Genomic DNA, 57,671 nt, shown 5'->3' on the forward strand with positions numbered 1-57,671 from the left:
GTCGATAGACAGGATCTGACCGGTCTGTATCAAAGCGATCCTTTCACAGAGACTGGCTTCATCCATGTAGGGCGTAGACACAACGATGGTGATACCCTCCTGCTTCAGGCGTTGCAGCATCTCCCAGAATTCCTTGCGGGATACAGCGTCCACACCGGTAGTCGGCTCGTCCAGGAAGAGTACTTCCGGTCTGTGCACAAGTGCGCAGCAGAGTGCCAGCTTTTGTTTCATACCTCCCGATAGTTTGCCTGCACGCCTATCTTTAAAAGGAGCGATCTGCTCATAAATATCTTTGATCAATGCGTAGTTGGCTTCAACGGTCGTTCCAAACAGTGTAGCAAAAAAATGCAGGTTCTCTTCTATCGTCAGGTCCTGGTAAAGCGAGAACTTTCCAGGCATATAACCTACACAACTGCGGATCTCATGGTAATTCTTTACAACGTCATACCCGGCCACCGTAGCTGTGCCTTTATCTGACAGCAGTAATGTGGTAAGAATGCGGAAGATAGTTGATTTGCCAGCACCATCCGGGCCTATCAGCCCAAACAGCTCTCCCTTTTTCACTGAAAAAGACACGTCCTGTAAGGCAGGCGGAACATTCTTCCCGTACGATTTACTGACGTTCTGCAGTGTAACTGTATCCATGATCAATGGAATTGAGTGATAGCGAACATGCCTATTTTCAGATAACCATCGTTAGGTACGCGTATCTTGATAGCATATACCAGGTTAGCGCGTTCCTCTTTTGTCTGGATGGTCTTAGGCGTAAATTCTGACTTCCCGGAAATGTAGGAGATCACACCGGGATAAGTTTTGTAGTCCTTCTTTCCCTGGTCGATCAACACCTTCACAGACTGTCCTAGTTTGATCTCCGGTAGCTGTGTACCGGTGATGTATGCTTTTAATAACAGCGTATCTGTATCCGCGATCTTGTATAATGCTTTTCCTGTTACGGCCATTTCTCCCTGTAAAGCATACCTGGCAAGCACTGTACCTTTTACCGGATTCACCACTACGCCTTTGCTGATCTCATCATCATAGCGGGCGAGTGATTTCTCTAATGGTGATTGCTCACTCAGTATACTTCTGTTCTGATTTGCCACATTGGTTTCGCTGACCGTCAGCTGCTGGCGGGTAACAATGAGTGTTTTCTGTAACTGATCTACCTGCGCATTGATATCATCCAGCTGTTTAGGTGTAGCGGCATCCGCTTTTACGAGATTTTCCGTACGCTGCTGTTCATGCAATAACTGTTTCAGTTGTGATTCCTGTACTGCCAGTTGCTTACGTACAAGCGCCAGTTGTGGCTGCGGATCGGTGGTCTTTTCCCTTAAAGACCTGATAGTAGCCTGTGCCTGTTCTTTCTGCAGAGTGAGGCCATTAACGTCTATCTGTCCTACAACAGCGCCTTCACGCAGGGTATCTCCTTCCTGTACGGTGAACGACAGGAGTTGTCCGCTTTGTTGTGCAGATACGATCACCTCATCGGCTTCAAAGTTGCCTGAAGCATCAGCTGCTGTTTCTTTGCCGGAGCAGGCAACGATGAAGAAGAATACCACGGAAATGGATAAGTATTTCATATATCAAACGACGATTTTATTAGTTACCGGATGTGTTTTTGTTATTGTACTGGACCTGCAACAGCTGGATCTCGTGCAGAATAAGGTTCTGTCTGGCCTGGTTTTCAGCGTTCACCTGGGTGATGTAATCATGTGAAGTGATCACACCGTTCTCCAGTTGCGCTACCGCCGCTTTTTTTACGGAAGTGCGCAGTGCGATGATCTCCTGGTCCTGTTGGATCAGATCACTGTACTGTGATGCTTCTATCTGCTGACGGGTCATAGTGAGCCTTGTATTGAACACGAATGTTTCCTTCTGTACGTCCATGTCCTGTTTGTTGATGCGTAAGATCTGGCGGCTGTTCTTATTCGTATAGAGGCTGCCTAATCCCCAGCTGAAACGGATACCTCCCAGGGCATAGAAACCGAAATCGTTGCTCACGAAGTTCAGCGTAGGCCGCCCATAGTTGCCTTGTACAAAGGCGCTGACCTTCGGCAGATAATTCACCTTAAGCTGTTTTTCCTGTACCTCATAACTACGCTGTTTATAGTCGTACAACAGGAGCTCTGGCCGGCGGATCTCTGCAGGCATCGTAGCCGGCGCCGGTTTTGTGAGTTGCGTCTGGTTATCCAGCGGCTGATTAATGAACAAGGCGAGCATCTGCAGATAGGCTTGACGGCTGGCCTTCAACTGAACGCTTGCCTGTTCGGTATTCAGTAATTCCGCCTTCAGTTCATCCAGGCTGCTGCGCAGTGCAGAACCGTTATTGACAGCCCCTTCTGTTTTATGCACCCCGCTTCCGATATCTTCCTTCCGTAACTCGTTCTGCCGTAGCTGCTCGTCTATTAACAGGATTCCAAAAAAGAGCTGGCTCACCTGGTCTCTTATGCTGTACAGGTTCACTTCCAGCTGTTGCTGCTGAATAGCGGTATTGGCCTTGCTGAGCTCTTTCTGGTAGTGAATGTTGCCTCCGTCGTAGATGGTCTGCGATACTTCCGCCTGCACCTTATACTGGTCTTTGCTTAACTGCGGGGCGCCGGGGAAAGGGATCGTCACAACCTGTGACTGGTAGGTAGCCTGTCCTGAAAAATTCAGTTGCGGCAGGTAACCTTTAGCAGCGTTGGCCACGGTATAATTGCCAGACCGGCTGATCAGTTCCCGTTGTTTAATAAGCGGGTAGTTCTTTTGTGCCAGCTGATAACAATCCTCCAGCGTCAGGGATGTTTGAGCTATGGCAGGCGTGGTACACAACAGTACAGCCCATACGAGATACTTCATCATTGCTAACTATTTATTTTAACCACTTGGTTAATTACAGTTCAAAAAAAAGCCTGTTAAGGCTTTAACCAGGAGATGATGACATCTCCCACCAATTTTTTCCGTTCTTCTATCAGCATATTAAACTGTATATTATCCTGTTGGAAAATGCCCTGTATAAGAGGGCGTGCCACAAAAGGAAAGATACACATAGATACGATGTTCAGGAACAGCTGCAAGGGACTGATCTCTTTGATGATCCCTTTTTTGCCGGCCTCCACCACTTCTTTCATAAAAGCCATAATATCCGGAAAGGAAGGTTGCGAACTGACCCTTTTGATCATCATTTCCGGTTGCTGATTAATTTCGTTCAATACAAAGATGGGCACATACGGCGTTTCTGCAATGCTGGTAATATAGTGGTCGATCAGCGTCCTGATCTTCTCCTCTATTGGCATCGGCTTATTCAGAACAGCGCCCAGCCGCCCGACCATTTTAGAGAAAGCCTCATCGAAAACGATCTCAAACAGCTTTTCCTTGCTCCGGTAGTAGTAGTGCAACATGGCCTTATTAATACCTGCCTCGTCCGCTATGTCCTGCATACGAGCACCGGCAAGACCTCGTTTTATAAATATTCTTCTGGCTGCTTCTATGATCAATTCCTCGGTATTTCTTTCTTGTGCCATTTTAAACTACTTGATTTAACCATCTGGTTGAACAAAGGTAATAAGGACAGATCAATCTGCCAAAAAATTAAAAAAATGATCAGCTAAGCTGTCCGAAGAAGGACGAGAGATGTTTCATCATCTCCTTGTTAATGGTTAACTGTACATTCCGGCCCGTCTTATCATAAATGAGCAAGCCACTATCTACCAGGATCTTAATGTGGTGAGATACAGTGGGTTGGGACAAACCAGTGAGTTCAGTAATTTCACAACATTGAATGGCGGACTGCCGGGACGCCGCCAGAATGATGGATAACCGGTGCTTGTCAGCTATAGCATTTGCTGCTTTCTCTATCGTAACTGCATCCATTCTGTAAAAATAGATATTTTTCAATGTTTGCGAAAATACCAGCACCCGTTAGCGGGCTCATACCTACATTTATTTTTCGCATTAACAAAAATTAACAACCGCGAGCGGCAGCCCTGCGTATATGAGTGATACCTTATTGCCGACTATGAAGAGTTACAGACATGTGCAGATACAGCTGTCGTTTAACAGCAAAGAGCCAATTTATCAACAGATCAAAGCGTATATCATCAATGAAATAATGCGGGGAAGGCTGCTTCCGGGGGCTTTATTGCCAGGGTCACGCGTGCTGGCCCAGCAATTGAAAGTGAACCGGAATACGATCATTCTTGCGTATGACCAGCTCACTGCTGCCGGTTGGCTGACCTCTCAGTACAAGAGCGGCACCCGTGTGAGTGATACCATGCCGGCAGACCAAAAGGGACCGCCCGGACAGGAAGCGCCTTCTAAGCCCTCTTTGCATATCCCTTTCCGTCATGTGAACATCTCCCTTTCTCCGTCTAATCCCAGTGGTAATTACGATATCATATTTGACGATGGCCGTCCGGACCTGAAGCTGATCCCTGCTACTGAGATCAGCCGCGAATGCCGCCGGCTGTTACAGCCCGAAAACCAGCGGCAGATATTCAGCAATAACTCTGAGAGGGGTAATGAACTGTTGTTGCAGGAGGTGAACACGATGCTGAACAACGACCGTGGACTGGCAGTCACTACAGAGAATATCTGCATCACCCAGGGTATGCAGATGGCGTTGTACCTGACCGCACAAACGTTGTTATCTCCGGGGGATCATATAGCTGTTGAACATCCCGGTTATCAACCTGCATGGCAGGCCTTTACAATTGCCGGTGCCGAGCTGCATTATATCCCTTCCGGCCCGGATGGGATCGATCTTGAACAGCTGGAAGCACGCTGCCGTATCACTCCTTTGAAAGCGCTGTATGTGACGCCCCATCATCAGTACCCGACCACTGCAACATTATCGGTCGAGAAACGTATGGAGTTACTGGCCTTAAGCCGTCAATATAACTTCGTGATCATTGAGGACGACTACGACCACGAGTATCATTTCCATAAACATCATATTCCGCTGGCGGGTATGGAGCATGCAGACAACGTTATCTATATTGGATCGGTCATGCATACACTGCCCATCAGTTTCGTATGCGGGCCGGCTGCCTTCATACAGTCATTGTCGGCATATCGTTCTGTAGTGAACCATGAAGGTGATCCGATATTGCAACAGGCTATGGGCAACCTGATGGCTACGGGCGATATCCGAAGGCATATACATAATACACGTTATGTCTACATGAAAAGGCTGGAGTTAGCTAACAGTATTATACACTCCATCTTTGCCGGACAGGCGCATTATACGCCTCCCCAGGGAGGACTGGCGATCTGGCTGCAATTGCATAAACTGGTGGAACCCGCCGAGTTACTTCAGAAGGTACGGTCGGCAGGTATGAACCTGGTCAATCCGCTCAGTTATTACAATCCTCAGTACGACACCGTTCCGGGCTTGCGACTCGGTTATGCTTCGCTGGATGAACCATCGATCATTAAAGGTTTGGGAAAGCTGGCGAAAGTGATCCAACAATTATAGTCATCACCACCGGATATTGATATGGTCCAGGATGTACTTTACGCTAAAGTAGAGTGATAGATGCAATCTATCTGTAACTCGGCAGATGTCAGTTGCTTTTCCAGCAGGCGGCATGCGTGCTGCCTTTTTTTATTTCCCTCGTAATGGGAGCACCCGTAACAAGTACGCTGCATCCCTCCTTTTTTGTTATTTAGTCCGGCAAGGATGGTATAAATAGATTGATAGAGGTTCATCTTCTCCTGTAAAGGCTTTTTACCTACTACAGCCTGCAACTCCGCCGTATACATTTCTGCCTTTTCCAACATTTCCAATCCGGTATCGGTAAGGAGGAATGAATAACTCCGTCTGTCTTTCAGATCTTCTTCTATGCGCAGGAACCCTTTGCTGACCAATGCCGCAGCGGCGTCACTGATAGTAGGACGGCTCAGTTGCAGTTCCATTGCTATGTAAGCTACTTTGTTCACTGCCGCTGTATGATGTCCCGTAAATAGTAATATCTGTAGTTGTAGAGGTGTGATTCCCAGGATCCTCGCCTGTTCCCACTGGATAGCCTTAAGCATGTCACTGAGCCTTTGTATGGATAACAACAACCTCGCATCCAGCGAAGTTAATTGCTGCTCAGGACTGAACCCTGATGTTTTTTTCATTGTCAATGTAAAGGTAAAGGAGGCGCAAATTTAGTGTGTCCCGGCTACTTGTATAAGTACCAGATATTAGTTTTTTTTCAATATTCTGGCCCGGTACCGGTGATACGTTTTTTTACTTTAACTTTAGCGCCATTAAGGACACCCCATTACACCACGTTAATTTCAGTGACTGTCACAGGCATGAGCATTTACCAGGTATTTATACGTTTTATTTTCAGCATTTCTACCCGGCTCATTTCCGGTCTTATCCAGTAGTTTACATATTCAATCATCATAAAACCGCTATGTATGAAGCATCGTAACATCCTGTGTTTCTTTTCTGCTGCCGTCCTCCTTGCAGCACTTTCACAATGTACCCCAAGTCATCCAGGCCAGGGAGAGATCCCGGTAGACAAAGCCAGAGCCATCGAACATGTTATTCCGATTGAAGAGGCCCGTGCACTGCGCCAGGGTTTCCTGGCCGGAAGAAAAGAACTCCAGAGCAAATTGCCCGGCAACTATCTTGACAGCGCATTCAATATTCCGGAGGGAGAAACCTTCAACCGCCATGCGATTGCCGCTATACTTAACGCCAAAGGCGCTGAAGGTCTTCGTATCTATATGGGTAAAGATGAGAAAGGCCAGGTAAGAATGGTATTACTGCCGGTTGATTCTTCTGGTACGGATATTCTCACCACTCTGGTATCGCGCGAAAAGGCGGCGAATGTACCAGGCGTTCAGCCAGCCAGGGCAGCCGGCTCTATACAGGCTATGGAAAGCGGTCAGCGTTGTCCCCCGCTTTGCAAAGCCAAATTATAATTACCCGTCATCATCCTGTTCCCGATGAATAATATAGGCGCCTTTCTGGTAAGCCAGTTGGTCATTATTCCTTTAGTAACAGGGCTGATCCGCTTCAACAAGACTGTTGCAAGCTTTCAGCCCTTCCTCCTGCTCCTTTCACTGGCATTCCTTTCGGAAACGATCAGTTTTATCTGCATCAGCATCATGGAAACAAGTAACGCTGTTCCGCTGAACCTCTATGGTCTGGCGGAATCCATCGTGATCGTCTACCAGTTCTTTATATGGGGCACATTCAAACGAAAGCGGATCCTTTTTATCGGATTATTATCCGGTTTTGCTGCTGTATGGATCACAGAAAATATCATCTACAATAAAATAGAAACATTCAGTCCCTATTTCCGCGTTACCTATGCTTTTGTTACAGTGCTGCTAAGCATCAATGAGATCAACTACCTGATCGTAAAAGATAACAAGTCGCTCTTCCGCAATGCACGTTTCCTTGTCTGCCTGGGATTTATCATCATTTTCATCTACCAGATCATCTATGAAGCGTCTATGTTCATAGGGTCGGACACCGTGTTATCTTTACGGATCATTTTTATGTTCAATTATATCAACGCTTTTGTAAATTTGATCTATGCTATAGCAGTTCTATGCATACCTGTTAAACCTTCCTACTATTTTAACAAACATTTTGACGCATAGCATACAGGCAAGTAATGCCTCAAAATGATTATACCCCATGGACGATAAAATATTCTATATCACGATATTTATTTCGCTGCTGATAGCTGTCATTATCGTGTTCTTCGTAGTATCTATCATATCTTATCACCGCCGCTACATAAGGCTGCAGCGGGAACGTATCATGGCCGAGATCACCATTCTGGAGAATGAACGGAAGAGGATCGCGGCAGACCTGCACGACAGTATGGGGCCGCTCCTGTCTACCATTAAACTGAACATTCATAGTATTTCAGTAGCCGATGAGAGGGACAATATGATCATTGCAAAATCGTCCGGCTATATAGATGAAGTGATCCGCGGACTGCGGCAGATCTCACACAACCTGTTGCCTGCAACACTGGAGCGCAAAGGGCTGACAGAAGCATTACGTGAATTTATCAGACAGTTATCGGATAAGCAACCACTCGAAATAAAGTTCCACACTTCCGGCCAGATAAATATTCCACCGGAAAAAGAGATCCACGTTTTCCGTATCATCCAGGAGATCACCCACAACACATTGAAGCATGCGAAAGCCACACAGCTGCAGATCGTACTGACAAGGGAAAACGGTTTTTACCTGGTGCTGATCAAAGAGAACGGGATCGGATTTGACGTCAAGAAAGTCAGGGCCGAATCGTCCGGGCTGGGAATGAAAAGCCTGGCGATCCGTACGGACATCTTACGGGCTTCATTATCAATCGACTCTGTACCAGGCCAGGGCACTAACTATTTCGTAAAAATTCCCGCCGGATAATGTAACTTTATTTGAAATTTGAGAGAGACCTTCTTACCCCAATTCTTACATTGAAATGAATCACGACATCCGATTAGTGATTGCTGACGATCATGAAATTTTCCGTGACGGACTTGCATTAATGCTTTCGAGGCAACCTGACATTACACTGGTGGGACAGGCCAACAACGGCAGGGAATTACTGGAATTACTGGAAACTGTTGAAGCTGATGTGGTCATGACAGATCTGAAGATGCCGCTGATGGATGGTATCACCGCAACACGCACCCTTTTGCAGCGCACACCCCACATCAGGATCATTGCCCTGTCTATGTTCGATGAAGAAGAACTGATCGTAGAAATGCTGGAAGCAGGCGCTAAAGGTTACCTGTTAAAGAATGCCGACAAACAGGAGATCATTGAAGCTATCAATAGCGTGTATGAAGATAATATCTTCTATTGCAGGCAAACCTCCGCCAAGCTGGCGGCTATGATAGTGAGGAGCCGTTTTAACCCTTCCCGGGACAATGCCCCTGTTACCTTCACTGACCGTGAGAAAGAGATCATACGTCTTATCTGCCAGCAATTCACCGCCCAGGAAATAGGCGATAAGATCTTCCTGAGTAAACGTACCGTAGAGGGACACCGCACCCGGATCCTTGAAAAAATGAATGTAAAGAACACGGCCGGAGTGGTCGTATTTGCATTGAAAAACAATCTCATCAGTGAGGCAGAACTGCTTTAAACCTTTCATTACTGACGATCTGTGCGTATATTTGCGGCAACCAACAGATAAGAGTGCCTATGACACGTATAGCCCTGATCCGTCACGGAAGTACAGCATGGAATAAAGAAGGGAAAATGCAGGGCAGCACAGATATACCCCTGGACGCCGAAGGACTTGAACAGGCCCGGAAGCTGGGTATCCGCCTTTCCGACGAACATTGGGACATTGTTTACACCAGTCACCTGTCACGCGCCAGGCAGACGGGAGAGATCATTGCTGCCGGGCTGGGTATTACTGATATCCGCCACGATAAGCGTATTATGGAAGTGCACGGCGGGCTGACCGAAGGCACTACCGAAGCGGACAGGATCGTTAAATGGGGTGCTGACTGGCGACAGCTTGAACTGGGCCGGGAAACTGAACAATCCGTACTGGGCCGGGGACTTAACTTCCTGGACGACCTTCTGCACGAACATGCCGGAAAACATATCCTTATTGTGAGCCACGGCGGTTTTATCCGTCAGTTACTTCGCAAGCTGGCGCCAGACCTTGCTCAGGACGTCATGCTAAAAAACACCTCCGTTACCCGCTTTACAGTGAACGACGACCAATGGGAATGTGAACTGTACAATTGTACCGTTCATTTGGACGTGGTCTGAGTTACATACTGATCTGCCCGTTCTTTTCGTAGATCGTGAGTTGCCTGCCGGAAGAGCCCCGCACAAGTTGCAGTAAGATATTGTCTTAAACAATGGGCCATAAAAAGGTCGTTTTGAGGTTAGCATTACAAGTTTACTGTGTCGTTTCTATAAGGTATGTATAAGGGTACCAAAAGGATATCTAAAGGTCACTTCAATATCAAATCGATATTGAAGTGACCTTTAGATGTCCTTTTGGTACCCTTTTAGTAAGCTTATATCAAGCCTATAGAAAGCCTATTGGGGCACTTCAGAAGGATTAACTATACTTTATAGTTTCTTAGTTTCCTGGCCGGTTTTTCTTTTCCCTGGTAAGCCCCTCATTTTCAGGGTTATTTTTTTTCACAAACTGCTCCTGTTTTCACCGTTGCAACACTTTTTTTTGTAGACTTGTGTATAAATCAGCGACAAACTTTTCAGCACTACCCCAATAGATAATCTGTCAGGTTCTAAGATTCACACGACGTTCATTCTCTGTACTATGACCGAGGAACTTTTCATGTATTTCATACCCTCTACGCCGGCCTTTTTAGGGCCGATACATAGTTATTTCCTGCGCCTGATCTATCCGCTCAGTACTTATCTTGTGTCTTCAGGTATTTTACCCATTGCCTGCATAGGGAGCGTTTCGGTTTGGATAGTGGTGATGCTGCGCCGTTTGGAAGCTTATCAGAAAAGGCAAAAGGAGCTGTTACGGAAGTTGCAGGAGCAGCAGGCGATGATGACCAATCAGGAGCTGGACATCCAGGAGGCGGAGCGCAAGCGTATTGCTGCCGACATCCACGATGAGATAGGCGGCAACCTGGCCGCTATCCGGGTTAATTTGCAAAACCTGCATTACAGGACGAAACAGGATGAACAAAAAGCGACCAGCCTTTTGCAGCTGGTGGACCAGACCAGCCAGAATGTGCGCAGGGCTGCACATAACCTGATCCCTCCCCTTTTTGGCAATATTCCCCTGACCGATATCCTCCAGTCTTATTTTTCCCTGCTCAATACCCCGGATATCCTGTTCCATTTCTGCACCAATAAATACCAGCCGTATTTCGATGCACGGCAGGAGCTGATATTGTACCGCATTATCATGGAACTTACCAACAATATTATCAGGCACGCAAAGGCATCGGCCGCCACTATCCAGCTGTTGTATTATCCTGATCACCTGGAGATAGTGGTTGAGGACGATGGTATCGGATTATCCACCTCCCCCGGCCGGATGCAGGGCATCGGGCTGTCGGGGGTAAAAAGCCGGGTAAGATCGCTAGGCGGGAAGTTACACGTTGATTCTGGCATTTCCGGCACCACCTTTATCATTCACATTCCTGTAATTCCACAACATGCAGCTACCTGTTAACATCATTCTGGCTGATGATCATACCCTTTTTGCCGACGGTATCCATTCCATTCTGCAGACGGTCCCAAATGTTGCCGTCCTGGCCATTGCCACGAACGGTCAGGAATTAATAGACCTGTTATCAAGGCACCAGCCCGATATTGTCATCCTGGACATCAACATGCCGGTACTGAACGGTCTGGAAGCTACAAAGCTCATCCGGCAGGAATTTCCTCATATCAGGACCATCATCCTGTCGAGTTATAACGACCCTCACCTCATTAACCTGGCCCATAGTTATGGTGCTGACGGCTACCTGCTGAAAACCTGCAACAAGGACGAGCTGTTGCAAACCATCCGCCAGGTAAGTAAAGGGCAGTCCTGTTTTCCTTCCATGCCCCGCCTGTATCATCCGGAATCGGAAAACCTCCCTATCAGGGAATTTAACCTGACCCGGCGGGAAACTGAGATCCTGCAACTGATCAACCAGCAGTTCACCAATCAGCAGATAGCCACCCATCTGTACCTGAGCATTTATACAGTAGAAACGCACAGGAAGAACATTATGCAGAAACTCCAGCTCAAAAGTCCCGCTGCCCTTACCCGTTTTCTGCTGGAAAAAGGCCTGTAATCACCAGCTATACTACCTATCATGCCATTCTGTCATTTTCGGATTTTATTGTGTAGTTTTGCTTTCCTAAAATTACTTGCAAAGGATGCTGGAACAGGTTACAAAAGTGCATGACGAAAGTCGCCAGGGCGAGGCTTACGCGCCCGTGGCTGAAGAAACACAGACTTATACCAAAAAATTCTATATAGAGAGTTATGGTTGCCAGATGAACTTTAACGACAGTGAGATCGTGGCGTCCATTCTCAAGGAAGAAGGTTTCGGGCCTACCCGTAACCTGGAAGAGGCCAGCCTTGTGCTGCTCAATACCTGTTCGATCAGGGAAAAAGCGGAAACGACCGTACGTAAACGGCTGACGGAATTCCGGAAAATAAAACAACGTAATCCGGAGCTGCTGGTCGGCGTGCTAGGGTGTATGGCTGAACGTTTGAAGGCGAAACTGCTCGAAGAAGAAAAGCTGGTGGACATGGTTGTCGGCCCTGACGCCTACAGGACCCTGCCAGCCCTCATCGAAGAGGCTGAAACCGGCCAGAAAGCCGTGAACGTGCAACTGAGCCGCGAAGAGACCTATGGCGACATTGCGCCCGTAAGACTGGACAGCAACGGCGTAACTGCCTTTGTTTCCATTATGCGTGGCTGTAATAATATGTGCTCTTTCTGCGTGGTGCCATTTACCCGTGGACGTGAGCGTAGCAGGGACGTGGTGTCCATTTTGAATGAAGCTACGGATATGTTCAACAGGGGCTACCGAGAGGTGACACTGCTGGGCCAGAATGTGGATTCCTACTATTGGGTGAACCCGGAGGATGCATCAGTTATTACCACCTTTGCCAATCTGCTGGAACAGGTAGCGCTGATCAGTCCATTACTGAGGGTGCGTTTCAGCACGTCCCATCCTAAAGACATTACAGACGATGTATTGTTCACCATGGCGAAATACGAGAACATCTGCAAATACATCCACCTGCCAATGCAAAGCGGCAGCACCCGTATATTGCAGCTGATGAACCGTACCTACACCAGGGAATGGTACATGAAAAAAGTTGACCGCATCCGTGAAATACTGCCCGACTGTGCCCTGTCCACGGATGTTATTACCGGCTTCTGTACAGAAACAGAAGAAGACCACCAGGATACCATGAGCCTGATGGCCTACGGCCGGTACGACCTTGCATATATGTTCTTCTATTCCGAACGCCCCGGTACACTGGCTGCACGCCGTTACCAGGATGATGTGCCGGAAGAAGTTAAAAAACGCAGGCTGGCGGAAGTGGTGGAATTGCACCGCGGACAATCACTCAGCAGTATGCAGCAGGATGTTGGTAAAACGTTTAAAGTGCTGATCGAAGGCACTTCAAAACGCTCTGAAGATCATCTCTTCGGCAGAACAGATCATAACAAAGTGGTGATCTTCCCTAAAGAAGATTTCCGTAAAGGTGAATACGTATGGGTGAAGGTGGAAGACTGTACTGCCGGCACATTACTGGGAACTTCGACAGGGAGAGCTTAAAGACAAATTTATTGGATCACAGTACCTTTTACAGGCCTGCGAGGCCGGTAAAGGGGTAAATTGAGGATATGGATAACATACAGTCCATTAAAAACAGGTTTGGCATTATAGGAAACTCGCCTGCATTGAATTATGCCTTGCAGGTGGCAGCACAGGTGTCCAATACGGACCTCACCGTGCTGATAGTTGGAGAAAGCGGCGTTGGTAAAGAAGTGTTTTCCAATATTATCCATTCACTAAGTGCCCGTAAACACAATCCTTTCATAGCCGTGAACTGCGGCGCTATTCCGGAAGGGACAATAGACTCAGAACTTTTCGGTCATGAGAAAGGCTCTTTTACCGGAGCTGTAGACAGCCGTAAGGGATATTTTGAAACCGTGAACGGCGGTACCATTTTCCTTGACGAGATCGGGGAAATGCCGCTGGGAACACAGGCCCGTTTACTGCGCGTACTGGAAACAGGCGAGTTTATCAGGGTGGGTTCTTCTAAGGTGCAGAAAACAGATGTGCGCGTGATCACGGCTACTAACAGGGACCTGCTTGATCACACCCAGCAGGGCAAGTTCAGGGAAGACCTTTACTACCGTTTGAACACTGTGCCCATCAGGGTGCCTTCGCTCCGGGACAGGAAAGAAGACATTCCGTTGTTGTTCCGTAAGTTCTGCGTGGACTTTTCAGAACGTTATAAAACGCCGAGCATCCAGCTGGATGATGAAGCCCGTAATATACTGGTGAACTATCCCTGGAGAGGTAACGTACGTGAACTGAAGAATATGGCGGAGCAGATCTCCGTACTGGCGCAGGACAAACTGATCACGGCACAGGAACTGAGACGTTTCCTGCCGGAAGTGAACGAGCCGTCCAGGCTACCGATGATAGCAGCGCCACAGGCGAAGTCGAACGGTGATTTCTCCAATGAAAGGGATATATTGTATAAATTGTTCTTCGATATGAAGAAGGATGTGACGGAGCTCAAAAAGATGTTCTTCGACATCCTGCAGAACCCGAACATTGCCCATGCCAGCAATTTCCAGGACAGTCACCTGATGCACAACTTCCACCCGCAACCGGAAGTGAGCACGACCGCGGTGCCTACTGCTATTTCTTCTCCCCAGCAGCCGATCATTTTACAGGAAAGTAATAAGATCGACCATCATGAAGAAGTAGAGGAAACATTATCGATTGCCGACAAAGAGAAAGAACTGATCGTCAAGGCCCTGAAAAAGCATAAGGGTAAAAGAAAGGATGCAGCGCTTGACCTGGGCATTTCCGAAAGGACCTTATACAGAAAATTAAAAGAATACAACATTAACGAATAGCAGGTGGCCTGCCGGGACGGTTCCACTTCCGGCAGGCGCCTTAATACTTTACGAGATGATCAGATTACTCCAGGGGATAATGACCGTCAGCTTACTGCTGCTACTGGGCGGATGTTCCGTTCATTATTCCGCTACCGGCGCCAGTATCGAGCCAGGTGCAAAATCAGTGAATGTGCGTTTTATTGAGAACAGGGCGCCTATCAACAACCCTACCTTAAGTCAGAACCTTACTGAAAGACTGCGTAACAAGGTACAGTCACAGACAAAACTGGTACAGATCAATGAGGATGGGGCGGATTATGAGTTCAAAGGCAATGTAACGGGTTATTCCTTCAGTAATGCGGCGGTTACGAATGTGGACCAGGCTGCTACTTCCAGGCTGACGGTGACTGTTAATATTACCTTCGTGAAGAGGATCGGCGATAAAAAAGGGTATACACAGTCGTTCACCCGTTCGGCCGACTTCTCTGCTTCCCAGTTACCAAGTGCGGTAGAAAACGGTTTGCTGGAAAACAATATCCTGCCACAAATAGTGGACGATATTTTCAACAAGGCGTTTGCTAACTGGTAAGTATTACAAAAGCTTTCGTATTTAATTTTTTTTCATACTTTAGCAGCATGACCGCAAACAGGATCATTCAACATATATTCCAACAGCCTGATATTAAACAGGTTGACGAGGCAGCACTGGAAAGGCTGGTAACGTCATATCCGTACTTTACGGCGGCGCGTCTGCTGCTGGCGCGCAAACAATACAGTGTGCAAAAGAACCTGCTGGCGCCGGCGGTAAAGAAGGCCCAGCAGTACAGTACCAATATGCATTACTTCTACCGCTTTGTTACCACAGAAGAGAAAAGCATTGCTCCTGTGGAAGAAGCCCCGGTAGAAGTGGCGCCTGAACCGGAACAGGTTGAAGCTGTAATGGCGTTCCCCGTACAGGAGGAAACGCCGGTTATTGAGGCACAGCCTGTAGCGCAGCCTGCAACGCCTGCACCCGAAACGAAGATCCATGTAACAATACCAAAAACACCGGCAGAGCAGCCTGTTGCATCAGAACCAGCTGCAAATTCTGCCGATGTATACAATACTGAAGAGGAGTTGACCGTTACTGCGAATGATGTGGTAGCGGCAACAACCGTTGCTCCCCCCGAGGAAGCACCTGCTGCACCAGTGCAAACGGCACAAGCGGCAGCACCAGAAGCGGCGCCTGTACAGGCGGCACAACCGGCGGTAAAACAGCCTGTAATGCCTCCACCAACAGTCAAGCCGGCAGAAGATGATACAGAGCCTATTAAAATATTCCCGCTGGATACTTCCGAGACCGAAACGTCTCTGACTTTCCAACCCTTGTATACCGATGATTATTTCGCTTACAAACGTTTGAAAGATCCTGAGCATGCAGAACATCTCAGTGAAAAAGGAGCAGCAGAAATGAAAAGCTTTACTTCCTGGCTGAAAGACATGAAGCACACCTTCGCCGAAAAAGCCAGTAAACAATGGTACCAGGAACAGATGCACCGCAGTTATGAGGACGCAGATCCTGAAGTGTCTGAAACTGTGGAAAAGATGGCTATGGAGTCCATTACACTGAATGACGACATCGTTTCGGAGACACTGGCCGAGATCTGGGCACGCCAGCACCAGTACCAGACAGCTATCCACATATATCAAAAATTAAGTTTGCTTAATCCCAACAAAAGCGCTTATTTTGCGCAAAAGATTAAGGAACTTCAGTTACTAACAGAAAAAAGTTAACTTATATACTATGTTATTGATTTTCGGCATATTAATCATCCTGGCCTGTGTGTTATTGGGCTTCTTCGTACTCGTACAGAATCCGAAAGGCGGTGGTTTAAGCGGTACTTTCGGTGGTTTCGGAAACCAGGTGATGGGTGTACGTCAGACTACAGATGTTCTTGAAAAAGGCACCTGGATCCTGTCTGCTATCATTGCCGTACTGTGTCTCACCTCTTCTTTATTCATCAACAGGGGTCAGGCTCCTGAATTAAGAAAAGGTGTTATGGAACAGAATATCACTGTTCCAGCTGCTCCGGCTCAAGTGCCAGCTACGCCAGTTCAGCCAGCACCAGCTCCGGCAAAACAACCATAATATTCCGCTCTTAAAGCTATTTCAGAACCTCGCCGTCACAAGCGAGGTTTTTTATTGAATACCATCCTATGGCAAAGAAAAGTAAAGCAAAAAAAAGTCCGACGAAGAATCTATGGATCAAACGTATCGTGGTGGCCGCCTGCGCGATCCTCGCAGGCCTGCTCGTATACGTAGGGTACCGGGTGTTTGGTCCTAATACCAAGACATTCGGCGACAGCAAATTTTTCTACGTGCACACCGGCAGCACTTATGCAGATGTATTGGATGGGCTGGAAGAACAGCAGATCATCCGCAGCCGTACCAGTTTCGATTGGGTAGCACGCGAGTTGGGATATCCTAAACGTGTAAGGGCCGGTAAGTACAAGATCAGCCCTGGCATGAGCAACTTTGATATTGTGAAGCTGCTGCGTGCCGGCCGTCAGATACCGGTGAACATCACCATTACAAAACTGCGTACCAAAGCTGACCTTGTCAGGAAGATCAGTTCCAATCTGGAAGCCGATTCCGCTACCTTCCGCGCTTTGCTGAGCGATCAGGTGTACCTCCGCCAGTTCGGCCTGGACACCAATACCGTGATGTGCGCCTTTATTCCCAACAGCTACCAGTTTTACTGGAATACGACCGCAGAAGCAGCTTTCAAAAAGATCGAAAAAGAAACAGCCGCTTTCTGGACAGAAGAACGTAAAGCAGCTGCGAAACGTCTTGACCTCAGTACGGTCCAGGTTATCATCCTCGCTTCTATTGTAGAAGAGGAAACCAACAAGAACGATGAGAAGCCGTTAATATCCAGCGTATACCTGAACCGCTTCCGCAAGGGCATGCGCCTGCAGGCAGATCCTACCGTGAAATTCGCTTTGCAGGACTTCTCCATCCGCCGGATCAGGGAAGGACATATCGCTTTCCAATCGCCTTACAACACTTATCAGAATGCCGGTCTGCCTCCAGGCCCCATCTGTACGCCTTCGATCAAGTCAATTGAGGCCGTGCTGAATACACCGGAAACTGATTATATCTATTTTTGCGCTAAAGCTGATTTCTCCGGATATCATGCCTTTGCCGCTACCTACGCAGAGCACATGAAAAATGCACATGCATTTCATGCTGCACTGAATGCAAGAGGGATATAACAACTACAACACAATGCCTTTCAGACCAGAAAAGATCATTCTCAGATCAAAGCCTTTCCGTAAGCTCGTAGACATCAGTAAAACGCTGGTGTTGCCGGGTTTTGAGGGAGTTCCTTTGTACGATGTGACTAAATTCTTTCTGAAAGAAATGGGAAATAGAAGTCTTGGGGAAAGGGCAGCAGCAATTTCATTCAACTTCCTGCTGGCCATTCCCCCTTTCTTTATCTTCATGTTCACGCTCGTGCCATACATTCCCATGAAAAATGTGGAAGCCACACTGTACGAGCTGGCAGAAGACGTAACGCCCAATTACAATACCTACATCATTATACGGGACATGATCCATGACTTCCTGTATACCCATCGTAACGGATTGCTGTCTATTGCGTTCCTGATGGGATTTTTTGCATCTTCCAATGCCGTGATGGGCCTTGCACGGTCATTCAATAAGAAATCACCCGGCTTCCGCCGCAGGAAATGGTGGCAAAAAAGGCTGATGGCCCTGAAACTGACGCTCATACTGATCTTCCTCCTGCTGCTCACTGTTATCCTGATCATTGCGCAGGGTACTGTATTGAGTTTCATTTTCAACTACCTGGGCATTACCGACAAACGGATACTTTCCCTGGCAGATGTAGCCCGCTGGATACTGATCGGTTTACTGTTCTTCTCTATGCTTTCGGTGATCTATCGTTTCGTACCGGCTACCACCAAAAGATGGAAGTTCATTACGGCCGGTTCTACATTTGCCACGATCATGATGATCCTTGTAACGATCCTCTTCTCCTTCTTCGTCAACAACTTCGGCAATTACAACAAGATCTACGGATCTATCGGAACCATCATCATCCTCATGTTGTCCGTCTACTTTTATTCCTTCATTCTGCTGATCGGTTTTGAGCTGAACGCCAGCATCAGGATACTGAAGGAAACCGCCGACACCCGCAGGGAAAACCTCCCTGAAGAGGTACGTGGGCTCTCCTGATAAATTAGATAAAAATCACACATATTCGTATCTTTACCGTGGAATCCGAGGTCGGTTCCAATCATTGTAAGACCCTAATAGCAGATAAGCAATGGGTTATCGTTAACCTGGAAACCTATATTTATGAAAAAGGTATACTGTTTACTGATCCTATGCTGCTGGCTCGTTGCCATGCAGTCCGCAATTATCCCCTCGCTGGAAGTGGGAGCGCCTTTACCTAAAGCAGATGTTGTACTACAGGATTTTTCCGGCAAAGAGATCACGCTCAATAAAGCAAAATTAAGTAACGGATTACTGGTGATGTTCTCTGGCAATAGCTGTCCCTATATTGAAAGAAATAAGGTACGCACGCAGGAGATCTGTAAGTATGCGCTCAGCAATAATATCGGTGTGGTGCTGATCAATTCGAACACCGCAGGTACAGATGAAAAAACAGTGCTGGCAGCCATGAAAACATTTGCCGCCGGTCAGCAATACAACTGGTATTACGTAGTCGATAAAAAAACCGAATTAGCGGACGCTTTTGAGGCCAATCATATGCCGGAGTGCTATCTGTTCAACCAGCAGTCAAAACTCGTTTATAAGGGCGCTATTGATGATAATCCGGGCAATGCGGACGCTGTTAAGATGCGGCACCTCAGTAATGCGATCAATGATATGCTTGCAGGTAAGGCGGCAAGAGTGAATTCCACCACAGCGTTGGGATGCAATATCAAAAGATTTTAATAGCGGTATTTACCACACCATAAACAGCGCGTTGCCGAACATCAGTTTCCCGTTCTCCCAGAAGCTGCGGAACAGCGGATCGTCCGCCAACATAACGATCTTGCCTTCACCCATATCTTTTACGCCGAAGAGCAGACCGTCTTTCAGCTTTTTGCGTGTTTCCGTTCCCACGAAACCACTGAGGTAATTATCTTTTTTCAGCACTCCTACATTCCAGCCTCCTTCACCGAGATAGTCGTATATTTTATCATCCTGTTTGAGGGTGTAGTATACTGCCGGAAATCCGAAGGCCAGGGGATGCGTATTGTCCAGCTGCACTTTATAAATAGCACCGGGAATAAGTTGTTTCACCCCCTCTCTTTCGCGATTGGCATAAGGCTTCAGGAGATTATATTCATCTTTCTTTTCTTCTTTGCTGTCTTCTTCTTCTTTTTTCAGGTGAAAGCCCCAGTCCAGGGTCGCTACCTGTGACAATGCGCCCTGCATAGCGATCAGTTTACCGCCTGCTGTGATCCAGTCCTTCAGTTTATTCGTATTGTCTTTCTCCGTCAGGAATTTATAGTTACCGTCCGCCAGTACCAGTACATCCAGGGCTTTCCAGTTGATGCGCGACAATTGTTTTTCATCGACAATGGTTAGCGGATAACCGATCTGCTGCTCAAAGAAATGCCACACTTCACCTGCTGCAAGAGAAGAAACGCCTTCACCCATTACAACAGCTACCCTGACAGGTTTGATGAAACGTACCTTCTCTGAACCAAAGTCCACGCCTTTTTCTACAAAGCCGGTGTTAACTGCGTCCAATGATGTTTTATAGGTATTGGCCAGTGAAACGACCTGCTCATCGAATTGTGCGCCTGCGGCTTCATTACCCGATCTCGTAATGATCAGTGAGCCTGCAGGGAAGGATTTGCCACCGGCGATAAAATCGCCTTCCGCATATCTTACACGGATGCGTTTCTGCAGCAAGGCAGAGAGGAACCTTACATCTTTGATACTGTTCCAGCGGGCAAGATAGGCATAAGGCCTGGAGGCCGCCAGCCCGTTATTGACGGTAGCCTGCAGACTGTCCTTTGCCGGTGTTAATGGCTGACGTACGCCATAGGTTTGCAAACCGTAAGCGTATGGCAGGGACCAGGCGGTGATATCGTAAGTGACGGAATCGGATAAACGGGAATCAGGCTCGAACAGTACTTTCAGCAGGTTAGACCTTGCCTGTGAAGCACTGATCACCATATCTTCCTTATCGATACTGAAGTTTTCCGTTTTGCCATTGAAGTAATTGAAGCCATTGGCTTTGTTCACCGCTGCACCATATCCGAAACGGATACCGTTCTTATTAAGCAGGGCGCCTAAAGTGGCCAGTTTTTCAACATTGCCGGAGGCTTTTACGACGTAGGACTTATAGGGTCCGTCGGGGGTATGAACAGCCTCGTAGAAATATCTGGAGAATTCATTCAGCAGCTGTCCTGCCTGTTGAGAAGCTATTTCTATGGTTGACAACCCGGTGGTCCGGTGATGATCAATACGCTCTTTGAGGGTCAGTGTATCTCCGTCCTGCTTCAAACCGGCTATTCCTGCACGTCCCCCGCCGCCCTGTTCATACGTCATACCAATGGCTCCATTGTATGTAGGATAGGTATCGCCATAACTTGGATAGAACATATCGAAGAACTCCTTTGTAAAATACAGCCAGCCTTCCTTATCGAAGTAACGCGCGTTGTTCTTACCGATCAGCATCTGCATACTGCGTTGCCAGGGTTTGATAATATCATGGAACGGTTCTGCTGCAGGTGCGAAGTAATAAGGTGCATCAATGGACTGCTCATGAAAATCCACGTGCACCTGTGGCATCCAGCGGCCATACTGGATAGCCCGTTGTTGCGATTCTACCTGTGTTTGCCAGGCCCAGTCCCTGTTCAGGTCAAAGTAGTAGTGGTTGGCCCTTCCACCCGGCCAGGGTTCATTGTGCTCTCTTGCAAACAATAAGGGATCCGGATAACGGGTATGCACCTGGTTATAAAAACTCACGTACCGCTCCCTTCCATCAGGATTGAGACAAGGGTCAATGATCACAAGAGTGTTTTTCAGCCATTCCTGCTGCTCCTTATTCTCTTTATTGGCCAACATGTACAAGGTGATCATCGCGGCTTCTGTAGAAACGGCTTCGTTACCGTGTACGTTATAACTGAGCCATACGATGACAGGATCTCCGGCGGCAGGTTTACCGTCGCCTCCGGCCAGTTCCAGGTTGTGTTGTCTTATCTGTTCTGTTTTATTAATATTTTCCGGGGAAGTGATCACCGCCAGCATAAGCGGACGGCCTTCGTATGTGGCGCCGTATTGGGTCAGCTGCATATTGGGCGTAACAGCAGCAACAGCTTTGAAGTACTCCAGCACGCGGTGATGAGGCGTGAACTGTGTTCCAAGCGCATAACCGAGAAACTGATCTGGCGTAGGCAGTTGTTGTGAAAATGCGGTCTGTACCAGGAGCAGTATAAAGGAGGATAACAGGAATTTGCGCATATGGCACCTTCAATTTATTTACCTAAGATAAACAATTGGAAGGTTTCTTCCTATTCAACACTTTCCCCTATCAGCCCGAAATGTTGTACACACTCAAGATGCCCGTTCTGTTGATAGTAACGGAACTCTCCTACCCTGTTATCTTCATGCCAGTTACCTGATTCTGATAAGTTACCGTTATCGAAGAAAACAGTCCTTATTCCCTCCATTCTTCCGGCTTTCCGGAAATATACTTCCTTCAGTTTACCATTCCCGTAGTAGATCTCTACCTTTTCTTTGTAGGGATCATCCCTGAAGCCGTATACCTTCCAACGGATATGCCCGTTCTCTTCCCGCATTACCTGGCGTAACAGCTCATTGTTATGCTCATCCTGACCCGTACAGGCTGATCCTCCCGTTACAAAAAGTAAGAGGAAAAAATGGCAAAGCAAACTGCTGTTTATGCTTATAGAAAATCGCTCACGGGACATGCTGATACTGACATTAACTTAGAAAGTCATACTCAATATAGTAAAATATAATAATATAAATACATCGATCAAAGGAATGAACACATGGTGGTGTCCATCCCTTTGATAATGAATGTCTTTTTAAAGTCGCAGTTCCAGTCTGGCAAACAGGAAACGCCCGTTATAACCGAATTGGGTAGCCCTTCTGGTATACCTGAACTGGTTATTGGTGGTATTTGCAGGATTGGCTACCAGGTCAGGATATACGTCGAACACGTTATTGGAGCCGATATTTACTTTTACACCCCGGGTGAGCCAGTAACCCACCGCCACATCGGTCACTACTTTTGCGGAGAATGTCTGATAGAAGGCAGGGTCATTGGTAGCTTCTTCCACAGAGCCGAAACGCACGCTGCGCAGGAAAGCATTAAACTTGCCGATGTTATAAGAAAGTGTCAGATTCACCTTGTCGCGCGGTACGCTTCTTTCCAGGTAGATCCTGCTGGCGCGGCTGAAATAGATGTTCTCTTTGCCTTTCAGCTTCTCAGATGCCTTGATATCTCCAACCCTTTGTGTATAACTGTAAGTACCGGAAAGATCGGCACGGAGTACGCCGGCGCCCAGTTTTGTACTATACGTCAATACCAGGTCAACACCTCTTGTTTCAGAGTTGATCGCATTAGCGAAGAAAGCCGCCCTGTTGGCATTGGCGAGTGATAATAGCTGATATATTTCCTTATCGATAGCTGACGCTGTATCGGCATTGTTCCCGGAGAACTGGTCAGTATAAACGATACGGTCGTCGATATGTGTAAAGTAGCCGTCCACCGTCAGGTTGAACTTTCCGAAAGCGCTGGTAAAACCGGCGCTGATGCTTTTGGATTTTTCTGGTTTCAGCTGCGGAATGCCTAACAATTGCGCAGGTCTGCTGTCATTGGTGAAAGTCCCCACTTCATATGGCACACCGTCAACAAATAAAGTAGAAGTGGAAGAATAAAACCGCTGATGCAGGGAAGGCGCTCTGAAGCCGGTGCTGGCGGATGCACGCAGGGATGTATTGTTGGTGATCTTATAACGGGCCGTCAGTTTGCCGTTCAGCGTACTGCCGAAATCGTTATAGTTCTCAAAGCGTGCGGCGCCACCCAACAGGAATGCATCCGTGAAATTAGCTTCTACGTCCACATAAGCGGATATCGCGCTACGGGTAGCCCTGATGGCATTCTCGGGACGGAAGCCGGGAAACACCTGTGCACCGCCAGCTCTTGGAGAACCGTCTGGTCCGAATACCGTATTCACAGATCCCTGCGGATCCGGTATCAGGATGTCATTACCATTAGCGTCCACACCTATCTTCCTTGCACGTCCATAATCGGTATAGGAATTTTCTGCACCCGCCACCAGTTCATATTGCTCGAAACGGTGTTCGGCACCGAAGGCTATATCCAGTCCCTGCAACACCTCAAAACGACGGGACACGTCCAGGTTGGTAGTATTTTGAGTGAAGATCGGCCCACCGCAGGTGAACCGTGTAGGAGAAGCTTTCCCGAGGGATGCATTCAATGAATTTTCCACTTTGAAGCCAAACTCATTGCGTCCGTAGGTATTACTGAAATCCGCTTTCCAGTCACCCAGTTGGCCACGTATGCCCATTGCGAAAGAGCGGTCATAAATATCACTGTGTATTTCCGGTAAAAAACCGATGGGGTAGATGTCCAGTACATTCCTGCTATCGTGCGGTAAACGGTATACACCGGCGGCATCTCCATTACGGTAGCCGATACCTCCAAAGAAATAGAACGCCGCTTCATTCTCCAGTGGTACGAGGCCATTTACAAATAACTGGGCACTGCGCAGTTTAGACTGACCTGCACGCATGCGAATATCATTACGGGTGATGTTATTGGCCACCAGGAAAGAATCTGTTTTATCAAGGCCACCGGGATAAGTCCTGTAAATAGCTCCCTGCCAGGGTCCGGAGCGGTTGGTATAATTGCGGTAATCGTAGGAACCGCTGAAGTTAACATACCCCCCCTTTGAGCCGAGACGAACGCCATAATTTGCGGCAGTCTGCACGGTCTGTCCGTCTATGTTATCGTCAGCCTGCGAAGTAACATTAGCGCCCGTGGTAACATTTACATTCAGGCGGTCTGTCGTGCTATTCAAAATAATATTGATCACACCGGCAATAGCGTCGGATCCGTATTGGGCGGCAGCGCCGTCGCGTAATATCTCAATACGGTTAATAGCAGATGTGGGGATCGCATTCATATCAGTACCAACCGCACCTCGGCCGAAACTACCGTTCACATTTACCAGCGCTGTATTGTACCGGCGTTTGCCGTTCACAAGTACAAGTACCTGGTCAGGACCCAGACCACGCAGTGAAGCAGGATCTATATGGTCGGTACCATCTGCTACTGTTTGTGTACCGGAACTGAAAGATGGCGCTATATAATTCAGGATCTGGTTAACAGAGACCTGCGGCGCATCGGAAACAATCCTTCTGACATCAATAACGTCCACAGGTACCGGCGTTTCCATTTGAGAACGGGGCTTGTTGCGGGAGCCTAATACTACCAGCTCACTTATAGTAGTGCGTTCTTCTTTCATCACTACATCGAGTGTGACGGTTTGCCCCGCAACAACAGTTACGTCCCTGCGCTGCCATGGAAAGCCCACGAAACTGATCAACAGGGTGTGATTACCGGGACTTACCTGCAGTGAAAAGTGCCCCTGTTCATCGGTGGCTACACCCCTATTGGTCTTTTCTATACGCACGGTAGCGCCGGGAATTGGTATTTTTTTATCATCAGTAATGGTACCGGTGACGGTCCCTGTCTGACCATACGAGACCGCTGATATGCATAAAGTAATGAGAATTAGAAGCACAAGGCCTCTAAGATGGGTGACCGGGTGTAACATAAGATTCGATTTAGATTTTAGATTTGGGTTTTTAAATTTTGAGTTGTTCTTTTGGTTATGTTATTGCTACAAGCACGATGATCTGTCTATTATCTAAAATACTAATTTGACAGCGCATTTTGTAAACAAGTTGTAAATACTCAATTGAAGATTAAATCCATACGCATGCGTACGACTTTGGTTCTACTGGCTATAACCCTTGCCAGCACAACTTATGCCCAGCAACCTACCCGAAATGATGCTTATCATTATCAAGTTAAAAAAAGTGTCACAGCCACTCACGGCGCTGTTGTATCGGCACATCCGCTTGCCAGTCAGGCAGGCCTGCAGATGTTACAGCAGGGCGGTAATGCAGTAGATGCTGCTATAGCTACACAGTTCGCGCTGGCCGTAGTATATCCTGCTGCCGGCAACCTGGGTGGAGGCGGATTCCTGATCGCGCATCTTAAAGATGGGAAAAACCTGGCCATCGACTACAGGGAGAAAGCGCCTGCGGCCGCTTCCCGGGACATGTATCTTGATAAGTCGGGCAATGCCAATACAACACTCAGTCAGGAAGGCCATCTTGCAGCGGGCGTACCCGGTACTGTAGCCGGTATCTTCGCATCTCTGCCTTATGCAAAGCTGACCATTCAGCAGCTGATAGCGCCTGCTATTACGCTGGCCGAAAAAGGATTTGCCATTACCGAAAGAGAGGCGAAAAGCCTGAACAGTCAGCAGGCATTGTTCAGTAAACTCAATACTAAGCCCAATGTTTTTGTAAGGACCAGGACCTGGAAAGCAGGCGATACTTTGCTGCAAAAAGATCTTGCCGCTACCTTGAAAAGGATCAGGGACAACGGTCGTGCAGGCTTTTATGAAGGAGAGACTGCTGCACTCATTGTTGCAGAAATGAAACGTGGTAAAGGACTGATGACGACAGCCGATCTGAAAGCATATGAAGCAAAGGAGAGAACTGCTGTTTCATTCCCTTATAAAAGCTACCGGATCGTTACCATGCCCTTACCTTCCAGCGGTGGCATAGCGCTGCAGCAGATGCTGGGCATGGTGGAAAAATATCCATTGGCCTCCTGGGGCTTCCACTCCGTGAACGCTATGCACGTGATGATAGAAGCGGAACGCCGCGCCTATGCCGACCGTGCTGAGTACTTAGGCGATCCTGACTTTGTAAAGGTGCCCGTAAAACAGCTCACATCGCCTGCTTATCTGCAATCGCGTATGGAAGATTATGATCCGCATCATGCCGGTTCCAGCGATACAACAGGTGCAGGTAAAGTATATTACGAAAGCGACGAAACCACGCATCTTTCTGTGATGGATAATGAAGGTAATGCCGTTGCTGTTACTACTACGCTTAACGGCGGTTATGGCAGCAAAGTAGTAGTGGGTGGCGCGGGCTTTTTCCTGAACAATGAAATGGACGATTTCAGCGTAAAACCTGGTGTACCAAACATGTACGGCCTTGTAGGAAATGAGGCGAACGCCGTAGCTCCGGGTAAAAGGATGCTAAGCTCTATGACGCCTACGATCGTGCTGAAGAAAGATAAACCTTATATTGTAGCTGGTACGCCAGGCGGTTCTACCATTATCACTTCCGTGTTCCAGACGGTGCTCAACATACTTGAATTTAACCTTCCGACACAACAGGCGGTAGACGCGCCGAAGTTCCATCACCAATGGTGGCCTGACCAGGTAGATGTGGAAGAAGACTTTGACGAAGCGCCTTTACAGGGTTTACGGCAGATGGGATATAAGATCGTTCCTCACAGCCCTATAGGCCGTACAGAGGTTATTAAAGTAAATGATAAAGGACAATTAGAAGCGGCGGGTGATAAACGTGGTGACGACAGCGCTGCTGGTTATTAATCTTCATTATACTTACTTTTATGATCGCACAAATATTTCTGGATAGTGTGCTGAAACGATTTGCATACTATAAGTCACTCGGAGATAAAACACTGGCGGAGCTAAGCGGCGAAGAGCTGCACTGGCAACCGGAGGGAGAACCTAACAGCATTTACCTCATCATCAAACATATGAGTGGTAATATGCATTCCCGCTGGACAGACTTCCTTACGTCCGACGGCGAAAAGCCCTGGCGCAACAGGGATATCGAATTTGAAGACGACAGATCATCCGCAGAAGAGATCATACAGCTATGGGAAAGCGGCTGGAAATGTATGCTGGACGCTATTGGCGCATTACAGGCAGATGACCTGGAAAAGACCGTTCATATCCGCAGCGAGCCGCATATTGTGCTGGATGCCATTAACAGGCAGCTAAGCCATATCCCTTATCATGTAGGACAAATTGTGTACATTGGTAAAATGATCAAAAAGAGTGACTGGAAAAGTCTGTCCATTCCTAAGGGACAATCGCAGGACTTTAACCGGGACATGTTCGGAAAAAAACAACAATAGTATGAAGAGCAGATTACAGGCCATCACATTCGCAGCTATACTCGCCCTTGCTTTCGGTGCATGTAACAGCGGCCGTACCAACGACCTGCTGATACACAAGAAATGGCGGGTATATGATGTGGTGATCCCACCGGGAACGGCCTATGACATTACACAGATCAACCAGGCCACAGAACTGAAGAGAGGATATTATACCAACGTGTTCTACCAGTTCCTCGACAATAACCTGTTCATTGCCACGATCGATAACAAACCCGATTCGGGCAAGTATAAATTATTGAGCAATGGCAAGGTTATTTCCGTAACAGCTGCCAACGGACTACGGTCGTCAGAAAACCTTGTAACTGTTGTAAACCTGGATGCGACGCACTTTGACATGAAAGTGAAGTCGGGTGATTATTACTTCATACTGAAAACGAAAGCCGAATAACAGGCTGCGTCTTACAACGGGCGCAACGGGGCTACTGCAACATGGAAGTACAATATACACATACAACGCCTGCCGGCAAAACAAGTATTTCCGGAAAAGAATATCTCTTCTTTTCCGGATTTTCTTATCTGGGCTTACATGCGCTTCCTGCCTTTAAGGAATTGCTGAAACAGGGCATTGATGAATATGGAAGCACATTCATTTCTTCCCGTATTGCCAATGTACGCCTGCACCTGTACGAAGAGCTGGAGCACGCATTGGCAGTCTTACAACATCAACAGGCAGCAGCTACTTTCTCGTCGGGCTTTCTGGCTTCACAGGCAGCGGTGCAATATGCCGCGACCCGGGGCCAGTTGTTATATGCGCCTTCCACTCATCCAGCATTGTGGACGGGACAACCACTTATTCCAAAAGAAGACTGGGCTACCTGGGCTGCAGCAACGGTGAGTAAGATCAACACACATCCTGATCATAGTTTCGTGGTCGTCACCGACAGTGTAAACCCGCTTACAAGCACCATCAATGACTTTTCCTGGCTACAGCAGGTGCAGAAGCAGGTATTGGTCCTTATTGATGATGCGCATGGTATCGGGGTGATCGGAGCTGAAGGGAATGGCATTGCAGATATACTGCCGCAACACCCGCCGGTACATTACCTGCTATCGGCCTCTCTGGCCAAAGCATATAGTGCAGAGGGAGGCGTAGTGTCAGGACATGCTGCGGATATTGCGGCCATTAAAAGACTGCCATTATTTACCGGCGCCACGCCTATAATGCCGGCTAATGCATGGGCTTTCCTGCAAAGTTTCTCCCTGCACAAAACGCAAAGAAAATTGTTACGGGAACGTATTAGTTATTTTGAGGCCCTGACGGGAAATATAGGATATTTGCACAACCCCTTCCACCTCCCCGTATTCCTTCTGAAGGATAGTACGGGGATTGAAAAATATCTGCTGGAGCATGATATCATGATCTCTTCTTTTGGTTATCCCAATCCGGATAGCCCTCCCGTGAACAGGATCATTGTTTCTGCCCATCATTCGGAAGAGGACCTGTATGTACTTCAGAAACTACTCACAAACAGATAAATATGTTACTGAAAAAGATTCCCATGCTGCTTTCCTGCAGCCTGTTGTTATTAACCGCCAAAGCCCAGCAACAACCCCAGGAAAAATCTTCCCTGCTTTGGGAAATATCCGGCAAGGGCCTGCAAAGCCCTTCGTGGCTGTACGGTACGATACATGCCATTTGTCCGCAGGACCTTCACCTCTCTTCCGCCACTCTTGACGCCGTGAAACAATCCAAATCGCTGTACCTGGAGGTGAACATTGACGATAAGGAGGAGATCGGCCGTTTGCAAAGGGCGGTACTGATGCCCGAGTCTTACTCTTTCAAATCCCTTTTTGCTGAGAATGACTACATTAGATTATCCGCCTGGTTCCGGGATTCGCTTAAAATAGAACTGGCGCAGCTGGACAGGTTAAAGCCCCTGGTGATCTATTCCATCATGATCAGGAAGTTCTTTGCCACGACCTGTGACGCTCCTGCGTCGACAGAAGGTGAGTTTATCAAACTCGCCAAAGCACAACAGCTGCCTGTAAAAGGACTGGAAACGGCGCTTGAACAGGTGTCCCTTTTTGACAGCATTCCTGATACGGAAGAAGCTGCAATGATACTTAAGGCGGTGACTGATACGGCGAGATCCGTACGCTTATACAACCAGATGATGACGGCTTACAAACACGGCGATATACAATCATTGTACAACCTGGTCAATGAAACGGAAGATATGACCAACTACAGGGAGTTGCTGCTGGACAACCGTAACCGCAACTGGACGGGCATCATTGCCAGCGAAGCCGGTAAGGCCTCCACTTTCTTCGCCGTAGGCGCTGGCCATCTGGGTGGAAACATGGGGGTTATTGAGCTACTACGCAAACAGGGATATACTGTTAAACCTGTGCTATAATTAGCGTACTTACAGACGATACCCGGCAGTTCTGCGTTCTCTTATAGTTCTATCAAGTAATTCAACTATTTTTGCCGGATTAAATCTCGCCGTCTGAAAAAAGTACGTAAAATAATAACTGTGATCTTCCTGAGTTTACTGGGGCTTGTCATCCTGATAGGCGTCCTGGTGAACATTCCGGTGGTCCAGAACTTCCTGGTACATCAAGCTACCGAACGCCTGTCTGAACAACTGAGGACCAAAGTAGAGATCGAACATGTCAACATCCGGCTGTTTAACAGTCTCCGGCTGGAAGGCACGCTGATCGAAGACAGGCACAAAGATACCCTGCTCTATGCCCGTGTACTGCAACTGCGTATTACCGACTGGTTCTTTTTCCAGGACAAACCCGTTATAAAATTCATCGGCCTGGAAGATGCGGACGTGAACCTGGTACGCCACCGGAATGACTCTGTGTGGAACTATCAGTTCATCATAGATGAATTCAGCGCTCCGCCGGATACCACCAGGAAACCCCAAAAAGGCAGTGGCGGCGTTGCTTTCGATCTGCGCAAGACCGATCTGCGCAACGTTCGCATTAACCAGATAGACGCCTGGATCGGAGAAGATATGCGTGTGGCAGCTAAACGCATTTACGTAGATGCTAAAAATATTGATCTCAATCAGCATAATATTGATATCCAGGAGATGACGCTGGATAAACCTACGTTTATCATTTCCCGGTACCCTGCCTCTCCCCTTCGTAAGAAACGGCCAGCACCACCTGCGGCGCCACTCACGGATACTGCTGCTATTCCGGCACTTCGCTGGAATAGCGCTAACTGGAAACTGCTGGTGAAAGAGATGTCCATTAAGGACGGCACTTTCGGCGTGGATGACCTGGAAGATCCCACTCCCGTGCAGGCGGGCCACTTTGCCCCAAATCATATCCGGTTTAACAGTATCGACCTTTCCTTGTCCAATACCAGCCTGGTAAAAGACAGCATACTGGGAGACCTGACCATGAACACGAAAGAGCGGAGCGGTTTTGAAGTGAAAAAGCTGACAGCAAGGTTTAAGATGTCGCCGGTAGAAATGGAGTTCTCACATATGGACCTCCTCACCAACCGGAGCCACCTGCGGGATTATTATACGATGCAGTATGCCGATATCAGCGACATGAACGGCTATGTGGACGAGGTATACATGCGGGCGCATATTGTGAACAGCACCCTGCATTCTGACGACATCGCTTATTTCGCACCGGAACTATCTGACTGGAAAAGAGAAATTACGTTGAGCGGCGATGCCCGTGGTCCGGTAAGTAATCTGAAAGCAACCAACATTCAATTACAATCGGGCACTACTACCAGCCTGAAAGGGGGACTGGAAATGCGGGGCCTTCCTGATATCAACGATACCTACATCGACTTTACCGCGGAGGAACTGCTCACTACAGGCGCCGACATCATCAGTATCGCTCCTGAAATGAAGAACATGGACCCGTTACAGCTGGACAGGCTCACCAACATCCGCTTTACAGGTACATTTACAGGGTTCGTTAATGACTTCGTGGCATATGGTAAATTCCAGACCAATCTGGGTAACCTGAACTCCGATATCAACTTCAAAACTAACAGGGATGTGCCGGTTTATTCAGGAAGCCTGACAACAGATGCTTTCAACGTGGGCACACTGTTGAACGTACCGGAATTGTCCACCATTTCCCTCAGTGCTAAACTGAACGGAGAAGGTTTCAACTTTAAAACACTAAAGGCAGATGTAGATGCCGATGTACGGCAGATCACCCTGAACGGCTACGACTATACCAATATCAAGACAAAGGGAGACATGAACCGTAAGTTCTTCAACGGTTCACTCACTGTCAATGACCCGAACCTGGATATGGATTTTGCCGGTACGATCGATTTCAACGACAGCGTACCGGTGTTCGACTTTGATTCTGATATACGCCATGCGAACCTGAGATCCTTAAAGATGACGAGAGATTCCATTGTCATGCAGGCTAAAATGGCGCTCAACTTTGCAGGTGATAACATAGATAACTTCAACGGATCGGCCAGGGTATACAATGTATCGTTATTCAAAGATCAGCGCAGGCTGGAGTTTGACTCCCTCAACGTATCTACCCATTTGGAAAATAATGTGAAGGTACTGGCTATCCAGGGTAGTGAGATCGGCGGGTATGTGAAGGGGAACTATAGTTTTATGCAATTACCGGATGCATTCCGCCTGTTGCTGAACAAATACTATCCCAGCTACTTTCCCGATGCGCCCAAAGCCAATATTCAACAGGATTTCTCCTTTGCTTTTCAGCTGGGACAGGTCGATAAGCTGATCCGGGGCTTTTCAAAAGATATTTCCGGGTTTGACAATTCAACGGTAGAAGGCGCGCTGAATACTATCAGCGGTAACCTGGCCCTGAATGTCAATGTACCGCTGGCATCTTACAGGAACTATCATTTTGAGGGCCTTCAGCTAAAAAGCACGGGCACTTTCGATAAGATCGATATCAGTACCAGCATAACAAAAGTATCATCGGGCGACAGGGTATGGCTACAGCATCCGCTCATCCTGGCCAATTCAGGACGTGATACGTCCTATATTAAGGTGGACCTGCAGGCGGTAGACTCCTCCTCACTGGATGGCTTTTATGCCAGGGTTATAACTGTGGCGGATGGCGTGAAGGTAAGTTTCCTTAACAGCGCCTTTACCGTAAATGAACGGCAATGGAATGTTACGCCTGGTAATGAGATCTACTGGAGCAAGGACTTCCTGACCATCCATAACCTGCAGGTAACCAGGAATGAACAAAGTATTACGGTAGAAACAAATGAATTCAACCCGGATGAATCCAAGTTCATTGTAAACCTGAAGAACCTGAACCTGTCTGATGTGATCCCATACCAGCTGACCAGCATGCGTATAGAGGGTTTCGCAAACGGTAACATCAATATATCAGACCCTACACATAACCTGGACATTGAGTCGCTGATCACATTCAGTGAATTGCGTATCGACAATGATTCTATCGGTCTGGTAGCGTTTGAAGGCGGCTATAAACAGGAAACAAGTGACGCCACCTTCTCGGTAAGGTCGGAAAATAAGGGTAAAAACTTCTTTGCTGAGGGGCTGGTAGGTGTTTCTGAAACCAATAACAGACTGGAAGCGAACGTTGAACTGAACGGTACATCGCTCAGTGTGCTGGACCGTTTTGTAAGCGATTATGTGACAGACCTGAAAGGGATGGTTTCGGGTAAACTGGCGATAGCCGGTACCACCAAACAGCCTTCGGTGCATGGGAACCTGCGGGCAGACAGTGTAGGCGTGAAAGTTTTGTACCTGGGTACGCATTATACGATCCCCCGTCTTAACCTGAACATAGACGATAATCTCATCGAGTTCGGAAACTTCTTTATCGTAGATAAGAATAACAGCCGGGCCACTGCCAGTGGTTATATTTCGCATGACCATTTCAATAACCTCAACTTTGACTTTGACGTTACCGCCCGCAATTTTGTGTTCCTGAATACGGGTGCGGCAGACAGCGATCTGTTTTACGGGAATGTTATTGCCGATGGTAAGGTTTATTTCTCAGGTCCGCTGAACGACCTGCAACTGCGTATACAGGCGAGGCCGGGCAGGACCACGCACTTCTATCTGCCATTGTCAGACAGTAAGGACATTGGCCGGTCAGATTACATCACGTTCAAGTCTTATGGGACCGAGATGAAAGATGACAAGAAGAAAAAGAAGGATAACGTAAAACTGAATGTGAAACTGGATATTACCGCTACTCCTGACGCGCAGATCGATGTGATCATGGACGCGGCCTCCGGTGATATGATCTCTGCAAACGGTACCGGTAACCTGCAGATCCAGGTGAATACAGAGGGCGACTTTAACATGTTCGGTAATTATGAGATCAATAACGGGTCTTATAACTTCACCCTGCAAAGACTTACCAGCTGGAAGTTTGACATTGACAAGAACAGTTCCATTACCTGGAACGGAGATCCCACAGAAGCTAAAGTGGACATCCACGCCAAGTATCATCTGTCTAAAGTAAGTTTATACAACCTGGTGGGTAGTGCCTCTACGGCAGGCGATAAACTGGCTACCCGTACAGAAACGGTAGATATCCTTATCAACCTCCGGAATGAGCTGATGAAGCCGGATATCACTTATGAGATCAAACTGCCGGAAGTAGGCTCCCTTGCTTACGAAAGCGGTGTTGCTGCCAAACTGAGAGAGATCAACCAGGACCAGAACAAGGCCCTGCAACAAATGGCTGGTTTGCTGCTATTCAACCAGTTCCTGCCGGAAGACCCTAACTCGGCCGGGGCAGCCAGCGTGACAACCACAGGTAAGAATAGTGTGGGACAGGCGTTGAGTGCGCAGGCATCGGCAATTCTGAACAACATTACCGGCGCCCTGTTGAAGAACAGCGGTATTGGTATCAATGTAAACTACAGGGCATATAATATTGGTAGCCAGGACAATGCATCCCTTGACCGTAACCAGGTAAGTGCGGGTGTAACCAGTAACCTTTATAATAACAGGATCAGGTTGTATGTGGGCGGGGACTACGACTGGGGTAAGGCCAGTACATCTGCTAATGCCAATCGTTTTGCAGGTGACTTCCGGGCGGAGTATCTCTTGACGCCGGAAGGCCGTCTCCGTATCAATGCCTTCAGTAAATCTGATTACGATGTATATAATCTTGTGAACCGTAACAAGGCGGGTCTGGGTATATCTTATGTACGTGAATACAATAAGTTCTCTGAACTGTTCAACGAGCGTAACCGGCGGCGTTTAATTGATTCTTTCAGGAGGGCTGAATTTATCCGGCAGGAAGAAATTGAGCGGAAACAGCGTGAAAAGGAGGACAGTGTAAGGAGAAAAACCGAAGATTAAGTGTCTTGCTTGTTCGACGCGTCTTCGACGCTTGTTCGACGCTTGTTCGACCATGATATAAAAGAAAAAGGAATCAGTTCGAACTGATTCCTTTTTCTTTTATATCATGGTCTGAAAGATCAACCTTTCAGGATCTCATGGCCCAGCTTATCGCGTTTGGTCTTGAGATAGAATTCGTTATGTGGATTAGGACGTACTTCGATCGGTACATTTTCCACCACTTCGAGGCCATAACCCTTTAATCCGGCCCGTTTACGGGGATTATTGGTAATCAGGCGCATTTTGGTAATGTTCAGATGGCGCAGGATCTGTGCTCCTACTCCATAGTCGCGTTCGTCCATTTTGAAACCCAGCTCCAGGTTTGCCTGTACGGTATCCCTGCCATCTTCCTGCAGCTTGTAGGCTTTCAGTTTATTCAGCAGACCGATACCACGGCCTTCCTGGTTCATGTAGAGGATCAGGCCTTTGCCTTCACGTTCTACCATTTCCATGGCCTTGTGTAACTGCTCACCGCAATCGCAGCGAAGCGAGTGCAGGATATCGCCGGTTACGCAGGAGGAGTGGATACGAACCAGCACAGGTTCTCCTTTTTCCCATGAGCCTTTTTTCAAGGCCATGTGCAGGTCTCCGGAGTTCAGCTGTTTGAAAGCCACCAGTTCGAAATCGCCGTATGCGGTAGGCATGTGAACGGTTACCTGTTCTTCGATCAGGGTTTCCTTTTCGAGGCGGTATTCGATCAGGTCTTTTATGGAGATGAGCTTCAGGTCGAATTGGTTGGCAATTTCCCGCAGTTCCGGCAGACGGGCCATTGAACCATCTTCATTCATGATCTCGACCAGTACGCCGGCAGGTTCAAAACCGGCCAGTCTGGCCAGGTCTATCGTTGCTTCTGTGTGGCCGGTACGACGCAGTACGCCGCCGCTTTTTGCCTTTAGGGGAAAGATATGACCGGGTTTTCCCAGTTCTTCCGGACGTGTATTGGGATCGATCAGTGCCTGAACCGTTTTGGCGCGGTCATGGGCAGAGATGCCGGTGGTGCAGCCGTGACCCAGAAGGTCCACAGACACGGTAAATGGTGTTTGGTGCAGGGCGGTGTTGTCACGCACCATCATCTCCAGTTTCAATTCATCGCAACGTTCTTCTACCAGTGGTGCACATATTAAACCACGGCCGTAACGGCTCATAAAATTGATGATCTCGGGAGTTACATTCCTCGCTGCTGTGATGAAATCGCCCTCATTTTCTCTATCCTCGTCATCTACGACTATTACCAGCTTACCGTTCCTGATATCTTCTATGGCTGATTCTATTGTATCTAGCATAGCGCTTTATTAAAGTTGATTTGCAAAGTTATGGTAAAAATAGCACCCCACCCTCTCCTATCTACTTACTTAAATATCACTGCCCATATATGACATTAAACCATATAAGCATCTGGGTCGATAAGTATATGGTTTAATACCGTACGCTGCAATATTCTAAGTATTTCAAAGATATTTTATTCGATTTTTTAGAATTTCTGGGGCTAATTCTTGAACAAACTCAACGAAATGCCTGTTTAAACTAGTGGCTATCCAAAATAACATCCTCGGAAACTAATATAGTCAATCGCTTAACAATTTGTTAATTTCTAGTTAAAATCTGTAAAACTTTATTCGCCACCTTTGCGTCATAAATCAAATCGCTCATTTATGGGATTTAAAAGATTACTCTCTACATTCATTGTCCTGTTCATCGCATTTCATTCCTATGCCCAGGTTACAACCAGTAGCATGGTCGGTAAGATCTCCGGACCAGCGAATGAAGCCCTGCCTGGTGCAACTGTTGTTGTGATCCATGTACCTACCGGTTCAAAATATGGTACAACTACTGATGTGCAAGGTTACTACAGGATCCCCAACATGAACGTTGGCGGACCGTACAAAGTGACAGCTTCTTATATCGGCTATACAGAGTTCAGCCAGGGAGATATTTTCCTTGCGCTTGGCCAGCCATTCAGATTAAACATGAAACTGGGAGAAAAAGCCCAGGATATTAAAGAAGTGCAGATTGTAGCACAGAGAAGCGGCGGCGTGTTCAACTCCAGCCGTAAAGGTGCGCAAACAGTACTGAACCGTTCACAGATCGAGTCATTGCCTACTGTGGGCAGGAACCTGACCGACTTCGTACGTTTAACGCCACAGGCGAAACTGACGAAAGACGGTAGCGGTAACCAGACTATCTCCATCGCGGGTACCAGCAACAAGTATAATGCTACTTTCGTAGATGGCGCCGTACAGAATGATGTATTCGGTCTGGCAGAAAATGGTACGAACGGTGGGCAGATCGGTATCTCTCCGTTCAGCATTGATATCATCGACCAGTTTAACATCAACGTATCTCCATTCGACGTAAAACAGGGTGGTTTTGCCGGTGGCGCTATCAACGCCGTTACCAGAAGCGGTACTAACGAGGTAGAAGGTTCAGCTTACTATTTCGTACGTAACCAAAGCCTGGCAGGTAAAACACCTAATAAAGATGAGAGCAAGAGAACTAAACTCGCTGATTTCTCTTCTAAAACCTATGGTGCTCGTTTAGGTGGCCCGATCATTAAGAACAAACTGTTCTACTTCGTTAACGCCGAGTGGCAGAAGGAAAACCGTCCACAGCCATTTACATATGAAACGTATGCGAACGGTCCGGGCGCTGTTCATGCAACACAGCAGCAGCTGGCTCAACTTGCAGATAAACTGAGAACAGCAGGTTATGATCCGGGGGGTTATGAAACTGTTGACAACTCGCTTGATGGCCGCAAGTTTTTCGCAAGACTTGACTGGAATATTAACGAGTCTAACAAATTCACCATCCGTCACCAATATACACACGGCGAAAGTATCAGCCCAGGCAAATCCAGCGCTACTACCATCACGTTTGCCAACAAGGGTATTCTCTTCCCATCTACCACCAACGCTACTACTGCTGAATTGAAAAGCCAGTTCGGCAACAGGGCATCCAACTCCCTGCTGGTAGGTGCGAACTTTGTAAGGGACGACCGTAACATTACCGGCTCCCCATATACATCCGTATTCATTACTCAGGAGTCCATCAGCTTTGGTACAGAAGAATTCTCTGTTGCCAACCTGTTGAAACAGAACGTGTTCACCCTGACTGATAACCTGGAACTGTACAGAGGTAAGCATACAATCTCGCTGGGAACAAGTAATGAGTTCTATAATATGACGAATGTGTTTATTCGTCAGAACTACGGTTCTTATACTTTTGCAAACCTGGATGATTTCATGAACGATGCATCTCCTGTTCAGTACCAGCGTTCATTCTCTGCTGTAGATAAGACTACCGGAGATAATACAAATGGCGCTGCTAAGTTCAAGGCGCTACAGCTGGGTATCTATGCACAGGACGATTATCAGGTGAACGACCGCTTACGCTTGTCACTGGGTATCCGTGCCGACCTGCCTATGCTGCTGGAAAATCCTGCTACCAACGCAGACTTTAACAACACTATTTTACCTGCTGTTGTTAGTGCTGGCAACTGGGATATCAAAGGTGCAAAAACAGGTACAAAACCTGATTCTAAAATACTGTTATCTCCACGTATCGCCTTCAACTGGGATGTGAAAGGAGATCAGACAACCCAGGTACGTGGTGGCGCCGGTATCTTTACCAGTCGTATTCCATTTGTATGGTTGGGTGGTATGTACAACAACAACGGTGTAACACTGGGTGGTATGACCCTGCGTTACGATCCGACCAAACCGGAATCTCCGACCAACCAACAGATCGATTTCATTTCCGATCCATTTAACCAGCCTAGCATCACGGTAGCGCCGTCAGGACAGATCGACCTGTTTGCGAAGGACTTCAAGTTCCCGCAGGTATTCAGGACCAGCCTGGCTGTTGACCAACGTTTACCATGGGGCATGATCGGTACTCTGGAAGGTATCTACACAAAGAACATCAATAACGTGGTTTATTATAACCTGTCATATATTCCTAGCGGCAACCACGTGACCGGCAATGGTAACGATAACCGTCCGATATGGAAGAATGTAGGCAGCGGTGTAAGAGGCACATATACAGACATTATGTATGCTGAGAACACCAGCCAGGGTTATGCATATAACATGACAGCACAGTTACAGAAATCATTCTATAATGGCTTCAGTGCTGTTGCTTCTTATACCTTTGGCCGTTCTAAATCCATCAATGATGGACAGTCCTCTCAAAACTCATCTCAATGGAGGGTAGCAAATGTTAGAGGCCGTAACGACGTTGACCTGGGTTACTCTATCTTCGACGTGGGTTCAAGGATCGTAGCATCTGTAACTTATAAAAAAGAGTACCTGAAACACCTGGCAACAACAGTATCACTGTATTATACCGGACAATCAGGTGACAGATTCTCTTATAGCTACCGTGATCCTTCTGCGAATATCGTTGGTGACTACACTACCAGCAGTGACAGAGGCCTCAATCTGATCTATGTGCCTAGAAATGCATCAGATATCAACCTGGTATCTTATACAAGCGGTGGCAATACAGTTACTCCAGAACAACAGTGGGCGGCATTGGATGCGTTCATTAGTGGCGATAAATACCTGAACAGCCGTAGAGGTCAATATGCTGAAAAGAATGGCACCCGTGTTCCGTTCACCAATATCTTCGACCTCCACGTAGCACAGGATATCTTCATCGGACAGAAAAATGGTAAACGTCACACAGTTCAGGTTACCTTCGATATCTTCAATCTGGGTAACATGATCAATAACGATTGGGGCCGTATCTATTCTACCCGTACAGGTATGAGCTATAACAACTACACCCTGATCGACTTCGTAGGTTATGCAGCTGATGGCACTACGCCTCAGTTCAACTTTAAAGCACCTGTTAAGAACGATAACAAGACTGTGGCAACCATCGATGATTTCGGTGTACAGTCAGCACGCTGGCAGGCGCAGCTTGGCTTCCGCTACACTTTCAAATAATCGAAGCTATTTATAAAGTAAGAAGGGCTGGTCATAATGATCAGCCCTTTTTTGTTGGCGTCATTCACTACTCATTTGTTAAACATCCGTTTATACGGCGTTACACTTTTTTCATTATATTTATAACGATGCAGGAACAACATTACAAATGGCATTCCCCACACCTGGGCCATGAATTTGAAATGCTGGTGTACGGAGATGAGGGATATCCGCTGATACTCTTTCCGACATCTATGGGCCGGCATCATGAACACAGGGACAATGGACTGATACAAGCCTTACAATGGTTTACAGACAATCAATTGATCAGGATCTACTGTCCTAACAGTGTGGATACCAACAGCTGGTACAATTCACATATCTCACCGGCACAAAGAGCCCTCAATCATATCAGGTATGACCGTATGCTTCGCGAGGAAGTACTGGAAAAAGTGACAATGGAAACAGGCGTTCACCGTGTAGCAGTGGCAGGCTGCAGTTTCGGCGGTTACCATGCCGCTAATTTTGCCTTCCGCTATCCGGAAAGAGTATCCTACCTGTTCAGCCTTAGTGGTGTTTTTGATGTTCGCCCAAGACTTAACGGCCATTATGACGACAATGTATATTATCATAATCCGGTGGACTTTATGCCGGATAATCCTCATGAAGCCCTGTGGCGGATGGGGATCATATTGGGCGTAGCCGAAAAAGACATTACCCGCAGCCAGAATGAAACAATGTCTGGCATCCTTACGAACAAAGGTATTATGCACTGGCTGGACGTAAGGCCCAACCGGACGCATGACTGGCCTACATGGCTGGAAATGCTTCCCTACTATCTGTCCCTTATCAAATAGGGATATCGACCCCGGTACTCCTGTGTATTTCGTAAACGTACAGGACAGCCAACTAGCCCGGGCGGGATGAGAACCGCCGTTGGCGCGAATATTGAGTCTCAAACGCTGCTGTTATAAACGACGGATAACCAAACAGTAAAACTCTTTACAGATGAAAAAAATAGGACTTCTCTTCGGCCAGGAAAATGGTTTTCCTCAGGCATTTATTGATCGTGTGAATGAAAAGCAAATAGATGATATCACTGCAGAAGCTGTATCCATCGATAAGGTGTTACAGGGCGTTCCTTCCGGGTATGCAGTTCTTCTTGACCGCATCTCACAGGATGTTCCTTTCTACCGCACCTGGCTTAAACAAGCGGCGCTGGACGGCACAGCAGTTATTAATAATCCTTTCTGGTGGAGTGCCGACGATAAGTTCGTCAACAATGAACTGGCCCACAGAACAGGCATACAGGTACCTAAAACGGCACTCATCCCCTCCAGGGAACTACCGCTGAACACCAACGACCAGTCATTCAGAAACCTGGTGTACCCGTTTGACTGGGATGGTATTTTTGAACATATCGGTTTCCCTGCCTACATGAAACCATATAATGGCGGTGGCTGGAAACATGTGTATAAAATACATGACCGTGAGGAGTTCTTTGCACAACATGCCCGTACAGGACAGCTGGTAATGATGCTGCAGGAAGAGATCAAGTACGAATCTTACTACCGCTGTTATTGCATTGGTGGCCGGTATGTACGGGTGATACCCTATGATCCCTACCAGCCGGAAAATCAGCGTTACCTGGCGGAAGACAATGGCGACAGCTCCTTAATAAATGTAGTTGCCGACCAGGTAGCGAGATTGAACCAGTACCTGGGGTATGACTTCAATTCAGTAGAAATTGCCATCCGTAACGGCGTTCCTTATGTGATCGACTTCTGGAACCCTGCGCCTGAAACCAATGAAAAGGTGATCGGTGCTGAGAACTTCGAGTGGGTAGTTGAAACGGCTGCGACCTATGCTATCCAGCGCGCCCAGCAACAAACACCGGGTACAGACAATCTTACCTGGGGTAATTTCCTTCAGCATGCTATTCAGGGTCAGCAAACAGCCATTGTTCCCGGCGCCAAAAAGGCCGCTGCTAAAAAGCCAGCCGCTGTATCGCCCGCTAAAACGCCTAAAGATGCAAAACAGGGAAAAGAACCTGAGGGACACGTGGGAGAAATTCCGGCAAAAAAAACAGTGGCCAAAAAGACTAAAAAGAAAGAATAACTTTGGTAGCTTAAATGGCGGATCACTATCCGTGCTCCGCCATTTCGCCATTAGTAATTGATTATACACCACAATGCTCAAGAATTTCACCCTCGGTATTGAAGAGGAATACATGGTCATGGACCCGGTAACCCGTGAACTCAGGTCTCATGAACAAAAGATCGTAGAACAGGCTCACAGGGTGCTTCGTGACAAAGTAAAAGCAGAGTTCCACCAGGCGGTAGTTGAAGTAGGGACACAGGTATGTGCTAACATTGACGAAGCCTGTGAAGATGTATCCATGTTGCGCCGCACCATTACCCAGATAGCCGGCGACCTGGGGTTCAGTATCGGTGCTTCCGGCACCCATCCTTTTTCTAACTGGGAATTACAGCTTATTACGGACCATCCCCGTTATTTCGAGATCGTAACCGAAATGCAGGATGCCGCACGGTCCAATCTTATTTTCGGACTGCATGTACATGTCGGCATGGAAAACAGGGAGATGGCCCTGCATATTGCCAATTCCGTACGCTATTTCCTGCCGCACGTATTTGCGCTCAGCACCAACTCCCCTTTCTGGGAAGGCCGTAATACCGGCTTTAAATCTTACCGCACAAAAGTCTTTGATAAATTCCCCCGTACCGGCATTCCCGACTATTTTGCCAGCATAGAGGAATATGATAAATATATCAAGCTGCTGGTAAAGACCAATTGTATAGACAATGCTAAAAAGGTATGGTGGGACCTGCGGGTGCATCCATACTTCGATACCGTAGAATTCCGCATCTGCGACGTACCGCTTACAGTAAAAGAGACCTGTACCATTGCGGCACTCTTCCAGGCAGTATGCGCCAAGATCTACAAGTTGCGTATGCAGAACCTGAACTTCATCATATACAACCGTGCTCTTGTCAATGAGAACAAATGGCGTGCTTCCCGATATGGCATTGACGGAAACCTCATCGATTTCGGTAAGGAAGAAGAAGTGAATGCCCGCGCGCTCATTGCTGAGCTGCTTGATTTTGTGGATGACGTGGTAGACGATCTGGGCAGCCGCCATTATGTCGATCATACCCGGCACATCCTGGATAACGGAACCGGCGCCGATCAGCAGCTACAGGTTTATGCAGATACAAAAGACCTGGTAGCGGTTACGGACTTCATCACCAAACAGTTTTTGAAAGACTGCTAAATTGTAACTTTGCAGTATGAGACCAACTAAGCAGCACTGGAAAGTAGCCGTTCTGGATATGTATGAACAGGTCCCTAACGAAGGCATGCGCTGCATCAGAGAGATATTGACCAGCTATGCCAGAATACATGCACTTCAACTTGAATTTCATGAATATGAAGTCAGGGTGCAACAACAGTTGCCGGACCTATCCTACGACATCTACATTTCCACCGGTGGGCCTGGTAGTCCGCTGGACAGCGAAGGCAGCGAATGGGAACAACGTTACTTCCGTCTCATGGAAGACATCAGCGAATGGAACGAAACAGCTATAGATAAAAAGCAGTTGTTACTGATCTGCCATAGTTTTCAGCTAATGTGCCGTTACCTGGGACTAGGCAATGTATGCCGCCGCAGGTCTCCCGCATTTGGCGTGTTTCCCGTGCATAAAACAACTGCTGGTGAACAGGAACAGGTATTCAGCGAATTGCCCGAGCCTTACTATATCGTAGACAGCCGTAACTGGCAGGTGATTGAGCTGGACCATCAGAAGATGGACGCTATCGGCGCACAGGTACTGGCTATTGAAAAAGAACGCCCGCATGTGCCACTGGAACGTGCTACTATGGCGATCCGCTTCAGCGACTATTGCCTGGGTACCCAGTTCCATCCCGAAGCAGATGCCACAGGAATGCGCATGTACCTGCTGCAACAAGAGAAAAAGAACCAGGTCATCACCAACTACGGTGCGGAAAAATATCACAGCATGCTGGAACATCTTTCCGATCCGGACAAGATCATGCTAACGCATGACGCATTTATACCGGCTTTCCTCGACAATGCCATTTTTAAACGCCCTTTATTACAATGATCCCTTCTGTACGCGCAACATATAACCATCAGTTCACAGAGCACCAATACCAGGAGTTCCTTTCAGGTATCGCGGAAGAAGCCGGAGAAGCGCCTGCCTTCAAGGTAGCTGAAACACCGGTGTTCATTCCTGCCCAGCTGACGTCCCGGATCCAGCAGGCCTGTGATGAAATTGTGGCGGTCATCCTTCGCCCGGATTTCAAACATCTGACCAGCGACGCTATTCCGCACGAATTAAAAGTGCCACATGAAAATGACCATCCTCATTTCATGGTTATTGACTTTGCCGTATGCCGTGATGAAAAGGGCGATCTGACACCGAGGCTGATAGAACTGCAGGGATTCCCTTCCTTATATGCTTTCCAGGAACTGATGGCGCGTCAGTTCAGGACACACTTTAATATTCCTGATACCCTATGTAACTTCTTTAACGGTCTGGATGAAGTCAGTTACTTTGAACTTCTGAAAGAAGTGATCGTAGGGCCATATGATCCTAGTGAAGTAGTGTTGCTGGAGGTAAAACCGGATGAGCAGAAAACAAGAATAGACTTTTACTATACAGAAGAGAAATTGGGTATTAAACCCGTTTGTATTACGGACCTGGTGCAGGAAGGAAAGAAATTATATTATGAACTGAACGGCCAGCGTATCCAGATCAAACGCATTTACAACCGTGTTATATTCGATGACCTGCACAGGCAACAGGAATCGCTGGGAAAACATGTGCATCTCTTCCAGGAACTGGATGTGGAATGGATCACACATCCTAACTGGTTCTACCGCATCAGTAAATACATGCTGCCTTTCATACATAGTGAATATGCACCTAAAAGCTGGTTCCTGCATGAACTGCCGGTAATACCTGCCGACCTGGAGAACTATGTGCTTAAACCGCTCTTCTCCTTCGCCGGGAAAGGCGTATTGATCGACGTTACGCAAGCTGACATCGATAAGATAGACGACCCTGAGAACTGGATACTGCAACATAAAGTGCAGTACGCACCCGTTGTGGAAACACCGGAAGGCCCTGCATATTGTGAGATACGTATGATGTACGTATGGCCGGACAGCAGTCCTGCGCCTTTACTTGTGCACAATCTTGCCAGGATCAGCAAGAGTAAAATGATCGGTGTGTCACAAGGCAAGCCACAGAACTGGACCGGCGGCAGCTGCGCTTTCTTTGAGCAACCCTCCTGATGTTACAATTCCTTTTTACTGTTACAGACGTTGTTTGTCCTTCAGCAGCTGTGCTTTGAGCTTCTCGTAACTGATATCCTGCACAGCTTTTCTGGCATCAAGCGCCTGAATAGCGGCAGTAGCAGCACTCTGTCCCAATATCATAAATACCGGCTCCATCCTGATGCTGCCATAGGCAATATGTGTACACGACGCGCATACCGGCACCAGCAGGTTCTCACATTCTGCTTTCTTCGGAACAATAGACCCGTAGCTGATACGGTAAGGGTCTGGCAATTCAATGCCAATATCCCCTTCATTCTGTACAGTACCATCTTTCTGCACGTACCTTTGTGCATTATGGGAATCCAGTGTGTAAGAACCCATACCTACAGGATTACGCACTTGTTTTTTACCCAACACCTCATGCTCTGTCATTGTTTCCATACCGATCATGCGACGGGCTTCGCGGATATACAGCTGATGCGGCCAGTTCCCATTGTCTTTAAACTCGTCACGTGACAATCCCCAATTGCTCATACGCGTCCGGATATCAGCAGGTATCCTTTGATCTGTAGCTATAAAGTATAACAGTCCTTTCTGATAGGCGGCATGTGCAGCAATGATCTCCTTTCTTTTTTCGTAAGAGGCCTCAGGATAATCATAGTTCATACCGATGTAATCCATACTGAAAGGACCGTGGTTATTGACGTCCGTTTTATGATTGGGAATAGGGTCAAATTTATTAAACACTTCATTCCAGCCCGTATTTAACACTCTTACCAGCAATTCGTACTGTGTGGGATCATATCCTTCCGGACGCGCCAAAGGAAAACGGTTAGCAGGAAGATCAGTCAGGCACAGACGGAAGCAATAAGCTTGTATACGTTTGTCGCCACTGCCCTTTTCACCGGGAGGTTGCGATGATATGAACGGTAGTATACCGCTTGAAACATCCCCCGGGACCTTATACGCACTCACCGGCTTTTTGAAATGATGTCCGTGGTGGAACACATCTGTCTGTACACCATTCCAGGTTTCATTAAATTCACTGTTGGCTTCCCTTCCGACATGATAAGATACTTTAGCAGCGGCCATCAGATCTCCCTCATAAGTGGCGTCTATGAACATCTTACCACGGAATGTTTTACCACTCAGTGTTTTGATCGCAACGATCTTTTGTCCCTTTTTTGTAACGCCACTTTCACGGTCCAGCCATTCATCTCGATATACTTTGATGTTGTTTTCTTTCACGAAGTCTTCAAATACCTGCTCCGCCACATGCGGTTCGAAGATCCACATGGTGCGTTCCGTACCATCCATAGCAGGCGTACCCTGCCCTTTATTACCATATTCAGCTTGTGGCTGCCAGTTCCAGGCGGAGGGCTGTTCGTAATGCAGGTATATGCGATGATAGAATTCGCGGGCCAGTCCTCCGATAACCGATTTATTTCCTGTGTCGGTAAAACCGAGTCCACCGGAAGATAAGCCTCCCAGGTGTTTATCAGGTGATACGATCACCACGGACCGATGCATTTTCTTTACTTGTACGGCGGCAGTAACGGCGGCGGAAGTACCTCCATAGATCACCACATCTGCCTCAACAGGTGTTTGCGCATAGGTTTGCGCAAAGCATAACAAACAACAGATTAACACGGTAACAAAATGTTTCATAACTGTGGGTTTACGTTTAGGGAACCAGTAACTTTTTAAGATATAAAAAAACAGGCATTGGCAGTGCTTTTTTTTCCGGTCGCTATAACAGGCAGCGTCTAACAGGCGTAGGAACATACATCTTCAGGTAACAGGAAAACAAATAAAAATGCCTTCCTGGCTGTATGACACATGACGTATCATACATGCCGGAAGGCATTTTATGAAATGAATTCCAACTAATTATTTACCAATCTGCTCTTGCCAGGCCAGCATACCGCCGGTCAGATTCTTTACGTTCGTAAAGCCCATTGTTTCCAGGATCATAGCAGCCTGACCACTACGGCCACCGCTGCGGCAGTATACGATCACTTCCTGATCTTTCAGATCTTCCAGCTCATCCACCTGCATCGCACGGATATCTCCTAATGGGACCAGGATACCTCCGATATTGAATTCTTCATGCTCATGCGGTTCCCTGACATCCACGATGTTCAGGTCTTCACCGTTGTCAATGCGCTTTTTCAGTTCTGTTGCGCTTATATTTTCCATGGCTGTAAATTTTTAATGTTTGTGATATCTACGGCAAATTACTGTATTGCCGGGGTTTTGGTGATGATTATTCCGGTTGTTCAGTCGTTACTGGTGCAGCCGGCGCCACACCACTGTCTTTTGTGGGACGGGTGGCGGATAGCCAGATGTCAATAGTTTCTCCCGCTCTTACCATGTTCAGCTCATTCAGGGCATTACGGCGCGGAGGTGTCTGCTTGGTCACAAAAGCATTAGCGGTATCAGACACAGACGGATCGATGATCACGGTACCTAATCCCAGGTTGCTGGCGCTCAGTGTTTCCTTTGCTTCCAGGAAAGTGAGGCCTACCAGGTCTGGTGCGGGATTCTCGGTGTTACCGGTACCACTGCTCAACACAAGGGTGATATTGCTACCCTCAGGAATATCTCTTCCCGGTTTTACGGTTTTACCGTTCAGCAACTGCTGTAATACGGTATTGGTCGCAAAGTCCGGTTTATAGATGGTATCTCCTACGTTCAGCCTGAGACTATGCAGGGTCATTTCCGCACTGCGGAAGGTCAGTCCTGTCAGGTCCGGCATTTGCACCATAGGGGGTATTACTTTATTGATAGTCAGGTAAATGGTACGTCCAACCTTTACCACGGAGCCTCTGGCAGGAGTTTGTTCCCATACGGCCAGACCAGGCAGGCTATCTACATAGATCGAGTCCCTTACATCCACGCTAAATCCTTCCTTTTCCAGGATCATGGTGGCTTCCTGTATATTTTTCTTATAAACATCGGGCACAGTCAGTGTGTCCCCATGTTTTGTAATCACTCCCAGTAGTAAAAAGAAAAGCAGCCCCAGGACGGCAAAAATTCCTACAACAACCAGCAAATTAAAGCCGAAGGAGCGTTTCGTTATTGAATTGAACACAGATTATATTTTTACGTTAAGATGAACTCGGATCTGTTTATTTCCCCAGGCATTCTTCAATTAATGTGCCGTAAAACTCCTTCAGGGTTTTACCGGCGGCTCTTACCTGTTGAGGCACGAGACTATTTTCTGACTGTCCGGGCATTGTATTCACTTCCAGGAAGTACAGGCGGCCGGTAGCTTCTTCCCAGATGAAATCTATCCTCACAATTCCGCGGCAATTCAGCTTATCATACAGTTTCCTGGCGGTGTCCTTTATCAGGTTGGTCACTTCGTCAGGTGCTTCTGCCGGTGTTACTTCACGGGTGATACCTGGGGTATATTTAGCTTCATAATCAAAGAATTCTTTGCTACTAAGGATCTCGGTCACTGGTAATACGGTGAATTCTCCTTTGGATTTATATATACCACAGGTGATTTCCCTGCCTTTGATAAATTCTTCTATCAGCACCTGGGCGTCTTCCTTAAATGCCTTTTCGATAGCCGGCACCAGTTCTTCGGCGGTATTTACTTTGGACATACCGATGCTGCTGCCCCCCTCTGCTGGTTTTACAAACACAGGTAATTTCAGGGTACGGAGGATATCTTTTGTGTCAAAAGGCTGATCACGGAAGATATGTGCTGATTTTGAGACGTTTACAATACCCAGGGAAGATACTACCTTATTACAGTAGCTCTTGTTGAAGGTAAGTGCGGAAGTAACCATACCACAGCTGGTGAAAGGAATGCCCAGCATTTCAAAATATCCCTGTAAACGGCCATCTTCACCTGGAGTACCATGTATACCAATGAATACGGCGTTAAATTTTATCTTATTACCATTGATTGTCAGTGTAAAATCGTTCTTATCTACCTCAATCTGCTGACCGTCAGCGCCTGTGTAATTCCATCCGTCACGGGTAATAGAGATCTTATAAACGTTATACTTGCTACTGTCAATGTTCTTCTCTATCACGGCGGCACTCTGTACTGAAATTACATATTCTCCGGAGTATCCACCGGCTACCAGGGCGATGTTCTTTTTCATATATAATTTAATAATAAGCGGATAAAGTTAATAGAAAAATAGTGGATGTACACTTTTTTGGTGCAAAAGAAAAGGGAAGAAAGTTTTACGTTCTTTCTTCCCTTTATGCTCCGGTATGCGTTCCGATGGAGATCGATGACCAGTTACCGGTTAGTTCCTTAAGCTTCCTTCTATAATAATATTAGATGTGTAATTTCTCTTTCTTAGCCAGCAGTTCTTCAACTGTTTCCTGGTACATTTCATCAGGAACGCAGCAATCAACCGGACAAACTGCCGCACACTGAGGCTCTTCATGGAAGCCCTGGCATTCTGTACACTTGTTAGGAACAATATAATAACTGTCTACACTAATTGGCGCATTACGCTGATCAGCATCCATGGTAGTTCCATCCATCAGTACGTATGGACCTTTAATGGTAGTCCCATCTGCCATAGCCCACTCAACGCCACCTTCATAAATAGCGTTATTTGGGCACTCAGGTTCACATGCACCACAATTAATACATTCGTCTGTTATCTTTATTGCCATAGTATAAACTTTTTGTTTAAGTAGTAAGCCATTAATTTTGCAGACAAAAATAGAATATCTAGGTTTAAAAAGTTAATTATTTATACATATTCATGAGCAGTACAGAAAAAGTAGCAGCCCTGGTACGTTTAGGAGAATACCTGTCAGGCAATGATCCGGCCCTGCAAATAGTGAAGGATAGAGCCTTTCAGGCTAACGGATGGTTCACCCACGAGTTTATAGATCTATCCCTGCAAAATATTTGCCGTTATTACCTGGACGAATCCCGTTTAAACGACTGGCTGGCTGGTTATCCTGCTCCTGTCCATTCTCCACGCCAGGTAGGGATTGTTGCTGCCGGCAACATTCCGCTGGTGGGCTTTCATGACTGGCTCTGCGGCTTTCTCAGTGGCCAGCAGGTATGTTTAAAGCTGTCTTCCAAAGACACCATACTGATGCAGCATGTTATTGACAAAGTCAACGAATGGTACCCGGAATATGCGCAGCAGACCCTGGTGCAGGACATGCTGAAGAACTGCGGTGCCTATATTGCCACTGGCAGTAACAATTCCGCCCGTTATTTTGAGTATTATTTTGCCAAGTATCCACATATCATCCGCAGGAACCGGACTTCGGTAGCAGTTTTGAACGGAACCGAAACATCTGCCGAGCTGGAAGCCCTCGCAGATGATGTGATGCTCTATTTCGGACTGGGTTGCAGGAACGTCACTAAGATCTTCGTTCCGGAGGAATATAATTTCGAACCGTTGCTCAAGGCGCTCCGGAAATATACTTACCTGGCAGACCATCATAAGTATAAGAATAACTACGACTACAACCTGGCACTGATACTGCTGAACAATGGCATGTACATGGCGAACGACAATATCATCTTACAGGAATCGGCTTCTATTTTTTCTCCTATTAGTGTGTTGCATTATAGCCACTATAAGGATGCAGGGGAACTAGCAGCAGAACTGAATACTAATAACGATCTGCAATGTATTGTCGGTCACGGATTCACTCCTTTTGGAATGGCGCAGCAACCCAGCCTGTCTGATTATGCCGACGGAGTGGATACGATGCAATTCCTGACAGGCCTGTAATAGCTGCAAGAATGTCTGTCCCGGCCTTGATTATAGTTACAATCTTGTCATGAAAAACAACAATATGTCAGTCGTGGCGTTAAGATCATATTAACTATTCATATAAAAATGTGTTAAAGTAACAGGAGTGGTTAATGTTTCACTACCATGCCCCCTTAAATTTGTATCACGAGGCATGTAAATTGATGTTCATTCCTTATACATTTAAACTTTAAACAACGAAACATATGAAATTCCGGCAAATTGCGGCAACTGTACTAATCAGCGCGGCAACTGCTGTTGCCAGCATCTATGCGTACAACAGGTTCCAACCCCGGCAGGCAGGCCCCTATCAAAATGGATCAGATAATATCCCGGTGAACTACGCCAGCTATATGCCTGGCGCAGATGTGAAGAATGCAACGCCTCCTACCGACTTTAGCCAGGCGGCTAAAATAGCAACACCTGGTGTGGTGCATATTAAAACTAAGATCAATCCCCGTCAGGTAACTAACAACCTTCAAAGAAGGAGGAGTGTTTTACAGGACCTTTTCGGTGATGACTTTTTCGGGGATGAATTCCAGGGAGAAGGCGGTGGCCGTAAATATTACTTGCCCGGTCAGATGGCCTCCGGTTCAGGTGTGCTGATCTCTGATGATGGTTATATCATCACCAACAATCACGTAGTGGATGATGCAGATGAAATAGCCGTTACACTCAACAACTACAAAACGTACAAGGCAAAAGTAATCGGGACCGACCCGAATACTGACCTTGCAGTGATCAAAATAGACGCGAAGAATTTACCTTACCTGCTGTATGGCAACTCTGACGATGTGGAAATAGGACAGTGGGTACTGGCAGTAGGTTATCCTTTAAACCTGGAAACTACCGTTACCGCCGGTATCGTGAGTGCGAAAGCCCGTACCATCGGTATCAATAAACAGGTAAGAAGAAACGCGATCGAATCATTCATTCAGACTGACGCTGCGGTAAACCAGGGTAATAGTGGTGGTGCCTTGATCAACACTGCAGGTGAACTGATTGGTATCAACTCTGCTATCGCCTCTCCTACCGGTGCGTACGCAGGTTACTCTTACGCGATCCCGGTAAACCTGGTAAAGAAAGTAGTGAATGACCTGATGAAGTATGGTAACGTGCAGCGTGCTTACCTGGGTATCAATTACCAGGACCCGAATAGCATTCCGGAAGAAAGATGGGCAGAAGCAGGCATCAGAAGGGATATCAACGGTGTGGCTGTATCCGGCGTATTGGAAAGCGGTTCTGCGGCTGCAGCTGGTATACGTAAAGGAGATGTGATCACTGGCATCAATGGCGTGGAAACACCTTCCATCCCACAAATGACCGAGCAGATCGCCCGTTACAAACCAGGTGATAAGATCAGCATCAGCTACACACGCGACGATAAACAATATACGACCAATGTTATTCTTAAAAATATCGATGGCAATACTGATATAGTTAAGAGCAATATATTGGATGCATTAGGCGCTGACCTGGTAACGCTCGACAAAGCTGACGCAGCTAAATTGGGTATACGCGGTGGTGTATACGTAGATAATATCAGCAGCGGCATATTTAAGAAACAAACCAACATGAAACGTTCTTTCATCATCCTGAAAGCTGGCGGCTTGCCGGTAAATTCAGTAGAAGACCTGAGAAAGATACTTGACAAACAGAAAAAGGTACAGGTAGAAGGTGTATATCCTGAACTGAATGGGGTGTACTACTATAACATCGACCTTGCAAACGGAGCTGAGTTTTAAGATTCATATAGATTTATAGGTTAAGGAAAGAAAGTCCCGGCTAACACCGGGACTTTCCTTTTTCTATAAATGCCATAAACACCAAAGGCCCCCTTTACGGCGGCAGTAGTATTTGTAATAAATCGTCGTTGCTTATAAATTGATCACGCCTTTCAATTGCGCGAAGAACTCGTCTTTCTTACGGGAAGAAATAGGGATGTTTTTCTGATCGCTCATTACGACAGCAGTACCCAGGCCTTTTATGATCTTGACAATATGGTGAATATTGATCAGGAAGGACTTATGTACACGATAGAAACCCTTGTCGGACAACATTTCTTCGTATTCCTTCAATGATTTGGATATCAGGTGTGATACGTTGTTGATCAGCTGTATTTTGGTATAGCTGTCAAATGCTTCGCAGTAAATGATGTCTTTCAGATCAATAACGTTGTATCCGTCATTTACGGGGATGACTATCTTAGAGAAAGCGTTGTCATTGTTCTTAACGTAATCCTTCAGGATAGAAGCGAGTTCGTTCAGGCGGCCTTTTTTACTCTTCTTCACTTTTTCCAAAGCATCTTCCACCTCACTAACCTTAATAGGTTTGAGCAGATAATCTAAGGCAGCAAATTTGATCGCCTGCAATGCATATTCCTGAAAGGCTGTAATGAAGATCACTTCGAAGTTCAACACAGGGAACATTTCCAGTAGCTGGAAACCATTATGGGGCGGCATTTCAATATCCAGAAACAAGACGTCTATCTGGGTGTTCTTGATCATTTCCGCCGCGTCATGAATGTTCTGCGCCTCCCCTGCTACCGTAACATCTTTACAGTAATTCTCCAGAATATTTCGCAAAATATGGATGTTGCGGACTTCATCGTCTACGATCGCAGCTTTTATATTACTCATAACATCTTAACAATGGGAATCAGTATTTCAACCAGGGTACCCTCCTTATTGCCGAAACCAGACTTAAATTTATCAATAATTTCTAACTTTCCAACATTTCCATTAAAAGATTTTATAATCTGCAACCTTTCCCTAATCACGCTCAAAGCGGTGGATTCATGCCTTACGAGGCGGCCGCTTTTGATCTCATTTGCACGCTCCCACCCTATCCCGTCGTCATCTACGGAACAGTACAACATATCTTCACGGAGCGTCAGTTTCACTTCCAGTCTGCCACTGCCATTTTTCGGAGCCAGTCCGTGTTTGATAGCGTTTTCGACAATCGGCTGAATGATCATGGGCGGTATATAGATCGTATAATCTTTCAGGTCATCCTGTAATACAAATTCATAAGTAAACACATTTGCGAAACGGATCTTCTCCAATTCGATATACCTTGTCAGGAAGGCGATCTCTTCTTCCAGGGAGATGAACGACTTCCGGGAGTTGTTCAGCATCTGGCGCATCAAGGTGGCAAAATCTGCCAGGAAGTTCAGCGCCTGCTTCTCCTCTTTTTCCATGATCAGGTGCTGCACTGAGTTCAGCGAGTTGAAAATGAAATGAGGGTTCATCTGGTTTGTCAGCGCTTTGGCTTCCAGCTCCGCGATCCGCCGGTTATACTCCGTCTTTCTCATTTCGGCGTGCTGTATCCTCCTGATAACATCTCTCAATACAAAGGCTACCAGCATTAATCCCAGCATGATGACTATGCCCCGTGCCCACCATTGCTGGTACCAGCGTGGCAGGATAGTCACGGTAATGATCACCGGCTGGCTCCAGTTACTTCTGTATTTCCTGGCCCTGATCTGCAATTGATAGCTATCAGGCTGCAGGTCGGGGAAAGGTACGATATTAGACATTGTCGTAATCCATCCACTCGAAGTATCACTGGAAAAGTTGTACTGGTACTCAACCAATTCAGGAAGATCGTAGGCTATTGCGCCGAATTCCACCTCAAAAGAGGCCTTCCGCTGATACATCAGCACAAACTGTTTGCCTGGCAGATAGGTGCTGTCGCCATACCGTACATGATTCAGGTAAATAGCCGGAGGGACCGTATCTACCGGCATCTTCGCATCATTAAAATAACTCAGGCCATTGGAAGTAGCAATATATAAAATTCCCTTCTGGTAATAGACGCTACGGGTATCATCGCTCATCAGGCCATCATTCGAAGTAATATTGCGGATGAGGGTCTTCGTTTTTACATCAATAACGGAAACGCCTTTATTGGTAGCAACATATAAGCGGCCAATACCATCATAATAGAGCTGCTGGCAGATATCACTAACAAGTTTATCGGCGGTACTCAGGTGTTTGATCACCCGGTTATCCCTCAATACATATAACCCATGATCACTGGTGCCGATCCAGAGATCGCCATCAACCCACTTCAGATCTTTGATGCTTCGGTGCAGGGCGGAGTCTTTGCCAGGTATCCTTAATGCCCGCGAGATATCATTACCGTAGAGCAGTCCGGCACTGGTGCCAACGTAATAGGCGGAATCATTGATACTGGTAATGGAAGTGATCAGATCATCTTCTACTTTCACATTGTAGTCATCACAGATCACCTGGTCTTTGGTCACCACCCTTATTTTCCCTTTAGGGCTGATATCCACATCCTTCAATGACTTCACTGGCTTCAACAGCGAAGCCTTTTGCAGGGCTGTATTAAATAAGAACAGTCCATTATCAGCTCCTATCAGCATTTCGTTCGGCTTGTATGGAAGGATACTCAGGATACTGTTCCTTCCACTGGTCGTATCGAGATTAAACTGCCGGATCCTATTGGTGCTGTCTATTGTGTTCAGTACGCCGGCATTCTGTCCTATCAGCAGCGTACCGGTGCGCTGGTCTTTCGAGATGCTGAAGATAGAGTGAGAGTACAGTCCGTTCGTATTGTCGAGATAGTTAAAGTAGAAGTTCTTATAAGGAATATTGTAAACACCGTCCCCGAATGTTGTGATCCAAATGTTACCATCCCTGTCTTTAAGCAGAGAGGTGATATAGTGGTTCTGTAATAGTTTAATAGGCTTTTTTTCTCCGTGGAAAAAACCTTTCAGATAGTACAGTGCTCTGGGTGTACCTATCCAAAGGTTATCGTTATCTATGCAGATATTGCTGATCTCATCTCTGATCCCCCAGTCTGTTCCTCTGAAAAAACAAACTGCTTCCTTGTTGCTATAAGTGTAAAGGGAATTATCCACTATTATCACCGGATGGTTGCGGGTACGTTGTATGGAGGCCTTATCCAGGGGGAAAGGGCACACACCAAATATCTTCTGATCGGGGTTATTGATATCTTTTAGTTCCGCCAGATTAAAGTACGGCTGCAGGGGTTTAAAAATGGTGTCGTTACGGAGGAAGTAGAACAGGTCGGTGCGGAGAGCGCCAAGTTTATCGTAAGTAGTTTTTTTACCACTGTATTGAATGATACGGTTGTCGGTATTCAGGAACCAGATAAAACCGGCATAATCCTCAAACATATACTGCATGTACTGTCCGCGGGCATCTACATGTAGGGACGAGTCATTCTGACCGGTATGAATTGTGTAATTCCAAAAAAATGAGGGTAAACCGTTGAGTGTAGAAAACCAGACGCGTCCTTTTGAGTCGGCTGAGAGCTTCACAACATCGTTATCTGTAAGACCGTCTTTTTTGGAATAGTTGCGAAAACGTTTGCCGTCGAATTTACTGACGCCGGTGGGCGTGGAAAACCAGATAAATCCTTCTTTATCCTGCACGGCAGCGTAGACCGTAGCATTTGCCAGACCGTCTTTTACATTATAATTACGGATCATCAGCCCCTGGGCAAAGGTATTATTACCTGTGCTCAGAACCATTAGTATCCACCATAAGAATATATAACGGACCTTAGGCATTAAGATGATGGATCGGATTTTAGAATAAAACCGGGTAGTGCCAACTGTTGTCTGGCTGGCACTACCGGCAAGTCTTGTTAATATGCGCGGGCGAATAAAACCCTTTGCGTAGAAGGTTTACCTGTAAGGATACAGGTACCCGCCTCCTGTTTATTGTTTAAAGGTATGCAACGGATCGTTGCTTTGGTGCGCTCCTTGATCTTTTCTTCTGTTTCGGTGGTACCATCCCAGTGAGCAGAGATAAATCCGGCTTTCTCTTCAAGCAGGCGTTCAAACTCCTCGATCGTGTCAGCCGGTGTTATGTGTTCGTCCCTGAAGGCCAGCGCTTTGTTATACATCTGCTGTTGAATATCTTCCAGCAGCGTACCGATACGTTCAGCCAGGCCATCCAGTGGCAGACTTTCTTTTGTTTTCGTATCGCGGCGGGCTACTTCAGCAACATTATTTTCCAGGTCACGCGCGCCCAGTGCAATACGCACAGGAACACCCTTCATTTCATATTCCGCAAATTTCCATCCCGGACGGGCGTTATCGGAATCATCATATTTCACACGGATACCGGCTTTTTTCAGCTGGCCGATGATCTCATTTACTTTAGCATCGATCTTGGCTTTCTGTTCGTCACCTTTGTAGATAGGCACTATCACCACCTGTAAAGGAGCGATACGCGGAGGCAGGATCAGGCCATCATCATCACTGTGCGCCATTACCAGTGCACCGATCAGACGGGTAGACACGCCCCAGGACGTAGCCCATACATATTCCAGTTTATTCTCTTTGTTGGAGAACTGTACATCAAACGCCTTGGCGAAGTTCTGTCCGAGGAAATGGGATGTGCCTGCCTGGAGTGCTTTACCATCCTGCATCAATGCTTCAATACAGTAAGTGTCGATAGCACCTGCAAAACGCTCGGCCGGAGATTTAA

48 protein-coding genes (2 of these 48 only partly in view) are annotated in these 57,671 nt (G+C 47.0%); 30 read left to right on the forward strand and 18 right to left on the reverse strand.

Annotated elements, in window-relative coordinates; genetic code table 11:
• The 5 genes from C7475_RS07735 to C7475_RS07755 form a co-directional block, all read right to left on the reverse strand.
• A protein-coding gene (locus tag C7475_RS07735) for an ABC transporter ATP-binding protein (RefSeq protein ID WP_110052719.1) crosses the window boundary here: on the reverse strand, nucleotides 1–645 show its 5' portion. It extends 279 nt beyond the left edge of the window; 645 of the gene's 924 nt are visible here — the first part of the coding sequence; its start codon is at nucleotides 643–645; its stop codon lies off the left edge, out of view.
• 2 nt (nucleotides 646–647) lie between these two features.
• On the reverse strand, nucleotides 648–1,580 hold the full coding sequence (locus C7475_RS07740) for an HlyD family secretion protein (protein WP_110052720.1): 933 nt from the start codon (nucleotides 1,578–1,580) through the stop codon (nucleotides 648–650).
• Nucleotides 1,581–1,599: 19 nt separating this feature from the next.
• Entirely contained in the window at nucleotides 1,600–2,841 is a 1,242-nt protein-coding gene (locus tag C7475_RS07745) for a TolC family protein (RefSeq protein ID WP_233259784.1), read from the reverse strand.
• A 53-nt stretch (nucleotides 2,842–2,894) separates the two neighbouring features.
• Nucleotides 2,895–3,503: a TetR/AcrR family transcriptional regulator gene (locus tag C7475_RS07750; RefSeq protein ID WP_110052721.1), complete on the reverse strand. Its 609-nt coding sequence runs from the start codon at nucleotides 3,501–3,503 to the stop codon at nucleotides 2,895–2,897.
• 79 nt (nucleotides 3,504–3,582) lie between these two features.
• Nucleotides 3,583–3,852, reverse strand: coding sequence for a helix-turn-helix transcriptional regulator (locus tag C7475_RS07755; RefSeq protein WP_110052722.1), 270 nt, complete (start codon nucleotides 3,850–3,852; stop codon nucleotides 3,583–3,585).
• A 145-nt stretch (nucleotides 3,853–3,997) separates the two neighbouring features.
• Between C7475_RS07755 and C7475_RS07760 the strand changes: the two genes are divergently transcribed.
• A complete protein-coding gene (locus tag C7475_RS07760) occupies nucleotides 3,998–5,455 on the forward strand; it encodes a PLP-dependent aminotransferase family protein (RefSeq protein WP_158286445.1) in 1,458 nt (485 codons plus the stop codon).
• 38 nt (nucleotides 5,456–5,493) lie between these two features.
• Here C7475_RS07760 and C7475_RS07765 read toward each other — a convergent pair whose 3' ends face one another.
• Nucleotides 5,494–6,102: a MarR family winged helix-turn-helix transcriptional regulator gene (locus C7475_RS07765; protein WP_110052724.1), complete on the reverse strand. Its 609-nt coding sequence runs from the start codon at nucleotides 6,100–6,102 to the stop codon at nucleotides 5,494–5,496.
• Nucleotides 6,103–6,390: 288 nt separating this feature from the next.
• On the opposite strand from C7475_RS07765, the gene C7475_RS07770 reads away from it, so the two are divergent.
• From C7475_RS07770 to C7475_RS07840, 15 genes are all read left to right on the forward strand, one after another.
• Nucleotides 6,391–6,900: a hypothetical protein gene (locus C7475_RS07770; protein WP_110052725.1), complete on the forward strand. Its 510-nt coding sequence runs from the start codon at nucleotides 6,391–6,393 to the stop codon at nucleotides 6,898–6,900.
• A 24-nt stretch (nucleotides 6,901–6,924) separates the two neighbouring features.
• Nucleotides 6,925–7,587, forward strand: coding sequence for a hypothetical protein (locus tag C7475_RS07775; protein ID WP_110052726.1), 663 nt, complete (start codon nucleotides 6,925–6,927; stop codon nucleotides 7,585–7,587).
• Between the two features lie 37 nt (nucleotides 7,588–7,624).
• On the forward strand, nucleotides 7,625–8,365 hold the full coding sequence (locus C7475_RS07780; protein ID WP_110052727.1) for a sensor histidine kinase: 741 nt from the start codon (nucleotides 7,625–7,627) through the stop codon (nucleotides 8,363–8,365).
• A 55-nt stretch (nucleotides 8,366–8,420) separates the two neighbouring features.
• Entirely contained in the window at nucleotides 8,421–9,089 is a 669-nt protein-coding gene (locus C7475_RS07785; protein ID WP_110052728.1) for a response regulator transcription factor, read from the forward strand.
• A 59-nt stretch (nucleotides 9,090–9,148) separates the two neighbouring features.
• A complete protein-coding gene (locus tag C7475_RS07790; RefSeq protein WP_110052729.1) occupies nucleotides 9,149–9,730 on the forward strand; it encodes a histidine phosphatase family protein in 582 nt (193 codons plus the stop codon).
• 520 nt (nucleotides 9,731–10,250) lie between these two features.
• Complete coding sequence (locus C7475_RS07795) at nucleotides 10,251–11,123, forward strand: sensor histidine kinase (RefSeq protein WP_110052730.1); 873 nt, start codon at nucleotides 10,251–10,253, stop codon at nucleotides 11,121–11,123.
• Nucleotides 11,107–11,733 carry a response regulator transcription factor gene (locus C7475_RS07800; RefSeq protein ID WP_110052731.1) on the forward strand — a complete coding sequence of 209 codons (627 nt, stop codon included), beginning with the start codon at nucleotides 11,107–11,109 and terminating at the stop codon, nucleotides 11,731–11,733. The genes C7475_RS07795 and C7475_RS07800 overlap by 17 nt, the downstream gene beginning before the upstream one ends.
• A gap of 85 nt (nucleotides 11,734–11,818) precedes the next feature.
• On the forward strand, nucleotides 11,819–13,240 hold the full coding sequence (gene miaB, locus C7475_RS07805; protein WP_110052732.1) for a tRNA (N6-isopentenyl adenosine(37)-C2)-methylthiotransferase MiaB: 1,422 nt from the start codon (nucleotides 11,819–11,821) through the stop codon (nucleotides 13,238–13,240).
• A 68-nt stretch (nucleotides 13,241–13,308) separates the two neighbouring features.
• On the forward strand, nucleotides 13,309–14,559 hold the full coding sequence (locus C7475_RS07810; RefSeq protein WP_110052733.1) for a sigma-54-dependent Fis family transcriptional regulator: 1,251 nt from the start codon (nucleotides 13,309–13,311) through the stop codon (nucleotides 14,557–14,559).
• Between the two features lie 55 nt (nucleotides 14,560–14,614).
• Nucleotides 14,615–15,130 carry an LPS assembly lipoprotein LptE gene (gene lptE, locus C7475_RS07815; protein ID WP_110052734.1) on the forward strand — a complete coding sequence of 172 codons (516 nt, stop codon included), beginning with the start codon at nucleotides 14,615–14,617 and terminating at the stop codon, nucleotides 15,128–15,130.
• Between the two features lie 47 nt (nucleotides 15,131–15,177).
• Entirely contained in the window at nucleotides 15,178–16,314 is a 1,137-nt protein-coding gene (locus C7475_RS07820; RefSeq protein ID WP_110052735.1) for a hypothetical protein, read from the forward strand.
• A gap of 10 nt (nucleotides 16,315–16,324) precedes the next feature.
• Nucleotides 16,325–16,669 carry a preprotein translocase subunit SecG gene (gene secG, locus C7475_RS07825; RefSeq protein ID WP_110052736.1) on the forward strand — a complete coding sequence of 115 codons (345 nt, stop codon included), beginning with the start codon at nucleotides 16,325–16,327 and terminating at the stop codon, nucleotides 16,667–16,669.
• A 68-nt stretch (nucleotides 16,670–16,737) separates the two neighbouring features.
• Entirely contained in the window at nucleotides 16,738–17,796 is a 1,059-nt protein-coding gene (gene mltG / locus C7475_RS07830; RefSeq protein WP_110052737.1) for an endolytic transglycosylase MltG, read from the forward strand.
• A 13-nt stretch (nucleotides 17,797–17,809) separates the two neighbouring features.
• A complete protein-coding gene (locus tag C7475_RS07835) occupies nucleotides 17,810–18,781 on the forward strand; it encodes a YihY/virulence factor BrkB family protein (RefSeq protein ID WP_158286446.1) in 972 nt (323 codons plus the stop codon).
• Nucleotides 18,782–18,904: 123 nt separating this feature from the next.
• Nucleotides 18,905–19,507, forward strand: coding sequence for a redoxin domain-containing protein (locus C7475_RS07840; protein WP_233259785.1), 603 nt, complete (start codon nucleotides 18,905–18,907; stop codon nucleotides 19,505–19,507).
• 9 nt (nucleotides 19,508–19,516) lie between these two features.
• Here C7475_RS07840 and C7475_RS07845 read toward each other — a convergent pair whose 3' ends face one another.
• The 3 genes from C7475_RS07845 to C7475_RS07855 form a co-directional block, all read right to left on the reverse strand.
• Complete coding sequence (locus C7475_RS07845; protein ID WP_110052739.1) at nucleotides 19,517–22,033, reverse strand: M14 metallopeptidase family protein; 2,517 nt, start codon at nucleotides 22,031–22,033, stop codon at nucleotides 19,517–19,519.
• Between the two features lie 50 nt (nucleotides 22,034–22,083).
• Nucleotides 22,084–22,464, reverse strand: coding sequence for a toxin-antitoxin system YwqK family antitoxin (locus C7475_RS07850; protein ID WP_158286447.1), 381 nt, complete (start codon nucleotides 22,462–22,464; stop codon nucleotides 22,084–22,086).
• Between the two features lie 159 nt (nucleotides 22,465–22,623).
• Nucleotides 22,624–25,404 (reverse strand): TonB-dependent receptor, encoded by a 2,781-nt coding sequence (locus tag C7475_RS07855; RefSeq protein ID WP_110052741.1) that lies wholly within the window; start codon nucleotides 25,402–25,404, stop codon nucleotides 22,624–22,626.
• A 165-nt stretch (nucleotides 25,405–25,569) separates the two neighbouring features.
• On the opposite strand from C7475_RS07855, the gene ggt reads away from it, so the two are divergent.
• The 6 genes from ggt to C7475_RS07885 all read left to right on the forward strand — a co-directional run bounded on the left by ggt (nucleotide 25,570) and on the right by C7475_RS07885 (nucleotide 35,140).
• Complete coding sequence (gene ggt / locus C7475_RS07860) at nucleotides 25,570–27,270, forward strand: gamma-glutamyltransferase (protein WP_110052742.1); 1,701 nt, start codon at nucleotides 25,570–25,572, stop codon at nucleotides 27,268–27,270.
• Between the two features lie 20 nt (nucleotides 27,271–27,290).
• Nucleotides 27,291–27,824, forward strand: a complete 534-nt coding sequence (locus C7475_RS07865) for a DUF1572 family protein (RefSeq protein WP_110052743.1) — start codon at nucleotides 27,291–27,293, stop codon at nucleotides 27,822–27,824.
• A gap of 1 nt (nucleotide 27,825) precedes the next feature.
• On the forward strand, nucleotides 27,826–28,254 hold the full coding sequence (locus C7475_RS07870; RefSeq protein WP_110052744.1) for a hypothetical protein: 429 nt from the start codon (nucleotides 27,826–27,828) through the stop codon (nucleotides 28,252–28,254).
• 41 nt (nucleotides 28,255–28,295) lie between these two features.
• Nucleotides 28,296–29,342 (forward strand): aminotransferase class I/II-fold pyridoxal phosphate-dependent enzyme, encoded by a 1,047-nt coding sequence (locus C7475_RS07875; protein WP_110052745.1) that lies wholly within the window; start codon nucleotides 28,296–28,298, stop codon nucleotides 29,340–29,342.
• 2 nt (nucleotides 29,343–29,344) lie between these two features.
• Complete coding sequence (locus C7475_RS07880) at nucleotides 29,345–30,223, forward strand: TraB/GumN family protein (protein WP_110052746.1); 879 nt, start codon at nucleotides 29,345–29,347, stop codon at nucleotides 30,221–30,223.
• A 120-nt stretch (nucleotides 30,224–30,343) separates the two neighbouring features.
• A complete protein-coding gene (locus tag C7475_RS07885; RefSeq protein WP_110052747.1) occupies nucleotides 30,344–35,140 on the forward strand; it encodes a translocation/assembly module TamB domain-containing protein in 4,797 nt (1,598 codons plus the stop codon).
• Between the two features lie 119 nt (nucleotides 35,141–35,259).
• On the opposite strand, the gene C7475_RS07890 is transcribed toward C7475_RS07885, so the two are convergent.
• A complete protein-coding gene (locus C7475_RS07890) occupies nucleotides 35,260–36,462 on the reverse strand; it encodes a bifunctional 3,4-dihydroxy-2-butanone-4-phosphate synthase/GTP cyclohydrolase II (protein ID WP_110052748.1) in 1,203 nt (400 codons plus the stop codon).
• Between the two features lie 369 nt (nucleotides 36,463–36,831).
• Between C7475_RS07890 and C7475_RS07895 the strand changes: the two genes are divergently transcribed.
• The 6 genes from C7475_RS07895 to C7475_RS07920 all read left to right on the forward strand — a co-directional run bounded on the left by C7475_RS07895 (nucleotide 36,832) and on the right by C7475_RS07920 (nucleotide 45,442).
• Nucleotides 36,832–40,125 carry a TonB-dependent receptor gene (locus C7475_RS07895; RefSeq protein ID WP_110052749.1) on the forward strand — a complete coding sequence of 1,098 codons (3,294 nt, stop codon included), beginning with the start codon at nucleotides 36,832–36,834 and terminating at the stop codon, nucleotides 40,123–40,125.
• A 128-nt stretch (nucleotides 40,126–40,253) separates the two neighbouring features.
• The gene (locus C7475_RS07900) at nucleotides 40,254–40,961 is read left to right on the forward strand and encodes an alpha/beta hydrolase-fold protein (protein ID WP_110052750.1); all 708 of its coding nucleotides are present in this window, start codon (nucleotides 40,254–40,256) and stop codon (nucleotides 40,959–40,961) included.
• Between the two features lie 151 nt (nucleotides 40,962–41,112).
• Nucleotides 41,113–42,222 carry a RimK family alpha-L-glutamate ligase gene (locus C7475_RS07905; protein ID WP_110052751.1) on the forward strand — a complete coding sequence of 370 codons (1,110 nt, stop codon included), beginning with the start codon at nucleotides 41,113–41,115 and terminating at the stop codon, nucleotides 42,220–42,222.
• A gap of 73 nt (nucleotides 42,223–42,295) precedes the next feature.
• A complete protein-coding gene (locus C7475_RS07910) occupies nucleotides 42,296–43,396 on the forward strand; it encodes a carboxylate-amine ligase (protein WP_110052752.1) in 1,101 nt (366 codons plus the stop codon).
• Between the two features lie 16 nt (nucleotides 43,397–43,412).
• Complete coding sequence (locus C7475_RS07915) at nucleotides 43,413–44,246, forward strand: type 1 glutamine amidotransferase (RefSeq protein ID WP_110052753.1); 834 nt, start codon at nucleotides 43,413–43,415, stop codon at nucleotides 44,244–44,246.
• A complete protein-coding gene (locus tag C7475_RS07920) occupies nucleotides 44,243–45,442 on the forward strand; it encodes a hypothetical protein (RefSeq protein WP_110052754.1) in 1,200 nt (399 codons plus the stop codon). The genes C7475_RS07915 and C7475_RS07920 overlap by 4 nt, the downstream gene beginning before the upstream one ends.
• Nucleotides 45,443–45,463: 21 nt before the next feature.
• On the opposite strand, the gene C7475_RS07925 is transcribed toward C7475_RS07920, so the two are convergent.
• From C7475_RS07925 to C7475_RS07945, 5 genes are all read right to left on the reverse strand, one after another.
• Nucleotides 45,464–47,095 (reverse strand): FAD-dependent oxidoreductase, encoded by a 1,632-nt coding sequence (locus tag C7475_RS07925; protein ID WP_110052859.1) that lies wholly within the window; start codon nucleotides 47,093–47,095, stop codon nucleotides 45,464–45,466.
• A gap of 222 nt (nucleotides 47,096–47,317) precedes the next feature.
• Entirely contained in the window at nucleotides 47,318–47,626 is a 309-nt protein-coding gene (locus C7475_RS07930; RefSeq protein WP_110052755.1) for a rhodanese-like domain-containing protein, read from the reverse strand.
• Nucleotides 47,627–47,693: 67 nt separating this feature from the next.
• Nucleotides 47,694–48,521 (reverse strand): PASTA domain-containing protein, encoded by an 828-nt coding sequence (locus tag C7475_RS07935; RefSeq protein WP_110052756.1) that lies wholly within the window; start codon nucleotides 48,519–48,521, stop codon nucleotides 47,694–47,696.
• 37 nt (nucleotides 48,522–48,558) lie between these two features.
• Nucleotides 48,559–49,548, reverse strand: a complete 990-nt coding sequence (locus tag C7475_RS07940; protein ID WP_110052757.1) for a D-alanine--D-alanine ligase — start codon at nucleotides 49,546–49,548, stop codon at nucleotides 48,559–48,561.
• A 181-nt stretch (nucleotides 49,549–49,729) separates the two neighbouring features.
• The gene (locus C7475_RS07945; protein ID WP_110052758.1) at nucleotides 49,730–50,077 is read right to left on the reverse strand and encodes a 4Fe-4S dicluster domain-containing protein; all 348 of its coding nucleotides are present in this window, start codon (nucleotides 50,075–50,077) and stop codon (nucleotides 49,730–49,732) included.
• A 92-nt stretch (nucleotides 50,078–50,169) separates the two neighbouring features.
• Here C7475_RS07945 and C7475_RS07950 point away from each other — a divergent pair, with 92 nt between their 5' ends.
• The gene (locus C7475_RS07950; RefSeq protein WP_110052759.1) at nucleotides 50,170–51,162 is read left to right on the forward strand and encodes an acyl-CoA reductase; all 993 of its coding nucleotides are present in this window, start codon (nucleotides 50,170–50,172) and stop codon (nucleotides 51,160–51,162) included.
• A 227-nt stretch (nucleotides 51,163–51,389) separates the two neighbouring features.
• A complete protein-coding gene (locus C7475_RS07955) occupies nucleotides 51,390–52,928 on the forward strand; it encodes a trypsin-like peptidase domain-containing protein (protein WP_110052760.1) in 1,539 nt (512 codons plus the stop codon).
• A 132-nt stretch (nucleotides 52,929–53,060) separates the two neighbouring features.
• On the opposite strand, the gene C7475_RS07960 is transcribed toward C7475_RS07955, so the two are convergent.
• From C7475_RS07960 to proS, 3 genes are all read right to left on the reverse strand, one after another.
• On the reverse strand, nucleotides 53,061–53,822 hold the full coding sequence (locus C7475_RS07960; protein WP_012793534.1) for a LytTR family DNA-binding domain-containing protein: 762 nt from the start codon (nucleotides 53,820–53,822) through the stop codon (nucleotides 53,061–53,063).
• Entirely contained in the window at nucleotides 53,819–56,707 is a 2,889-nt protein-coding gene (locus C7475_RS07965) for a histidine kinase (protein ID WP_158286448.1), read from the reverse strand. Before C7475_RS07965 ends, C7475_RS07960 begins: the two co-directional genes overlap by 4 nt.
• 116 nt (nucleotides 56,708–56,823) lie before the next feature.
• Nucleotides 56,824–57,671 carry the 3' portion of a proline--tRNA ligase gene (gene proS, locus C7475_RS07970; protein ID WP_110052762.1) on the reverse strand. The gene runs 628 nt beyond the window's last position, so only the last 848 of its 1,476 coding nucleotides appear in the window; its start codon lies off the right edge, out of view; its stop codon occupies nucleotides 56,824–56,826.

Source organism: Chitinophaga sp. S165 (genome assembly GCF_003182155.1).
Classification (GTDB): domain Bacteria; phylum Bacteroidota; class Bacteroidia; order Chitinophagales; family Chitinophagaceae; genus Chitinophaga.

Bases quoted from the DNA above. Each gene is read 5' to 3' on its own strand.
- C7475_RS07740 (WP_110052720.1), bottom strand. From the start codon at position 1,580: ATGAAATACTTATCCATTTCCGTGGTATTCTTCTTCATCGTTGCCTGC.
- C7475_RS07745 (WP_233259784.1), bottom strand. From the start codon at position 2,841: ATGATGAAGTATCTCGTATGGGCTGTACTGTTGTGTACCACGCCTGCC.
- C7475_RS07750 (WP_110052721.1), bottom strand. From the start codon at position 3,503: ATGGCACAAGAAAGAAATACCGAGGAATTGATCATAGAAGCAGCCAGA.
- C7475_RS07755 (WP_110052722.1), bottom strand. From the start codon at position 3,852: ATGGATGCAGTTACGATAGAGAAAGCAGCAAATGCTATAGCTGACAAG.
- C7475_RS07760 (WP_158286445.1), top strand. From the start codon at position 3,998: ATGAAGAGTTACAGACATGTGCAGATACAGCTGTCGTTTAACAGCAAA.
- C7475_RS07765 (WP_110052724.1), bottom strand. From the start codon at position 6,102: ATGAAAAAAACATCAGGGTTCAGTCCTGAGCAGCAATTAACTTCGCTG.
- C7475_RS07770 (WP_110052725.1), top strand. From the start codon at position 6,391: ATGAAGCATCGTAACATCCTGTGTTTCTTTTCTGCTGCCGTCCTCCTT.
- C7475_RS07775 (WP_110052726.1), top strand. From the start codon at position 6,925: ATGAATAATATAGGCGCCTTTCTGGTAAGCCAGTTGGTCATTATTCCT.
- C7475_RS07780 (WP_110052727.1), top strand. From the start codon at position 7,625: ATGGACGATAAAATATTCTATATCACGATATTTATTTCGCTGCTGATA.
- C7475_RS07785 (WP_110052728.1), top strand. From the start codon at position 8,421: ATGAATCACGACATCCGATTAGTGATTGCTGACGATCATGAAATTTTC.
- C7475_RS07790 (WP_110052729.1), top strand. From the start codon at position 9,149: ATGACACGTATAGCCCTGATCCGTCACGGAAGTACAGCATGGAATAAA.
- C7475_RS07795 (WP_110052730.1), top strand. From the start codon at position 10,251: ATGACCGAGGAACTTTTCATGTATTTCATACCCTCTACGCCGGCCTTT.
- C7475_RS07800 (WP_110052731.1), top strand. From the start codon at position 11,107: ATGCAGCTACCTGTTAACATCATTCTGGCTGATGATCATACCCTTTTT.
- miaB (WP_110052732.1), top strand. From the start codon at position 11,819: ATGCTGGAACAGGTTACAAAAGTGCATGACGAAAGTCGCCAGGGCGAG.
- C7475_RS07810 (WP_110052733.1), top strand. From the start codon at position 13,309: ATGGATAACATACAGTCCATTAAAAACAGGTTTGGCATTATAGGAAAC.
- lptE (WP_110052734.1), top strand. From the start codon at position 14,615: ATGATCAGATTACTCCAGGGGATAATGACCGTCAGCTTACTGCTGCTA.
- C7475_RS07820 (WP_110052735.1), top strand. From the start codon at position 15,178: ATGACCGCAAACAGGATCATTCAACATATATTCCAACAGCCTGATATT.
- secG (WP_110052736.1), top strand. From the start codon at position 16,325: ATGTTATTGATTTTCGGCATATTAATCATCCTGGCCTGTGTGTTATTG.
- mltG (WP_110052737.1), top strand. From the start codon at position 16,738: ATGGCAAAGAAAAGTAAAGCAAAAAAAAGTCCGACGAAGAATCTATGG.
- C7475_RS07835 (WP_158286446.1), top strand. From the start codon at position 17,810: ATGCCTTTCAGACCAGAAAAGATCATTCTCAGATCAAAGCCTTTCCGT.
- C7475_RS07840 (WP_233259785.1), top strand. From the start codon at position 18,905: ATGAAAAAGGTATACTGTTTACTGATCCTATGCTGCTGGCTCGTTGCC.
- C7475_RS07845 (WP_110052739.1), bottom strand. From the start codon at position 22,033: ATGCGCAAATTCCTGTTATCCTCCTTTATACTGCTCCTGGTACAGACC.
- C7475_RS07855 (WP_110052741.1), bottom strand. From the start codon at position 25,404: ATGTTACACCCGGTCACCCATCTTAGAGGCCTTGTGCTTCTAATTCTC.
- ggt (WP_110052742.1), top strand. From the start codon at position 25,570: ATGCGTACGACTTTGGTTCTACTGGCTATAACCCTTGCCAGCACAACT.
- C7475_RS07865 (WP_110052743.1), top strand. From the start codon at position 27,291: ATGATCGCACAAATATTTCTGGATAGTGTGCTGAAACGATTTGCATAC.
- C7475_RS07870 (WP_110052744.1), top strand. From the start codon at position 27,826: ATGAAGAGCAGATTACAGGCCATCACATTCGCAGCTATACTCGCCCTT.
- C7475_RS07875 (WP_110052745.1), top strand. From the start codon at position 28,296: ATGGAAGTACAATATACACATACAACGCCTGCCGGCAAAACAAGTATT.
- C7475_RS07880 (WP_110052746.1), top strand. From the start codon at position 29,345: ATGTTACTGAAAAAGATTCCCATGCTGCTTTCCTGCAGCCTGTTGTTA.
- C7475_RS07890 (WP_110052748.1), bottom strand. From the start codon at position 36,462: ATGCTAGATACAATAGAATCAGCCATAGAAGATATCAGGAACGGTAAG.
- C7475_RS07895 (WP_110052749.1), top strand. From the start codon at position 36,832: ATGGGATTTAAAAGATTACTCTCTACATTCATTGTCCTGTTCATCGCA.
- C7475_RS07900 (WP_110052750.1), top strand. From the start codon at position 40,254: ATGCAGGAACAACATTACAAATGGCATTCCCCACACCTGGGCCATGAA.
- C7475_RS07905 (WP_110052751.1), top strand. From the start codon at position 41,113: ATGAAAAAAATAGGACTTCTCTTCGGCCAGGAAAATGGTTTTCCTCAG.
- C7475_RS07910 (WP_110052752.1), top strand. From the start codon at position 42,296: ATGCTCAAGAATTTCACCCTCGGTATTGAAGAGGAATACATGGTCATG.
- C7475_RS07915 (WP_110052753.1), top strand. From the start codon at position 43,413: ATGAGACCAACTAAGCAGCACTGGAAAGTAGCCGTTCTGGATATGTAT.
- C7475_RS07920 (WP_110052754.1), top strand. From the start codon at position 44,243: ATGATCCCTTCTGTACGCGCAACATATAACCATCAGTTCACAGAGCAC.
- C7475_RS07925 (WP_110052859.1), bottom strand. From the start codon at position 47,095: ATGAAACATTTTGTTACCGTGTTAATCTGTTGTTTGTTATGCTTTGCG.
- C7475_RS07930 (WP_110052755.1), bottom strand. From the start codon at position 47,626: ATGGAAAATATAAGCGCAACAGAACTGAAAAAGCGCATTGACAACGGT.
- C7475_RS07940 (WP_110052757.1), bottom strand. From the start codon at position 49,548: ATGAAAAAGAACATCGCCCTGGTAGCCGGTGGATACTCCGGAGAATAT.
- C7475_RS07945 (WP_110052758.1), bottom strand. From the start codon at position 50,077: ATGGCAATAAAGATAACAGACGAATGTATTAATTGTGGTGCATGTGAA.
- C7475_RS07950 (WP_110052759.1), top strand. From the start codon at position 50,170: ATGAGCAGTACAGAAAAAGTAGCAGCCCTGGTACGTTTAGGAGAATAC.
- C7475_RS07955 (WP_110052760.1), top strand. From the start codon at position 51,390: ATGAAATTCCGGCAAATTGCGGCAACTGTACTAATCAGCGCGGCAACT.
- C7475_RS07960 (WP_012793534.1), bottom strand. From the start codon at position 53,822: ATGAGTAATATAAAAGCTGCGATCGTAGACGATGAAGTCCGCAACATC.
- C7475_RS07965 (WP_158286448.1), bottom strand. From the start codon at position 56,707: ATGGTTCTGAGCACAGGTAATAATACCTTTGCCCAGGGGCTGATGATC.